The organism is Ruegeria sp. CG8 (assembly GCF_056537165.1).
Genome location: NZ_JBQFRA010000002.1, coordinates 665,344 through 720,748, shown reverse-complemented (window position 1 = coordinate 720,748; position 55,405 = coordinate 665,344). Strand labels below are relative to the sequence as shown.

The window sequence follows — 55,405 nt, the reverse complement described above, 5'->3', positions numbered from 1 at the left end:
GGGCACCATGGAAAACACCGGCCACGGCATGAGCGGTGGTGAATGGCTGTCCGGGATGCAACTCTATACGATGCTGGGGCTGGTCGCGCTGACCATGGCGGTGATCTGGGTGATGCCGCGCATCACGCGCATTGTGCCAGCGCCGCTGGCGGGCATCGTCGTGGTGGCTGCGCTGGTGATCGGCATGGGGCTGGATGTCCCGCGCGTCGGAGACCTGGCCTCGATCGAGGGCGGCCTGCCGAAATTCCACATCCCCATGGTTCCGCTGACCTGGGAGACGTTTGAGATCATTCTGCCCTACGCCGTCATCCTGGCCGCCATCGGCCTGATCGAATCTCTGCTTACGCTGAACCTGGTGGGCGAGATCACCGGCAAGCGCGGTGGTGCGTCGCAGGAATGCATCGCGCAGGGCACCGCCAACGTCGTGACCGGGTTCTTTGGCGGCATGGGCGGCTGTGCGATGATCGGTCAGTCGATGATCAACGTGAAGTCCGGCGGCCGCACCCGCATCGCGGGGATCGCTGCCGCGCTGTTCCTGCTGGTGTTCATCCTTGTCGGCTCGCCTCTGATCGAACAGATCCCGCTGGCCGCGCTGGTTGGCGTGATGTTCATGGTGGTGATCGGCACCTTTGCCTGGAACTCGTTCAACATCCTGCGCAAGGTGCCGCTGACCGACGCCTTCGTCATAGTTCTGGTCACCGTCGTCACCGTGATGGAAGACCTCGCCGTGGCCGTCGTGGTCGGCGTCATCGTTTCGGCGCTGGCCTATGCCTGGAACAACGCCAAGCGCATCCACGCGGTTACCCGCGACTCGGAAACCGAGAAAGGCGCCAAGGTCTACGAGATCAAGGGGCCGTTGTTCTTCGGCTCGTCCGAGGGATTTGTCGAACTGTTCGATGTCCAGAACGACCCGGAAACGGTGATCGTGGACTTCGCCGACAGCCGTGTGGTCGACCAATCGGCCCTGCAGGCCATCGAAAACATCGCTGCAAAATACGAGGCGGCAGGCAAGCGCGTCATGCTGCGCCATCTCAGCCGGGATTGCCACAAGCTGCTCAAGAAAGCGGGTCACTTGATGGTCGACAGCGACGATGACCCGGATTACGGCCTTGCGGTCGACTATTCCGTTCGAACCGGCATTCTGGGCGGCCACTGAGGTAATGCGAGGCTCTGCCTCGCGCTCCGGGATATTTTAAACCAGATGAAGACCGCGCGAGCCCTTCATCTGGCCCAAAAATACCCCGGGGGAGTCGCGCATAGCGCGGCGGGGGCAGAGCCCCCAAACCCGGCTCAATCGTCTGGACGATTGAGGGAAAACAACTCCGTCACCACCGAGTAGTCGCGATACCCAAGCCGCGACAATGGTTGAAAGGTGGTGACGTCGAACTTGCCGTCCTTCAGGCAGTCATCGCGCAGGTGCACGCCGACGACCTCTCCGAACACCACGCGGTTGGCTTCGCCGGGCAGCGTGACGATCTGGGTCAGTTTGCATTCCAGCGCGGCAGGGGCGCCTTCGATGCGGGCGCATGGGATGGTTTCGCATTCCACCGGAGTCAGGCCGGCGTGGGCGAACTCGTCCACCTCTTTCGGAAGGCTGGCCGAGCTTGCGTTCATCGCATCCCGATAGGCGTGGGCCACCACGTTGACGCAAAAGACACCGGTCGCCTCGATATTGGCGATACTGTCCTTCCCGCCGTCCTGGTCGTGTTTCGTGCCGGTGGAGGCAAACATCACCTGCGGCGGCGTATAGGCAACCCCGTTGAAGAATGAATAGGGCGCCAGATTGTTGATCCCATCGGCGCTGCGGGTCGAGATCCATCCGATCGGGCGCGGCGTGATGATGGCGTTGAACGGGTTGTGCGGCAGTCCGTGACCGTCTTCGGGGCGATAGAACATCTGATCTCCAAGCGTTTGCTCAAGGCCTAGCGAAGTGCTAGGGCGAATGCCAGAGTCGAAAAGAGGGCCGCGGTGCAGCAGTTCGGGATCAGGCCGGAAGAGCCGGAGGATTGGTGGGAAGTCGAAGCCCTCTACGACCTGTGTTTTGCACCGGGGCGCGAGGCGCTGTCGTCCTACCGCTTGCGCGACGATGTTCCGCCAGTGTCTGGGCTGTCGATGGTGGCCCGTGACGGGCAGGGCATTTTGGCTGGGGCCATCCGATTCTGGCCGGTTCATGTTGGCGCACACGACGCGCTTTTGTTGGGGCCCGTTGCCGTCCACCCGACCCACCAGGGGGAAGGTTTGGGTGGTTTTCTGATCCACGAAGGTATCGAAGCCGGGCGGGCCAAAGGGTGGGACCGGGTCATGCTGGTCGGTGACGCGCCCTATTATTCACGCTTTGGGTTTGCCCGGCTCGAGGGTGTTAAGATGCCCCCGCCAACCAACCCGGATCGGGTTCTCGGGCTGGATTTGACCACCGGCGCATGGCACGGAGTGAGTGGTTCGGTGACCCGCTGGACGCGCTGATCTATTGAAACGGCGTTGTGAAATGCCAATGTTTCAGGGTCAGGAGGACACCGAATGAATGACGTCGTTCTCGTCGGAGAAATCGACCCCGACGCTGAGTTGGACCGGTTGGCAAGCCACTACCGCAGCGCGGGCGGCAGCGGCATCCGGTTGCTCAATCGTCTGGGTGGATCGGCTGAGTCGCTGCTGGAACAGCTGCCTGGTTCGGTGCGCGATGGGCTTACCGGTGCAACCGAGCAGGCCTTGTGGCTTGCAGTTCGTGCCGCTGACGGATCGCGCCGCGCGGTTCCCGACCAGAAGCCGTGGGTCAACACCGCCATATCGACCACGATGGGCGCCGCAGGTGGGGCTGGCGGCCTGACGACGGCGTTGATCGAGCTTCCGGCGACCACGGCCATGTTGTTGCGCTCAATACAGGGTGCCGCATCGCGTGAAGGTTTTGACCCCTCGGCAAGGAACGTGCAGTTCGATTGCATCCGCGTTTTGTCGGCGGCAGGTCCCTTGGCGCATGACGACGGCGCAGACATGGGGTTCTTTTCGGTCCGACTGACCGTGACGGGCCCCGCTCTGCAAAAGATCATTGCTGCTGTCGCTCCGAGGTTGTCGGTCGTTTTGGGGCAGAAACTGGCGGCACAGACCGTTCCGGTATTGGGGGCCTTGGCCGGAGGCGGCGCGAACTACCTCTACGCCCGGTACTATCAGCAGATTGCCCGTGTGCATTTCGGCCTGCGGCGTTTGGCGATCGATGCCGATATTCCGCATGACGAGCTTGTGCAGCGTCTGCAACGTCGCATGTTGGCCTGACCCACAGTTTCAAAATTGGACAGAACCGCAGGATGTGGTATCCTGCACCTAATCGGCCCGCAAGATAAGTGGCCGAAAACAGGCAAGAAGAACGAAACAAGAGGCGGGGCAGCGTGAAAAGCGCAGGGCTGTCACCAGACATTCTGTCCGAAACCGGGGCATTTCCGGTTCTGCCGCAGTCTGCGGCTCTATGCTACCGGCTTCGGCGCGGGGTGCCTGAGATATTGTTGATCACGACCCGGGGGTCGGGGCGGTGGATCATCCCCAAAGGCCGCATGATCGACGGCCTAAGCGGGTCTGAGACCGCAGCGCAGGAGGCCTGGGAAGAGGCCGGTGTGACAGGCCGTTGTGAGACGCGCAGTATCGGGCAGTTCTCTTTCGACAAACACCATCGGGATCTGGGGCGGGTGACATGCGTCGTTGATGTCTACCCGTTGCTTGTTGCCAAGACGGCGGATCGGTTCCCCGAGGTCGCCGAGCGGCGGCGTAGATGGATGCTGCCGGAAAAAGCAGCACAAGCGGTTTCGATCGGCGGGCTTTCCGGGCTGTTGCTGTCAAATGCGCTCAATCCTCATTGAACCGCCTCTGTAAAGACTTGATATTGCCATGTCTGTCAGTATCTATTGGCCCACCGACATTTTGGGCGACAGATGATTCAATATTCACTGAAATGCTGCAATGGTCACGCGTTTGACAGTTGGTTCCAGTCTGCGGACGCTTACGACAAGCTGTCCAAGGCTGGAATGGTCTCTTGCGCGACTTGCGGCAGCACCCAGGTCGAAAAGGCGATCATGACGCCGCGGGTCCAGTCTGCGCGCTCATCTGCTGAAATGCCGCGCGCGGAGAACAGTGATCGACCCGAAGCCCAGCGCCAACCGACCAAGGCCGAGATAGAGCGCGTTCTCAACGCCCTGCGCGCCAAGGTCGAGGCGAATTCCGATTATGTCGGCCGCGAATTTGCGCGCGAGGCCCGCAAGATACATCTGGGCGAGGCCCCGGAGCGCGCCATCTATGGCGAGGCCAAGCCGGAAGAGGCCAAGGCCCTGATCGAAGATGGGGTTCCCGTGGCCCCTCTGCCGTTCATTCCAAGCCGAAAGACGAACTGAACCGTGCATCTTGTTATCACCGGCGCCAATCGCGGCATTGGGCGTGCTCTTGCTGAATGCTATCGTGGCCGCGGCGATACTGTCACCGGCACCGCACGGGACGATTCCGCCGATATTCGTCTGGACGTTACCGACCCGGCGCAACAGGCGCAGATGGCGCGCAAGTTGGATGGCCAGCCCGTAGATCTGTTGATCTGCAATGCAGGTGTCTATCTGGACAAAGGCCAAACAATCGACGGCTACCCGGCCGAGATGTGGGGCCAGACCTTTGCGGCCAACGTCACCGGGGTGTTTCTGACCATTCAGTCCTTGTTGCCCAATCTGCGTGCGGCGCGCGGCAAGATCGCGATCATCTCGTCGCAGATGGCCTCGCACACGCGGGCGCCCGGGGGCAGCTATATCTATCGGGCCTCCAAGGCGGCTGTGCTGAACCTTGGGCGCAACCTGGCGGTGGATATCAAGGACGATGGCATCGCCGTCGGCATTTATCACCCGGGATGGGTGCAGACGGACATGGGCGGTCAGGCCGCCGACATCACCGTGTCACAGGCCGTTGCCGGGTTGACCGAGCGTTTCGATGCGCTGAGTTTGGACTCCACCGGCTGCTTTGAAACCTGGGACGGGCAGGCACATCCTTACTGAGCGGCCAGCGCTGCCTTGGGGATCTCGTAGACTTCACCGGGATCGATGAAGATCACCAGAATTTCGCCCCGCGTTTCCGAAGTGATCTTCGACGTCGAGCTGCTGGAATCCGGCTTTCCATCGGTGAAATAGATGCGGCGTACTTCCCCAGTATCCAACTGAACCGCCAGGGTTGCAGTGCCATCATCCTTGCGCCGCAACTCGGCAGGGCAATTTTTCAATGGCTGACCCGCCAACGCGGCGCAGGGGACCGTTCCCAACGCGTTCTGGCCGTCCGTTCCGGACAGTGAAGCCACCTGGGCCAGAGCCGGGCTGGACATCAGAGCACAGGCGAAAACAAAACGCAGCATGGTATTCCTCATGGTTTAAATCCTTGACGATACGCTGACATTGCTGCCGGTCCTTGTAAAGCGTTGCGCTGCAGTGTCCTGCCGTTCTATGTGCCCTTGCTCTTGTGTGTTGCCTCGCATAAGACGCTCGGGACCGGAAATCCAAGGCGCGGAGACATTTGCCCCCATGCCCGTACTCGTGATGAAATTCGGCGGCACATCCGTCGCCAACCTCGACCGCATCCGCCGCGCTGCCAAGCGCATCGGCGTCGAAGTGGCCAAGGGCTATGACGTCATCGTCATCGTGTCGGCCATGTCGGGCAAGACCAACGAATTGGTGGGCTGGGTCGACGAGATCTCGCCGCTGTATGACGCGCGCGAATATGATGCCGTGGTATCCTCGGGCGAGAATGTCACCGCCGGTCTGATGGCGCTGACGCTGCAGGAAATGGACATCCCCGCCCGAAGCTGGCAGGGCTGGCAGGTGCCGCTGCTGACCGACGGCGCCCATTCGGCGGCGCGGATCCTTGATATTCCGACCGACAACATCAACCAGAAGTTCGGTGAGGGCATGAAGGTCGCCGTGGTGGCGGGCTTTCAGGGTATCAGCCCCGAAGGACGGATCACCACGTTGGGCCGGGGCGGTTCGGACACCACCGCCGTTGCCTTCGCCGCCGCCTTCGGCGCCGAGCGCTGCGACATCTACACGGATGTGGACGGCGTCTATACCACCGATCCGCGCATCTGCGAGAAGGCGCGCAAACTGGACAAGATCTCGTTCGAGGAAATGCTCGAACTGGCCTCGTTGGGGGCCAAGGTGCTGCAGACCCGCTCGGTCGAGCTGGCGATGCGGTACAAGGTGAAACTGCGTGTTCTCTCAAGCTTCGAGGAACAGTCCGACGAGGCCGGAACACTGGTCGTCGACGAGGAGGAAATCATGGAATCCAATGTAGTCTCGGGTGTGGCCTATTCGCGGGACGAGGCCAAGATGACCGTCGTGTCGGTCGCCGACCGCCCCGGCATCGCCGCGATCATCTTCAACGCGCTCAGCGATGAAGGGATCAACGTCGACATGATCGTGCAGAACATCTCGGACGAGGGGCGCACGGACATGACCTTTTCCTGCCCCACCAACCAGGTGGCGCGCGCCGAAAAGGCGCTGTTGGCAGTCAAGGAGCGTGGCGAGTTGAACTATGCCGAGCTGGTCGCCGACACCGATGTGGCCAAGGTTTCGGTGGTGGGCATCGGCATGCGCTCGCAGTCGGGCGTGGCGGCCAAGATGTTCAAGGTACTCTCGGATGAGGGGATCAACATCAAGGTCATTACAACCTCCGAGATCAAAATTTCCGTCCTCGTCGACCGGAAATACATGGAACTTGCCGTTCAGGCGCTGCATGATGCCTTTGAACTGGAAAAGGCGGCCTGAGCATCTCGGCCAAGGTCCCGCCTGACACCGCAGAGTAGATCGGGCGATGGCAGACGGAATGGAAACAGAATCCCGCAAGCTGCTGGGGCGGCTGCGCGAGGAGATGGCAAGCGAGGCTGCCGGTCAGGAGCGTCTTGACCGGATCACTCACCTGATCGCCGACAGCATGCGGTGCGAGGTGTGCTCGATCTATCTGTTCCGCGACGACGAAACCCTGGAGCTGTGTGCCACCGAAGGTCTTGCCCCCGAGGCCGTACACCAGACCCGCATGCGTCTGGGGGAAGGTCTCGTTGGCCGGGTGGCCAAGTTCGGCAAGGTCGTCAACGCCGCCGATGCGCCCTCCGAGAAAGGTTTCCGGTACATGCCGGAAACAGGCGAGGAGCGTTTTTCGTCGTTCCTGGGCGTGCCCATTCAGCGGCTGGGGCAGAAGCTTGGGGTTCTTGTGGTCCAGTCCCGCGCTCAACGCGAGTTTTCCGCGGATGAGGTCTATGCGCTTGAAGTCGTGGCAATGGTCCTTGCGGAAATGGCCGAATTGGGTGCGTTTGTGGGCGAAGGTGCCGCCCTTTCACCACTGCATCAGCAATCCATATTGCTGCGCGGTGGCCCGGCACAGGAGGGCTCGGCCGAGGGGCATGTCTGGCTGCATGAGCCGCGTGTCGTCGTCACCAACCCGATCGCCGACGATCCACATCGCGAGCTGGAGCGGCTGAACGAAGCAGTCGAAGAGCTGCGCGTGGGCGTCGACAAGATGCTTGAAATCTCGCGGGGCGGCGACACGGAACAGCTGCAGGTTCTGGAAGCCTACCGGATGTTCGCCAATTCCAAGGGCTGGATGCGCCGGATGGAAGAGGACATCGCCCGCGGTCTCAGCGCCGAGGCGGCGGTGGAAAAGGAGCAGTCGCAGGCCCGCGCCCGGATGAGCCAGGTCACCGACCCTTATCTGCGCGAGCGTCTGGCGGATCTGGACGATTTGTCCAACCGTCTGCTGCGCATCCTGACCGGGCAGGGCGGGTCGAACGGTAAAGAGCTGCCGCCCGATCCGATCCTGGTGGCGCGCAATATCGGACCGGGCGATCTGTTGGAATACGGCCGTTCGCTGAAAGGTGTCGTGCTCGAGGAGGGCTCGGTCGGCAGTCATGCCACCATCGTCGCCCGCGCTCTGGCCATCCCGCTGGTGGTGCATGTCGGACGGATTACGACCGAGGCGCTGAACGGCGACCATATTCTGGTCGACGGGGATGAGGGCGTCGTGCATCTGCGCCCCGAGGATACCGTCGTCAGCGCCTTCCGCGACAAGATGGCCATGCAGGCCGAGGCGCAGAAACGCTATGCCTCGATCCGCGAAACCCCGACCGTGACCAAGGATGGCGAGCGGATCAATCTGGTGATGAATGCCGGCCTGATGGCCGACTTGCCGTCGCTCAAGACGTCCGGGGCCGAGGGCGTAGGCCTGTTCCGCACCGAATTGCAGTTTCTGATCCGCAACCAGATGCCCAAACGGTCGGAACTGGTGGCGCAGTACAAGCGCGTTCTGGATTCGGCCGATGGCAAGCGCGTGGTTTTCCGTACGCTGGATATCGGGTCGGACAAGGTGCTGCCCTACATGAAGCATGTCGCCGAGCCCAACCCGGCGCTGGGTTGGCGCGCCATTCGCGTGGGCCTGGACAAGCGCGGCGTGATGCGGATGCAGCTGCAGGCCCTGTTGCGCGCGGCGGATGGCCGTCCTCTGACGGTCATGTTCCCGTTTGTCGCCCAGGCCGACGAATACCGCGAGGCCCGTTGGGAAGTGAACAAGACGCTGGAGCGCGAAAAGCGCTTGGGTCATGTGCTGCCGGAAACGCTGGAAGTTGGGGCGATGCTGGAAACACCATCATTGGCCTTCGCCCCCCAGAAGTTCTTTGACGAGGTCGATTTCATCTCGATCGGCGGCAACGACCTGAAACAGTTCTTCTTCGCCGCCGACCGTGAAAACGAGCTCGTGCGCCGCCGCTATGACACGCTGAATGTCAGCTTCCTCAGCCTGATCGAGCGCATCGTCGAACGGTGCGGAATTTCCGACACGCCGCTGAGTTTCTGCGGCGAGGATGCCGGCCGCCCGATCGAGGCACTGTGCCTGGCGGCGATGGGTATCCGCACCCTGTCGATGCGCCCGGCCTCGATCGGCCCGGTCAAAAGCCTGCTGTTGCGGTCCAACCTGCAGGATGTCCGCAAGATCATCGCCGACGCGCGCCATCGCGGCGAACAATCGGTGCGCCCGGCGATCATGGAGTATCTGCGCGACAACGGCTGAGGCCATGATGACCGCGAAAAAAGGCCCGATTCCGAAATCCGGGCTTGCTTTTTGGGCTTGGTCTTTCTATCCAAGCCACGAATGTTAGCGGTAACAGGGAGTCTGGCTGCAGACCGCGCCGGATTGTCCGAAGAAGGGAGCCAGCCATGGTTTCACGCGTAATCCCGGTAGATCCGTTCGACCTGGTCCTGTTCGGCGCGACCGGAGATCTGGCCCAGCGCAAGATCCTGCCGGGCCTCTACCATCGCTTCGAAGTGGGGCAGATGCCCGAAGATGCGCGCATCATCGGGACCGCGCGATCGGATATGGACGATGACGGGTTCCGCGCGCAGGTGCGCAAGTCGATTAAGGAATTCGCTCCGTCCTTCAAAAAGGACGTGCTGGACCGGTTTCTGGCCCGGGTCGAATACGTGCCCGTGGATGCGCTGGGCGAAAACGGCTGGGACAAGCTGGCCAAATCGCTGCGCCCCGACGTGGTGCGCGCCTTTTATCTGTCGGTCGGTCCGAAACTGTTTCCCGGCATCGCACAGCGCCTGCATGATCACGGGCTTGCCACGCCCGACAGCCGCATCGTGGTCGAGAAACCCTTTGGCCATGATCTGGCCTCGGCCAAGGCGCTGAACGAAGGTCTGCGCGCCTGTTTCGAAGAGCATCAGATCTATCGGATCGACCATTACCTGGGTAAGGAAACGGTGCAGAACCTGATGGCGCTGCGCTTTGCCAACTCGCTGTTCGAACCGCTGTGGAACGCGACCCATGTTGATCATGTCCAGATCACCGTGGCCGAAACCGTCGGGGTCGAAGGGCGTGGTGCCTATTACGACCAGTCCGGCGCGATGCGGGACATGGTGCAGAACCACCTGGTGCAACTTTTGTGCCTGACTGCGATGGAGCCGCCCTCGACCTTCTCGCCCAACGCGGTGCGCAGTGAAAAGGTCAAGGTGATCGAGGCACTGGAACCTGTTGCCCCGACCGACATCGCCCGCGGCCAGTACCGGGCGGACAAGGGCGGCGACGGCTATGTCGATCATGTGGGCAACCCCGACAGCCTGACTGAAAGCTACATCGCGCTGAAGGTGCGCGTGGGCAACTGGCGCTGGTCGGGGGTTCCGTTCTATCTGCGTACGGGCAAGCGTCTGCGCGCGCGTGAATCCGAAATCGCGGTGTTTTTCCGCGACCCGCCGCACACGATCTTTCCCAATGTCGGCCCGCTGCACGGCAACGTGCTGGTGATCCGCCTGCAGCCCGACGAAGGCATCACCCTGCGCACCACGATCAAGGATCCCGGCCCGGGCGGCTTCCGCCTGACGGACGTGGCGCTGGACATGAGCTTTGCCGAGGCACTGGGTGCTGATGTGCGCGCGCAGGACGCTTATGAACGGCTGGTGATGGACGTGATCCGTGGCGACCAGACTCTGTTCATGCGCGGCGACGAGGTCGAGGCCGCCTGGGCCTGGGTCGATCCCATCATCAAGGGCTGGGAAGAGCGCGGCGACCGTCCCTCGCGCTATGATCAGGGCAGTTCCGGCCCAGAAGACGCATTGATGCTGATGCATCGCGACGGACGCCGCTGGCGCCAGATCGGAGGTTGAGATGGTTCACAACGTCATCACCGATGTCACCCAAAGGATAATCGAGCGAAGCGCCGATCCCCGCCGCACCTATCTGCAGCGGATGGAGCAGGCCCGGTCCGAAGGGCCGGCGCGCGCACACTTGTCGTGCAGCGGCCAGGCCCATGCCTATGCCGGTGCAGGGGCCGATCAGCAAACGATGGCCACGACCAGCGTGGGCAATCTGGGCATCGTCACCGCCTATAACGACATGCTGTCGGCGCATCAGCCGTTCGAGCGCTATCCCGAACTGATCCGTCGCGCTGCCCGTGCCGCAGGCGGCACCGCGCAGGTGGCGGGCGGGGTTCCGGCCATGTGCGACGGGGTCACGCAAGGTGAGGCCGGGATGGAGCTGTCGCTGTTCTCGCGCGACGTGATCGCGCTGGCGGCGGCGGTGGCGCTCAGCCACAATACCTTTGACGCAGCGGTGTTCCTGGGGGTCTGCGACAAAATCGTGCCGGGGCTGGTGATCGCAGCGCAAAGCTTTGGCCACCTTCCGGCGGTGTTCCTGCCCGCCGGCCCGATGACCAGCGGCCTGCCCAACGACGAAAAGGCCAAGGTGCGCCAGAAATTCGCCGCCGGCGAAGCCACCCGCGAAGAACTGATGGCCGCCGAGATGGCCGCCTATCACGGGCCGGGCACTTGCACCTTCTACGGCACCGCCAACACCAACCAGATGTTGATGGAGTTCATGGGCCTGCACCTGCCGGGCTCCAGCTTCGTCAACCCCAACACGCCGCTGCGCGATGCGTTGACCGAGGAAGGCGCCCGCCGTGCCCTGTCACTCAGCGCGCTGGGCAACAACTACACGCCAGTGTGCCAGATCCTCGACGAACGGGCCTTCGTGAACGGCATCGTGGGGCTGATGGCCACGGGCGGGTCGACCAACCTGCTGATCCACCTGATCGCCATGGCCCGTGCCGGGGGCATCGTGCTGGACTGGCAGGATTTCTCGGACATCTCGGGCGTCGTGCCCCTGGTCGCGCGGGTCTATCCCAACGGGTTGGCGGACGTGAACCATTTCCACGCCGCAGGCGGGCTGGGGTACACCATCGGCACGCTGCTGGACGAAGGGCTGCTGCATCCCGACACTCTGACCGTGGCGGGGCAAGGGTTGCATCATTACACGCAGGAACCCAAGCTGATCGATGGCGCGCTGGTCTGGCAGGACGGCGCAGGCCACAGCCTGAACGAAAAGATCCTGCGCCCGGCCAATGACCCGTTCCAGCCCACCGGCGGCCTGTCGCGCCTGAGCGGAAATCTGGGCACCGGCGTGATGAAGGTCTCGGCCGTGGCCCCCGAACACCAGGTGGTCGAGGCCCCGGTTCGCGTCTTCCACGACCAGGACGAGGTCAAGGCCGCGTTCAAGGCGGGCGAGTTCACCGATGATGTCATCGTCGTGGTCCGCTTTCAGGGGCCCAAGGCCAATGGCATGCCCGAACTGCACTCGCTGACCCCGATCCTGTCGATCCTGCAGGGGCGCGGGCAGAAGGTGGCGCTGGTGACCGATGGCCGCATGTCTGGGGCCTCGGGCAAAGTGCCCGCGGCGATCCATGTCTGCCCCGAGGCGCTGGATGGTGGCCCGGTCGCCAAGCTGCGCGATGGCGACCTGCTGCGGGTCGATGCGGTGCGGGGCCAGCTTGAAATCCTGACCTCCGGCGTGCTGGAGCGCCCCGTCGCCACCGCCGATCTTTCGGCGCATCAATACGGGGTGGGCCGCGACCTGTTCACCACGTTCCGCAACGCCGTCGGCTCGGCCGATGCCGGTGCCAGCATTTTCGGAGCCTGAACCTATGTCCGCAAAAACCCAACGTACCCGCGAGATCTGCGCATTGGCGCCCATCGTCCCGGTTCTGGTCGTCGATGACGCCGCCCATGCCCGCCCGCTGGCCGAGGCACTGGTGGTCGGTGGCCTGCCTGCGCTCGAAGTAACCTTGCGCACGCCCGCGGCGCTGGACGCGATCCGCGCCATGGTGCAGGTGCCCGGCGGGGTCGTGGGGGCCGGCACGCTGGTCACGCCCGACGATGTCCGCGCCGCAAAAGAGGCGGGCGCGCAGTTCGGCGTATCGCCCGGGGCCACCGATGCCCTGATCGCCGCCTGCGAGGCCGAGGGCCTGCCGCTGCTGCCCGGCGCGGCCACCGCGACCGAGGCGATGCGCCTGCTCGAGCAGGGCTATGACATGCTGAAGTTCTTCCCGGCCGAAGCCTCGGGCGGGGCGCCTGCGCTCAAGGCGATCGGCGCGCCGCTGCCGCAGATAACCTTCTGCCCGACGGGCGGCGTGTCGCCCGCCAACGCGCGCGACTACCTGTCCCTGCCCAACGTGATCTGCGCGGGCGGCAGTTGGGTCGCGCCGAAACAGATGGTGGCGCAGGGCGACTGGGCGGGGATCGAAGCCCTCGCGCGTGAGGCCGCCGCGCTGATGGATTGACCTTGCCGGGCCGGGCGCTAGGGTGGGCGCCATTACAGGCAGGTTGATCCACATGACAGACAGTATTTCTTTCGCCCAAGGGCGAAATTATCTGGCCATTCCGGGCCCTTCCGTGATTCCGGACGCGGTGCTGCAGGCGATGCACCGCCCGTCGCCCAATATCTATGCCGGTGAACTGGTCGAGATGATGCCCGACCTGACGGCCGACCTGCGCCGCGTGGCCCGTACCCGGCACGAGGTGGCGATCTACATCGCCAACGGCCACGGCGCGTGGGAGGCGGCGCTGTCCAACGTTCTGGCGCCGGGGGAAACCGTGCTGGCTCCGGCTTCGGGGCGGTTCACCCATGGCTGGGCGGAAATGGCCGAGCGTCTGGGCGTCAAGGTCGAGTTGATCGATTTCGGCCCCTCCGACCCGTGGGATATGGACCGGATCGCGCAGGCCCTGCGGGCTGATGCCGACCACCGGATCAAGGCGGTTCTTGCGGTGCATGTGGACACGTCCAGCTCGATCCGCAACGACATTCCGGCGCTGCGGGCGCTATTGGACGACCTGAACCACCCGGCATTGCTGATGGCGGATTGCATCGCTTCTCTGGGCTGCGACCGGTTCGAGATGGATGACTGGGGCGTCGATGTCATGGTCACCGCCTGCCAGAAGGGGCTGATGACCCCTGCGGGCATGTCCTTCGTGTTCTTCAACGACCGGGCCAAGGCCAAACGGGCCGCGATGCCGCGCGTTTCGGGCTATTGGGACTGGCAGCCGCGATCAGAGCCCGACTGGTTCTATCAGTATTTCGGCGGCACCGCGCCGACGCACCACCTGTACGGCCTGCGCGCCGCCCTTGATCTGATCCATGCCGAGGGGATTGAGCAGGTCTGGGCCCGCCATGCGCAGCTGGCCCATGCCGTCTGGGCCGCCTGCGAGAAGTGGGCCGAGGCCGGGGCGCTGCACCTGAACGTCGGCGATCGCACGCATCGCAGCCATGCCGTCACCGCTCTGCGCTTGACCGGGGGTCGCGGCACGCCCCTGCGCAGCTATACCGAGCGGCACCTGGGCTTGACCCTTGGCATCGGGCTGGGCATGGCGGACGAGGAGTCATGTTTCCGGCTGGGCCACATGGGCCATCTGAACGGGCACATGGTCATGGGTCTGCTGGGCGGCATCGAAACCGCCATGGCCGCGTTGGAGATCCCACGCGGGTCCGGCGCGCTCGAGGCTGCGGCGGGGGTTCTGGCGGGCTAGGCGCTGCGCGCGGCCGCCAGCGCCTGCGGCAGGGCGGCGGCAAAGGCGTTCAGGTCGGCTTCGGTGCCGCAACTGACGCGGATGCAGCGGTTCTGCGGGGCTGCAAATGGCATCCGCACGAAGATCCCCTGCGCCACCAGCGCATCCAGCACCGCCTTGGCAAATGCTCCGTCGCGCCCGCAGTCGATCGCCACGAAATTGGTGGCCGAGGGCAGCGGGGCCAACCCGTTGTCACGCGCGATCGCGCCGATCCGGTCGCAGGCCGAGGCGATCTGTGCTTGTACCTGCGTCAGCCAGTCCTGATCGTGCAGGGCGGCCAGCGCCCCGGCCTGCGCCATGCGGTTCATGCCGAAATGGTTGCGCACCTTGTTGAAGGCCGAGATCAACCCGGGCGCTCCGATCGCATAGCCGACCCGTGCGCCGGCCATGCCGTAGACCTTGGAAAAGGTGCGCATCCGGATCACGCGCGGATCATCCGCCGCGACCGGCGCGGCGGTGCCGACGGGCGCGCATTCCACGTAAGCCTCGTCCAAAACCAGCAGACAGCCGTCCGGCAGAGCGTCCATCGCCGCGACGATGTCCGTGCCGCGATGCCAACTGCCCATCGGGTTGTCCGGGTTGGCCAGATAGACCAGCTTGGCGCCGACCTCGGCTGCCTTGGCGAACAGGGCGGCCGGGTCCTCGTGATCGTTGGCATAAGGCACCTTGTGGATCGTCCCGCCATAGCCCGCGACGTGGTAGTTGAAGGTGGGATAGGCCCCGTCCGAGGTCACGACCGCATCGCCCGGACCGACCATCAGGCGCACCAGATAGCCCAGCAGCCCGTCGATGCCTTCGCCGACCACGATGTTGTCGGGGCTGATCCCGTGATGATCGGCCAGCGCATGGCGCAGATCGTGGTTCTCTGGGTCGCCATACATCCAGATGCCGTCAGCGGCCTGCCGCATCGCCTCGATCGCGCGGGGCGAGGGGCCGAACACGCTCTCGTTTGCGCCCAGCCGGGCCACGAAGGGCGCGCCGCGCTGACGCTCCTGCGTCTCGGGGCCGACGAAGGGCACGGTTGCGGGCAGGGATTGGGCAAGCGGGGTGTATCTGGGTCCGGTCATGGGCGCAGATAATCCCAAGGGCATGGCCGGGGCAAGCCTTGCATGTGGCCGGGGCGTCCGCGCCGATCTGCCCTCACGTCGGGCTGGCGTCGGCTGCGGGTTTCGGGGCATGGTTTGCCCGGAACATCAAACCCGGAGGCCCAGATGGCGCGCGTATCAGTCGAATACAGGAACCACATCGCCCATGTCACCCTGACCCGCGGCGACAAGATGAACGCGCTGGATGATGCGATGATCAAGGCAATCTTGGCAGCGGGGCAAGAGGTCGCTGCCTCGGACGCCCGTGCCGTGGTGCTGTCGGGCGAGGGTAAAAGCTTCTGCGCTGGGCTCGACATGGCCAGTTTCGCGGCCATGGCGCACATGGACCCGACCGAGTGGCTGATGACCCGCAGCCATGACGACGCGAATGAGATGCAGGAACTGGCGCTGATCTGGCGCCGCGTGCCGGTGCCGGTGATCTGCGCCATTCAGGGCGTGGCCTATGGCGGTGGCCTGCAGATCGCGCTGGGCGCCGATATCCGGATCGCCCATCCCGATGCCAAGCTGGCCGTGATGGAGATGAAATGGGGCATCATCCCCGACATGGGCGGCATGGTCCTGTTGCCGAAACTGGTACGGTCCGACGTGCTGCGCCTGCTGACCTATACCGCGCGGCCCATCGGTGCCGCCCAGGCCGCCGACTGGGGGTTGGTCACCAGCCTGTCGGATGATCCGCTGACCGAAGCCATCGCGCTGGCCGAGGATATTGCGGGCAGGAGCCCCTCGGCCATCCGCGCCGCGAAACGCCTGATCGAGGTGGCCGAAACCAAGTCGCGCGCCGAGGTTCTGCTGGCCGAATCCGCCGAACAGGTCGAGCTGATCGGCAAACCCGACCAGATGGAAGTGGTGATGGCCCAGATGCAGGGCCGCAAGCCCGAGTTCAAGTAAACTCGCGGGCCGCGGCCAGGTGGGCCTCAGCCCCGCAGGCGCGTCGTCACCCCATAGGCGACGCCGCCTGCCAGCAGACCCCAGACCGCCGCGCCCAGGCCAAACACGGTGATGCCCGAGGCGGTGATGGCAAAGGTCAGGATCGCGGCTTCGCGCTCGGCCGGAACCTCGAGCGCGGCGAAGGTGGCATTGGCCATGACCCCGATCAGTGCGACGCCGGTCAACGTGCCCATCAGCATCGGATCGGCATGGGCGGCAAATCCGGTGATGGCCACGGCGAATACCCCGAACAGGCAATAGAACACTCCGGCCATGACTGCGGACCAATAGCGCTGATCCCGGTCGGGGTGGCTGTCCTCGTTCGAGCACATGGCGGCGGTGATGGCCGCAAGGCAGGTCGCCGGCGCGCCGAAGGGGGCCGACAGGATGCTGGCCCCGCCCACGGCCGAGAAAAGCCGCCCTGCGACCGGGGCATAGCCAAAGCTGCGCATCACCGCGATGCCGGGTATGTTCTGCGTGGCCATCGTGACCACGAACAGCGGCACCCCGATGCCGATCATCGACGCCACCGAGAATGTGGGCGTGGTCCAGACCGGCGCGGCCAGCAGCTGGTCGGGGCGCACAGACGGTCCGTCAGAGAACAGAACGACGACCAGCGCGGCGGCCAGCACGGCGGCGGGGACCGCCAGCAGTCTGTGCACACGTCCGGCGATGAACCAGGTCAGGATCACCGGCAGCGCCTGCCAGGGGATCTCGACCGCGGCCTGAAACGGGACGATGCACAGCGGCAGCAGCACCCCGCCCAGCATCGCCTGCGCCAAGGAGGTGGGAATCGCCGCCGCCAACCGTCCCAGCGGGCGCCACATTCCGGCCAGAACGGTCAGCGCACCCGCAAACAGGAACGCGCCGATGGCACCCGAGAAACCCGCAGCCGGCGCGGCCGAAACCGCCAATAGCGCCGCACCGGGCGTGGACCAGGCCACGCTGATCGGTTGGCGGTACCACAGGCTGAGCACGATCGCAGCCAGCCCCATGGCAAGGGCGGCCATCATCAGCCCCGATGCCGCCTGCGGCCCCGAAGCGCCCATGGCGTCCAGCCCCTGCAGGACAATCGGAAAGGAACTGAAAAAGCCGACTACGGCCACGACCAGCCCGGTTGAAACGGTCTGCATCGGCGGAAAGGGTCTGGACATGGGGGCCTCGGTGGATTGGTCCCGAGATTGCTAGCAACCGTTTGGCCCGGTGAACAGGGGCGGGTGCAAAAAACCCCGCCGGGCGTGCGCGGCGGGGTTTCGTCAAGCTGCGGAGGGCTGACGGATCAGGCGATCTCGGCCAGTCGGGCCAGCGCCTCGTTGATGCGAGCCTCTTCCTCTTCGCGGGCGGCGAGGTTGGCCTTGGCCTCTTCGACCACCTCTTCCGGGGCCGAGGCCACGAATTTAGGGTTGTTGAGACGCCCGCGCAGACCGCCCAGTTCCTTGGCCAGTTTGCCCTTGGCTTTTTCCAGCCGTTCCTTTTCGGCGCCGATGTCGATGATGTCGGCCAGCGGCAGGCCGAAGGACGCGCCGGGCGCGGCGATCGAGATCGTGCCCTTGGGCAGCGTCTCGGCTTTGGTCAGGCTGTCGATCCGGGCCAGCCGCTTGATCAGCGCCTCGTTTCGGTCCCAGGCGGCCTGGCCGTGGGCGTCGATCTCGGTCACCAGCATCGGCACGTACAGGCCCGCCGGGACGCGCATCTGGGCGCGGGCCGAGCGGGTGTTCTCGATCACCGAGATCACCCAGTTCATCTCGCGATCCGCGTCGGCGTCGACCAGATCGTCGGCGGCATAGCTGGGCCAGTCGGCATGCACCAGCATCTTGGCACGGGTGCCGGTCAGGCCCCACAGCTCTTCGGTGATGAAGGGCATGATCGGGTGCAGCAGGACCAGGCACTGATCCAGAACCCAGCGCATGGTGGCGCGGGTCTCGGCCTGGGCCTCGGCATCGTCGCCCTGCAGCAGCGGTTTGGACAGTTCCACGTACCAGTCACAGACCTTGCCCCAGACAAAGGCATAAAGCGCATTGGCCGCGTCATTGAAGCGATAGCTCTCCAGCGCCGCGTCGACCTCTTCCCGCACGCGGGCGGTTTCGCCGATGATCCAGCGGTTTACGGCGGCCTTGGGCTGCAACTCGGCCACGTCCAGTTGCGGGACGGCGTCGGTAAAGACCTCGTTCATCTCGGCAAAGCGGACGGCGTTCCACAGCTTGGTGCCAAAGTTGCGATAGCCGGTGATGCGCTCGCGCGACAGTTTCAGCACGCCGCCGATGGCCGCCATCGACGCGTTGGTAAAGCGAAGCGCGTCGGCGCCGAACTCGTCCACGATTTCCAGCGGGTCGATGACGTTGCCGGTGGTCTTGGACATCTTCTTGCCCTTCTCGTCGCGGACGAGCTGGTGCAGATAGACGGTGTGGAACGGAATTTCGTTCACCACGGCCAGCTGCATCATCATCATCCGGGCGACCCAGAAGAATAGGATGTCGAACCCGGTGATCAGGACATCGGTGGGGAAGTAGCGCTGCAACTCCTCGGTCTGTTCGGGCCAGCCCAGCGTGCCGATGGGCCACAGGCCGGACGAGAACCAGGTGTCCAGCACATCCGGATCGCGCCAGACCGGATAAACCAGCTTGGTCGGATCGCGGTCGATGGCGTATTGCGCCAGGCTCTCGGCGAACCGGTGGATCGCCTCGTGCTTGTCGGCCACCTCGATCACCGTGGCGTGGCTGAGCGGGCTGGGAATGTCGGCATTGTCATCCAGGAATTTCCCGGTGACGTCCTCGAAGCTGGCGGCGCACTCCATGACCGCGCCCCGGTGCAGCATGCCGCCTTCGTTCAGCAGCCGGCCCAGTTCGACCAGATCCAGCTCGCCGTCGTTTTCGTCATCCTTGAAATCCTCGGCCGACAGGTCCAGCCCGTACCAGACCGGAATCTGATGCCCCCACCACAGCTGGCGGCTGATGCACCAGGGTTCGATGTTCTCGAGCCAGTGGTAATAGGTCTTTTCGCCCGATTCCGGGATGATCTTGACCGTGCCGTCGCGCACCGCGTCCAGCGCGGGGCCCACGATCTTTGAGGTTTCGACGAACCACTGGTCGGTCAGCATCGGCTCGATCACCACCTTCGAGCGGTCGCCGAAGGGCTGCATGATCGGTTTGCTCTCGACCAGCGGCACCAGCGCGTCGGCGCCTTCGGCATCGGGTTTCAGCGCGGTTGATCCCAGGCGCGGATCGTCCGCGCGGGTCATCACGGCCAGGCCCTCGGCGGTGATCTCTTCGACCACCTTGGCGCGCGCCTCGAACCGGTCCAGGCCGCGCAGGTGGTCGGGCACCAGGTTGATCGCGTCGATCTCGTTCTCGGTGAATTCGCGCCCGCGGGCATATTCCTGGGCTTTGGCGGCTTCGTCTGCGTAGGGCGCGCCGTCGGCCCGCATGTGGCCGCGCGTGTCCATCAGGCGGTACATCGGGATCTTGCCGCGCTTGGCCACCTGATAGTCGTTGAAATCATGCGCGCCGGTGATCTTCACCGCGCCCGAGCCGAAATTCGGGTCGGGGTATTCGTCGGTGATGATCGGGATCTGGCGGCGATGCTCTTTCGGGCCCACCGGGATTTCGCACAGCTTGCCGACGATGGGCGCATAGCGTTCGTCCGACGGGTGCACCGCAACCGCGCCGTCGCCCAGCATGGTTTCGGGGCGGGTCGTGGCGATCGAGATGTAGTCGCGCTCTTCCTCGAGGATGACGTTTCCGTCCTCGTCCTTTTCGACGTAGGTATAGGTCTCGCCCCCGGCCAGCGGGTACTTGAAGTGCCACATATGGCCGGCGACCTCGATATTCTCGACCTCGAGGTCCGAGATCGCGGTCTCGAAATGCGGGTCCCAGTTGACCAGCCGCTTGCCGCGGTAGATCAGGCCCTTGTCGTACATGTCGACAAAGACCTTGATGACCGCGTCATGGAAGTTGGGGCTGTTTTCGTGGCCCGTGCGCGGGTCGCCGGCCGCACCGGCCATGGTGAAGGCGTTGCGCGACCAGTCGCACGAAGAGCCGAGGCGTTTCAGCTGCTCGATGATGGTGCCGCCGTATTCGCCCTTCCACTCCCAGACCTTCTCAAGGAACTTCTCACGGCCCAGTTCGTTCCGGCTGGGTTGTTGCGTGGCGGCGAGCATCTTCTCGACCTGCATCTGCGTGGCGATGCCGGCGTGATCCTGGCCGGGCTGCCACAGCGTGTCGAACCCGCGCATCCGGTGCCAGCGGATCAGGATGTCCTGCAGGGTGTTGTTGAACGCATGGCCCACATGCAGCGCACCGGTCACGTTCGGCGGCGGGATCATGATGCAAAAGCTTTCGTCGCGCGACTTGTTCGCGCCTGCCTTAAAGGCTCCGGCCTGTTCCCAGGCCTTGTAGATCCGGGCCTCGGCCTCGGCCGCGTTGAATGTCTTGTCCATCGCCATCGGGTGCGTCCTGCGTCATCGATCTTGGGTCAGCGCCTGCAATAGCGAATGGTGGAGGGAAGGGAAAGGGCCAAGCACCTCGCGCACTGGACATCCGCCGCATCAAGGCTAGGGTCGCGGTCTGAGGCAGTGAAAGGGGCGCGTCATGGAAAAGTTCGGCAAGAGCCAACCGGTCACCCGGACCGAGGATCAGCGGTTCCTGACCGGGCAGGGGCGCTACATGGACGATACGGTGCCACCCGGCGCGCTGCACGCGGTGTTCTTTCGCAGCCCGGTGGCGCATGGCGACATCACCGGGCTGGACCTCGACGCCGCCCGCGCCGCGCCCGGCGTGCGGCTGGTGCTGACCATCGATGACTTGATCGCCGCCGGAATCGACCCGGTGCTGAGCGCCACGATCCTTGTCAACCGCGACGGCAGCCGTGCCGCCAATCCCCCGCGCCACATGCTGGCCCGCGACCGGGTGCGCTTCGTCGGCGAGCCGGTGGCGATGGTCGTGGCTGATACGCCCGCACAGGCCCGCGACGCCGCCGAGCTGATCTGGATGGATACCGCCGACCGCCCCGCCAAGCTGGACCTTGCGCCGGGCGGTGAGCCGCTGCACCCCGAGGCCCCCGACAACCGCGCCTTGGACTGGGCGGTGGGCGACGAGGCCGCGACCCAGGCCGCCTTTGACGCCGCCGCCCATGTCGTGTCGCTGCAGGTGGCCGACAACCGGGTGATCGTGAACTCGATCGAGCCGCGCGGCGGCAATGCGGTCTGGTCCGACGGGCGGCTGCATTTCAGCTATGGCGGGCAAGGTGTCTGGGGGATGAAGGCGCAGCTGGCCGACAAGCTGCGGCTGGACCCTCAGGCGGTCCATGTCACCACGCCAGACGTCGGCGGCGGGTTCGGCATGAAGGCGATGCCGTATCCCGAGTATTTCTCGGTCGCGGTGGCGGCGATGCAACTGGGCCAGCCCGTGCACTGGATGTCGGACCGGACCGAGGCGATGTTGTCCGACCACCACGGGCGCGACCTGACCTCGCTGGCCGAGCTGGCCTTTGACGAGGATCTTCGCATCACCGCCTACCGGGTCCACAGCCGCTGCAACCTGGGCGCCTACAACAGCCATTTCGGTCAGGCGATCCAGACCAACCTGTTCAAATGCGTGCTGCCCGGCGTCTATGACGTGCAGAAAACCTATCTGCGGGTCGAGGGGTTTTATACCAACACCACTCAAGTCGATGCCTATCGCGGTGCCGGCCGACCCGAGGCGATCTATGTGCTGGAGCGCGCGATGGACCGCGCCGCGCGGGAACTGGGCGTCGACCCGTGGGAACTGCGCCGCCGTAACTTCATCCGGCCCGAGGCTTTTCCCTATGTCTCGGCCACCGGTGAAACCTATGATGTGGGCGATTTCGGATTGGTTCTGTCCCGCGCCGCCGAACAGACCGCCGGTTTCGCCGCGCGCAAGGCCGCCGACGCCGAACGTGGTCTGATCCGGGGGCAGGGGCTTTGTTACTATATCGAAAGCATTCTGGGTGACCCTTCCGAAGGCGCAAAAGTCGAATTTTGTCAGGACGGAACAGTGAACCTTTATGTCGGGACGCAATCGAACGGGCAGGGCCATGAGACGGTCTATGCCCAGTTCCTGTCGGATCAGACGGGGATTCCGGCCGACCGGATCCGGGTCGTGCAAGGTGACAGCGACCGCATGGCGCAGGGCGGCGGCACCGGCGGGTCGCGCTCGGTTACGGTGCAAAGCGCGGCGACGCTGGTCACGATTGACCAGATGATTGCCGCATTCACGCCCTATCTGGCGGATAAAATGGGGGTCGAGGAAAGTGATGTGACCTTCGACCATGAAACCTTCCGCGCGCCGGGGTCGAACCTGACGCCCACGCTGATCGAAGCGGCCGAGATGGCCCGCGCGGATGGCCGCACCGACCTGCTGCAGCACGAGGCCCGCACGCGGCTCGAGGCGCGCAGCTATCCTAACGGCGCCCATGTTGCCGAGATCGTGATCGACCCGGAAACCGGCACGACGACGGTCGACCGCTATACGGTCGTCGATGATTTCGGCAATCTCATCAACCCCATGCTGGCCGAAGGGCAGGTGCACGGAGGGGTGGCCCAGGGCATCGGCCAGGCGCTGTGCGAGCACGTGGTGCATGATGGTGAGGGGCAGTTGCTCACGGCAACGTTCATGGATTACGCCTTGCCGCGCGCCGCTGACATACCCATGATTAGGTTTACCTCGGCGCCGGTTCCGTCAACGGCCAACCCCATGGGAATGAAAGGATGCGGCGAGGCAGGCACCGTTGGCGCATTGGCCGCGGTTGCAAATGCGGTGCAGGATGCGCTCTGGGATCATGGAGTGCGGCAGGCGGACATGCCGTTCACTCCGGTCAAGGTTTGGGAATTGTTGTCGAATGGTACTGTCGCGGTTCGGTAAGAAGATACTTGGATGGCTCGGCCGCCCCCTGCGGTCCGAGCATTCCGCCGAAACGCGCCACCGCGAACCCATCAGTCATGTCATCATCCTGGACGGAACGATGTCGACCCTGGAGCCCGGCTTCGAGACCCATGCCGGCCAGACCTTTCGGTTGTGCTGCGAAATGGGCAATCAGGTCTCGGTCTTCTATGAAGCGGGCGTGCAATGGGAGAGCTGGAAATCCACGCTGGACGTGATGATGGGGCGGGGGATCAACCGCCAGATCCGCAGAGCCTACGGCTATCTTGCCTCGCGGTACAAGCCCGGCGATCGGATCTACTTCATCGGCTATTCCCGCGGCGCCTATGGTGTGCGCAGCCTTGCCGGCGTCATCGATATGATCGGGCTGCTGCAAGCCGAGCATGCGACCGAGCGCAACATCAAGCAGGCCTACCGGCATTATGAGTGCAACCCGGGTGGGCAGGCCGCACAGGACTTTCGCCGGAACTTCTGCCACGACGGCGTCGAAATTGAGATGATCGGCGTTTGGGACACGGTCAAGGCATTGGGGCTGCGCCTGCCGCTGCTTTGGCGCATGGCCGAAGAGCGGCATTCATTTCACAACCACCACCTCGGGCAGTCCACCCGGCACGGGTATCATGCGCTGGCGCTGGATGAAACGCGAGAGGTCTTCACGCCGGTCCTTTGGTCGACCGCACCGGATTTCCGCGGCCATTGCGAACAGGTCTGGTTCCGCGGCACGCATGGTGACGTCGGGGGGCAACTCAGCGGGTTCGAGCCTGCGCGACCGCTGGCCAACATTTCGCTGGTGTGGATGCTCGACAAGGCCGAGTTGCATGGTCTGCCGCTGCCAGAAGATTGGCGCACCCGCTTTCCCACTGATCCGCAGGCACCGTCGGTCGGGACGTGGCGGGGATGGGGCAAGATCTTCCTGCTGCGCAAGCATCGCACCGTAGGTCAGGACCCGTCCGAACGCCTGCATGTCTCGGTTTCGCCCGACGAACTGCCCAAATGGGTGCACCTGCCGGCAGGACCACATTCGCACCCGGCGCAGTAACGGTCAGTCAAACATCGCCGGGCTGGGTGACGTGCCGTTCGCTTGAAACGCATCGTGGATGTCTTTTTCCAAATTGCGTGTCAGGGACAGGTCCGGCAACGCATCCGGGGCAAAAAACGCGGCTTCGCTGGTTTCGGGGCCCGGGGTCGGGGTGGCGGCATCGAAAGGGCTACACAGGAAGAACAGTTTGTAAAAGTCCCGTGGATCTGCCGGGTAGGGATGCCGCGCCTTGTGGCGTACTGCATAGAGTGTCTGCGCCGCGACACGCAGACCGGCTTCCTCCAAGACTTCGCGTTCGATGTTCTCCGACGGAGAGCTGCCGATATCGGCAAAACCGCCAGGCATCGCCCACAACCCGTCGCTGCGTTCCCGTACCAGCAGGATACCGCCGTTGCGAATTACGGCGGCGCGGATGTCGATGCTCGGTGTTGCGTATCCGCCCGAGTGGGCAGGCATCGCCATTTCGATCTTTGACAAAGGCACCCGACCCAGGTCGGCCAGCATCGCGCGGGCCATTCCGGCGATTTCGTCATAACGTTCGCGGTCGAACGGATCGGCGGTGAAATGCTGGCCGGTTTCGGCCAGCGCCAAAAGCCGTTTGGCCCGGGCCAGCCAGGTATCCTCCATCGCTGTCGGATCCTGGCGCATGGGCCTCAGCGACGCCGGTCGCGGCGCGAGCTCATGGGTTGGAAGGCGACGCCCACATGCGCCTCACAATAGGGTTTGCCCGGCTCGGCCGGCAGACCGCAGAACCAGAAATCATCCGTGGCCGGATCGCCCACGGGCCATTTGCAGGTCTTTTCGGTCAGTTCCATCAGGGTCAGCTTCTTGGCCTTCTTCTCGACCTCGTTGACCTTGGCCAGTGCCTCGGGGCTGATTTCATTGGCCGAAGGCTGCGGCGGCAGCGGCTGGCCGGCCGGAATGATCTGGCGGCGCGGCGGCGTGGCCGGCTTTGCCTCGGCGGCCGGCGCGGCGGCTGCGGGGCGGGCCGGCTCGGTCTTGGGGGCGGGTTTGGGCTTGGCTTCGGCCTTGGGCGCGGGGGCCGGTTTTTCCTTGGGCTCGGCCTTGGCCGGTGCGCCGCCGGAGGTCCGGTTCGACAGGCCCAGGCGATGGACCTTGCCGATCACCGCATTGCGGGTGACCCCGCCCAGTTCCTTGGCGATCTGGCTGGCCGACTGGCCTTCGCCCCACATTTTCTTGAGCAGTTCAACGCGCTCGTCTGTCCAGGACATGGGTAGCCTTTCAAAAGCGGGAAAGCGGCCTCGGTCACGGGCCGCCTTCGGAATTCGTCTCAGCGCCCTATTCTAATCACTGCGGGCCGAGTTACAAGCGGTCATCGAATCAGATTGGGGGCAGGAATGCAGAATCTCGCGGATCAGGACATGCGCCGTTTCGGAGCGGTCAACTGGATGGGGTTGTGGACACTGGCCCAGCGCGAAACCCTGCGCTTCCTGGCGGTCTGGACGCAGACCCTGCTGGCGCCTCTGGTCACAGCGGGGCTGTTCCTGCTGATCTTCAACATTGCCGTCGGCCCGGGGCGGCCGGATGTCATGGGCGTGCCCTTCCTGACATTCCTGGCGCCCGGGATCATGATGATGACGGTGATTCAGAACGCCTTTGCCAACACTTCGTCCTCGATGGTGATCTCGAAAGTGCAGGGCAACATCGTCGATACCCTGATGCCGCCGCTGTCCCCGCTCGAGATATTGCTGGGCTATCTGGCGGGCGGCATCGCACGGGGTGTGCTGATCGCGTTGATGCTGGCCGCTGCGCTGGCGCTTGGCTTGGGGCTGATGCCGCAGCATCCCGCGCTGGCCTTGGTTTTCGTCATTCTTGGGGGTGCGTTCATGGGCGCGCTGGGCCTGCTGGCAGGGGTCTTCGCCAACAAGTTCGATCAGATGGCCGCCATCACCAACTTCATCGTCACCCCTTTGGCGTTTCTGTCTGGCACCTTCTACTCGGTCGACGCGTTGCCGCCGTTGCTGAACAGGATCAGCCACGTGAACCCCGTTTTCTACCTGATCGACGGATTGCGATACGGCATGATCGGCGTGTCGGACAGCAACCCGATGTTGGGGATGGCCGTCTGTTTGCTGTCGACCCTGCTGATCTGCGCAGTCATCTGGCAAATGCTGCGGACCGGTTACCGTTTGAAGGCCTAGGCAGCTTCGGACAACGAACCGGGCTGTAGCGGCACGCGGGGGCGTCCCAGCCGCGGATGCAGTCGCGCGGCCACGGACCAGGCGCCCAGCAGTGCAAACCCACCTGCTGCAAAAACACCAGCCACCGGTGTCGCCAGCAACACCAAGGCGGCAACGCCCGGTGTCAGAATTCCCGAAACGTCGCGATAGCTGGAATAGATTGCGGACATCTCTGTCCGCTCGGACGGCTTCACCGCCATCAGGAATGGCAGACCGGCACAAATGTCCAGCACGATCAACCAGATTGACCCCATGACCAGTGCGACGACCGATGCCACCGGCCAGCCCGAGAGAAATGCAGCCAACAGAAAACACGTGGCGCAGGCGGCAAAGCCCGTTCGCACGGCGCTGCGCAGAGACCGGTTCTGGACCCAGCGCAGAATCAGGGGGGCAGCAAACAGCATGGCGTTCGTGGCGGACAAAAGCGTGCCGCCCAATTGCTCACCCAACCCGTTTTCGATGGCGAAAATCGGAAGGTAGACCACATAGATCCACCAGCCACAGGACCGGATCATGGCAAACAGATACCCGGCCACCAGCCGTGGTTGGGCAAAGAACCGAGGCAGAAAAGACAGCGGATTTTTTGTTGCCCTCCTGGCCTTGGTAATCAGTTTGCCGTTCCCCAGGCGCATGGCCCAGAACATGATCAGCATACCAATGGCGGCGGCCGCGCTGATGACGAAAGGGGCAGGGGCCCATAATTCCATCAACATCACACCTGCCATCGGCCCCGCTGTCCAACCCAGCGCGCTGTAGAACATCCGGCTTGTTTCGCAGCGGCCGAGCTCGATCTTGCTGATGTAGTCCAAAACGTAGGCGTTGAAGCAGATGAAAGTCACCACCGCGGCCACGGTGTTCAGCGCAAGTGCCCCGATCACGGCCTCGGGGCTGCCGTCGATGGCCAGCAGAGCGCCGGTGATGAACATAACGCAGCCGGCTGTGTAGGCCCATCGCCGCGGGACATAACGGATCAGGAACGGCACCATCAGCCCGGCCAATAACGAAACGAGGCCGACCAGAAAGTAAACGAGCGAGACGGACCCGGCGTCGCCCATGGCCCGGTACATCACCAAGGGGAATACGGAAATCAGAATGCCGCGAACCACGGCCTCGAACCCGGCAAGTATGCCGAACTTGCGAACGGAGGGCGCGGGCGCATGACGGACCCATTCCGGGATTCGGCGTTCGTGCATCGGGCAATCTCTCTAACCAACCGCATTCAGGGTGCGTCATGCGGTGTCGGTTTCATGAGAGTTTGCGACATCGGGGTCGCCTGCGGACAAGGCCGTAGAAAAAAATTCTAGCGGCGTCTGGCTCGGGCCTCGCGCCAGACAAGGATCAGCGCTCCGGTCAGAATGACCCCTGAGCCCAGCAAACTGACCCAATCCGGAACGACCCGGAACACCGCAAAGTCATAAAGCGCGGCGAATATCAGCGTTGCATAGCTGATTGGCGCTACGAACGAGGCATCTGCCCGGGCCATTCCATTGACGAAGCAGGCCTGCGCGCAAGCCATCAGAAAACCAATGCCGGCCAAAGCCGCCCACTGAGCGGGCGATGGTGGCTGCCAGACGGTTGCGACCGCGATGCTGGCAATCGTCAAGCCCATGGCATTGTTGATGAGCAGGATCTGGATGGGGCTCTCGCGGCCAGACAGCTTTTTGATGAAGATCAGTTCCATCCCGATCACTGCCGCCGCCGCCAAGGCCAGCAGAGCCGCGGGTTGAAAGCTGTCGGGGGTCGGGCGCAGCAGGATGATGGCCCCCGTCAAAGCCACCGCCGCCGCCAACCAGCGCCAAGGCCCCACGGTCTCTTTCAGCAGAGGAATGGCCAGAACCATCGCGAAAACAGGGTTCAGAAACGATATCGCCGTGGCATCGGCTATGGGGATATAGGCGACCGACGCGAACATCAGAGTAATGCCAGTCCACCCGAAGCTGGTGCGTCCGACATGCAGGCCCCAGTGGGGACGCCGTAGTTGGGGACGCAGAACGCCAACCGCTGCCACGATGACCACAAATGCGAACAGGAACCGGCCATGGCTGATCTGCATCGGGTGCAGGGGCGGGCCCAGTGTCTCGGTGCCCAGAGCTTTGGCCAGCAATGTCGTGCCCGCGATGAAAGCGCTGGCGCAGAAGATAAGTACGGCTGCCAGGGCAGGGTTGTGGGCTTGTGGTGAGAACATGGGCCATCGGTGCGCCAGCGTAAGAGAAATGACAAGCCCGAATTGCAAGGGGTCCAACCCGCGCCCGCAAAAAATCCATGGGCGGATACATTTTCCCTTTCCTCACTGGGTTGGCCCCGCTATACGGGCGCCCATGATCAAACTCGTGCATATCCTGCCGCTCCGACGCCGACGCATCCTTGCGTAACCGGCCCGTTTGATCCTGCGCGCGCGACCCAAATCCGCGCATCTCTCACCAAATCTGTTGACGAACCCGGTCTCAGTGTTTCAGTCACTGGGTTCAAGTTTTCCAAAAAGGATGATCCGATGATCCCGTCCGTTCTGCCGACCTACAACCGTGCTCCGCTGACCTTCGTGAAGGGCGAAGGCGCCTGGCTGACCGAGGCGGACGGCCGACGTTTCCTTGACCTGGGCGCGGGGATCGCGGTGAACGCGCTGGGCCATGCCCACCCGGCCCTGGTCAATGCCCTGACCGACCAGGCGCATGCGCTGTGGCACGTCTCGAACCTGTACCAGATCCCGCAGCAGCAGGCGCTGGCCGACAAACTGGTGGATCTGACCTTTGCCGACACGGTGTTCTTCACCAATTCGGGCACCGAGTCCTGCGAATTGGCGGTCAAGATGGCCCGCAAATACTTCTACGATCAGGGGCAACCCGAGCGGGTCGAGATCATCACGTTTGATGGGTCTTTCCACGGGCGTTCTTCAGCGGGCATCGCCGCTGCCGGGTCCGAGAAGATGATCAAGGGGTTCGGCCCGCTGCTGCCCGGGTTCGTGCATGTCGCCTTCGGCGATCTTGACGGTGTGACCAACGCGATCAGCGACAAGACCGCCGCGATCATGATCGAGCCGATCCAGGGCGAAGGCGGCATCCGCCCCGTCCCCGATGTCGAGCTCAAGGCCCTGCGCCAGATCTGCGACGACAACGGGCTGCTGCTGATCCTTGACGAGGTGCAATGCGGCGTCGGCCGGACCGGGAAACTCTTTGCCCATGAATGGGCGGGCATCACGCCCGACATCATGATGGTGGCCAAGGGTATCGGTGGCGGCTTTCCGCTGGGCGCGGTGCTGGCCACCGAAGCGGCCGCCAGCGGCATGACCGCAGGCACCCATGGGTCGACCTATGGTGGCAACCCGCTGGGCTGCGCGGTGGGCTGCGCGGTTCTGGACCATGTGGCGACCCCGGCCTTCCTGGACGGTGTCAACCGCAAGGCAGGGCTGCTGCGCCAAAAGCTCGAGGGCCTTGTCGCCGATCACCCCGACGTGTTCGAAGAGGTCCGCGGATCCGGCCTGATGCTGGGCCTGAAATGCAAGGCGTCCAACGCCGATGTTGTCGCGGCCGGTTATGAAAACGAAGTCATCACCGTGCCCGCAGCCGACAACGTGATCCGCCTGCTGCCGCCGCTGACCCTGACCGAGGATGACATTGCCCAGGCCCAGATCCGCCTCGAGAAAACCGCCCGGCAGGTCCAGGGCCAACTCGCCTCGGCCTGACGCCCCCTATTCCCGAATGCGCCGGGGGCGGTGCCCCCGGCAACCGACAGTAAAAAAGCGAACCGACATGAACCATTTCCTTGATATCCACAAAACCGACGCCGCCGCGCTGCGGTCGATGATCGATCAGGCCGGCGCGATGAAGCAGGCCCGGTTGGGCCGCCCTAAGGCCGCACCCGACGATGAACAGCCGCTGGCCGGCCGCATGGTCGCGCTGATCTTCGAAAAACCATCAACCCGGACCCGCGTTTCGTTCGATGTAGGCGTGCGCCAGATGGGCGGTCAGACCATGGTGCTGTCGGGCAAGGACATGCAGCTGGGCCATGGCGAGACCATCGCCGACACCGCCCGCGTGCTGTCGCGCTATGTCGACATGATCATGATCCGCACCTTTGACGAAACCATCCTGACCGAGATGGCCGAATACTCGGACGTGCCGGTGATCAACGGCCTGACCGACCGCACCCATCCCTGCCAGATCATGGCCGACGTGCTGACCTATGAAGAACACCGCGGCCCCATCGACGGGAAAAAGGTGGTCTGGACGGGTGACGGCAACAATGTCTGCGCCTCGTTCCTGCACGCGGCGGGCCAGTTCGGCTTTGACCTGACCTTCACCGGCCCCGCCCAGTTCGATCCCGAGGAAGAGTTCATGGGTTTCGCCCGCCAGAAGGGCTCGAAGATCGTGGTCGAACGCGACCCGTACAAGGCCGTCGATGGCGCTGATCTGGTTGTGGCCGACACCTGGGTTTCGATGCACGATTCCCAATCCGCGAAGGAACGCCGGCACAACCTGCTGCGGCCCTATCAGGTCAACGCGGAGCTCATGTCCCATGCCAAACCCGACGCCCTGTTCATGCACTGCCTGCCCGCCCACCGCGAGGAGGAAGCGACCTCCGAGGTGATGGATGGGCCGAACTCGGTGATCTTTGACGAGGCCGAAAACCGCCTGCATGCGCAGAAGGCGGTAATGCGCTGGTGTTTGGGGGTCTGAAGCCCCCTCAGACATTCAATGGGAGCCACTGGTTCTCTTTCGTTCTTGGAGGCTCCCATGCCGCACGTCGTCTTGGAATTTTCAGCCGGACTTGAGCAATCGCATGATTTTCAAGCCATATGCGAAGAACTCTATAGGGTCCTCGCCGCGCATGAGGAGTTTGATGCACCAACGCTCAAAATCCGCGCGATGCCGATCCCATATTCCTTCATCGGGACCGAGCCGCAGACCTTCATCCATGCCTCTCTGTTGCTGATGCAGGGACGGGATGAACGGACGCGAGCCGAGCTGAACGCGATCATTCTGGATGTTCTGGCCGCCGCGGCGCCGAAGGTCGGCAACATTACCGTACGGGATGTAGAGATGAACCGCGCCACCTATGCCAAGCGCCTGGCGACCTGACGTGCGCCCGTCGCTTAACCCCGCGGTTTCACGTCCCAGACCTGCAATCTGATCAACGCTCGGACGCAGGCGAATAATACAAGCCCGCACAATGTGGCCTTGGTGACGGTTTCCATTGCGCCCTCGATCAGCAGGGCATGAACGACCGTGCCTAGGATGGTCACAAGCGCAAGACTGGCATGGGCCAACCGCCAAAGGCGGAACCGCCATCCCAGCCGGCTGCGCAACGCGGCCAACACAACGGCGGCGAACGCTGCCCACATGGCCGCCACGCCCCAAGCCGAGAACGGGGTGGGGGACCGGAACAGAAGGGCATCCACCACGTCCGGGGGGCTGGTGATCCACAGTCCGCCCACATGCAGGGCAAGCATGACGATCAGGGTGCACCCGACCCAGCGGTGCACCATTCGGCTGTTCATCGCGGTCAGCCCCGGCAGCATGCGCGCGGCCAGCAGCGGCTGTACCAACAGCAATCCCAACCCGATGACCCCGGCAAAGCCCGCAGCGATATAGATCGGGCTGCGCCAGGCCAGATACGGGCTGAACCCCGCCACCACCACAGGCACCGCAATGGCGGCGATCAGCGCCAGCCAGACCGCAAGGACGCCCGGGCGCGGCACGTTGTTCAGACCGGTTGCAGAACGAAATGCGCGGCGAGGGTCTTGTCGCGCGCACTGGACATGATCGGCCGCAGGAAGACGGTCTCGAATTCGCCGCTGTCATAGGCCAGATGTCCATGCGGCTGACCAAAGGCAGGCACGATCTGCGGCATTTCCAGCCGGAATTCTCCCTTCGCATCGGTCAGGGTGGCGCCGTGGCTCTGCGGGTCGCGCTCGTGACCTTCGGTTGTGTGCGCCCAGATCTGGATGCGCTGACCGGGCAGGGGCGCGCCGTCGCCGGCCCGCCGTACTGTGCCGGTCATCCAGAAACCGCCGCCGCCGATCCTGTCGACGATCGGCGCGCCCGGGCGGTAGTTGTTCGATCCACCCCGCATCGACGGGGTCGGCGCCAGCCCACTGGCCCGCGCAGGCAGGATCAGGCCGCTGCCGGTCGTGGCGACCAGAGCGGTACCGGCCACCAACATGGTTCTTCGGTTCAGTGAATCTCCGGGCATCGAATCCTCTCCTGTGCTGACCCGGCAGCTATTCCAACCGCCACAGTGGAAGAATAGCACGATCACGGCTCATTCCGAGCGTTCCGGGCAAAATCCGACCAACCAGCGCACGAAAGCGCGTGGAATTGACCGAGGCGGCAAAAGTCTTTGACGCCTGCGCCTTTCGGGTGCGATCCTTCTGGTTGCGTCACCAAGGGGGAAGCCGATGACAGATGCCAACCTGCTGACCAAGGATGAAATCACCGCCTTCCGCCGCGATGGCGCGGTGGTGCTGCGCCAGAAATTCAGCGCGGACTGGCTTGAGTTGCTGCGCGCGGGCATCGACGCCGATCTGCAGACCCCGACCGAGAACTTCACCTGCCACACCAAGGACCCGGACGCGCCCGCCTATCTCGAGGATTACTGGGCCTGGAGCAAGATCCCCCAGTTCGAGGAATTCGTCCGCAACTCGCCCTGCGCGCCGATCGCGTCCGAATTGCTGGGCGCCGCGCCGATCAATCTGGTGATGGACAACTGGTTCCTGCGCGAGGCCGGATCGACCTCGCGCCCGCCATTCCATCAGGACCTGTCCTATTTCGATTTCGAAGGCTCGATGTGCGTGCTGTGGCTGCCGCTTGAACCGGTCAGCAAGGACAACGGGATCGCCTTAGTGCGCGGCTCGCACCTGTGGGACAAGCTGTTCATGCGGGTGCGGTTCGCCGACGGGCACCCCAGTTATGAACCCACGCAGGTTGCAGGCCGCACCTATCACCCGCCACCGGACGTGAATGCCGACCCCGGCGCTTATGACCTGCTGCAATGGGATATGGACCTGGGCGACTGCATCTATTTCGACATGCGCACGCTGCACGGGGGGCTGTCCTCGGTCACGCCCACGGAAACCGTGCGCCGCTTCACCCTGCGCATGACCGGGCCGGACGGGTTGATCCGGTATCGCGGCGATTGGGCCAAGGAGGAGCGGGCGCAGTTTGAAGCCGCCGGCTATGCCGAGGGCGACCGGATCGCCGGCCCGTTTTTCCCGCAGCTCTGGCCCCGCGCACAGGACTGATCCGGGGCGCAGCCTGTCTGTGCGCAGATGCACTTTGTCCGCTGGTATTTTGCGCTAGATTGGCAAGGGTGAACATCCCGCCGCACCGAATTGGAGGCCGACATGAGCTGGAACCCCACCCACAGCCCCGAATGCGTCAGCGAAGGTTCGGCGCTGGAAACCCTGATCATCCCGCGCGCCCGCGATCTGGGCGGGTTCGAGGTGCGCCGCGCGCTGCCCTCGGTCAAGCGTCAGTTGGTGGGACCCTTCATCTTCTTCGACCAGATGGGACCGGCCGAGTTCATCACCGATGGCGGCATCGACGTACGCCCGCATCCGCATATCGGGCTGGGCACGGTCACCTACCTGTACCAGGGCGAGTTTGAACATCGCGACAGCCTTGGCACCCATCAGATGATCTATCCCGGCGAGGTCAACTGGATGGTCGCGGGCCGCGGCGTCACCCATTCCGAACGCACCAGCGCCGAAACCCGCGCCAAGCGGCACAGCCTGTTCGGCATCCAGACCTGGATCGCGCTGCCCGAAGCGCACGAAGACATGGCCCCCGATTTTGAACATCACAAGCAGAGCGCGTTGCCGCATATCCAGGATGCCGGTGTCAGCGCCCGGCTGATCCTCGGCTCGGCCTATGGGGAAACCAGCCCGGTCACGATGCTGTCTGAAATCTTCTATCTGGACGTGCAACTGGATCCCGGCGCCGCGTTTCCGCTGCCCGACGATCATGAGGATCGGGGCGTCTACGTCACCCAGGGCTCGGTCGAGATCGCGGGTGACCGGTTCGAGGAAGGCCGCATGATGGTCTTCCGCCCGGGTGACCGCCTGTCGGTGACGGCCGGGCCGGCGGGGGCGCGGCTGATGCTGCTGGGCGGGGCCACGATGAATGAGGATCGGTATATCTGGTGGAACTTCGTCTCGTCTTCGAAGGACAAGATCGAAACGGCGATCCGCGAATGGAAATCCGCCGATTGGGCCAACGGCGCCTTCCACTTGCCGCCGGGGGACGAAGACGATTTCATTCCGATCACTCCCGAACTGGAACGCACCAAACCCCGGCGCGCGCGCTGAACGCGACGTCAGCGCCCGCCCGGCTTGCCCGCCCGTGCGATACCGGCGATCCTTGACGGCAAACGGGAAGGGGACGGCATGAAACTGGTGATCGCGGGCGCGGGCAGCATCGGATGCTATTGCGGGGGGCTGTTGGCCGATGCCGGGCATGACGTTACGCTGCTGGGCCGGGCGCGGGTGCTGGACTCGATCCGGCAGAACGAGCTGACCGTGACTGACTATTCCGGCATGCGCAAAACGATCCCCGCCGACCGTCTGACCCTGTCCGATGACCCGGCCTGCCTGTCCGACGCCGATCTGGTTCTGGTCACGGTAAAAACCGGCGCCACCGCCGAGATGGCCCGCCTGATCGCCGCGCACACCCCGGCTGCGGCCCCGGTCATTTCGTTGCAGAACGGGATGGAAAACGCCCGCACCCTGCACACCGCGCTGCCCGGGCGGGACGTGCGCGCCGGGATGGTGCCGTTCAACGTTGTGCCTGCCGGTCCGGCCACCTGGCATCGCGCGACATCCGGCGACATCGTGATCCAGTCCGGCCTTGGCACTCTGGCCCGCCGCCTGTCCTCGCCCGATCTGCCCGTCACCGAAACCGATGGGATCGAGGCGGTGCAATGGGGCAAGCTGGTCATCAACCTCAACAATGCTCTGAACGCGCTGTCGGGCCTGACCCTGCGCGAACAGCTGTTGAACCGCGACTGGCGCCGCCTGATGGCCGATCAGATGGCCGAGGCGCTGGCGGTTCTGGCCGCCTCCGGGCATCCCGTGGCCTCGACCACGCCGCTGCCGGCCTGGATGACGCCGCATATCCTGCGCCTGCCCACGCCGCTGTTTTCGCGCATCGCGGCGCGGATGCTGACGATCGACCCCGCCGCGCGCACCTCGATGGCCTATGATCTGGATGCCGGTCGTCCGACCGAAATTGACAGCCTGCAGGGTGAGATCATTCGCCTGGGCCGCGAAACCGGCACGCCGACCCCGATCTGCGATCGGGTGGCCGGGCTGATCACGCGGGGCGAGACGGGTCCGCTGACCCCCGATCAGATCCGTGCCGGGCTGAGCGGTACCGGCGGTTAGATCCGCAACAGCAGCTTTTTCAGCTCTGGTTCATGGACGCGTTCAGACGCCTCTTGCGGCGAGACCCACTCGCGGGTGCGTTCGTGCATTTCGGGAAATTCATCGGCCAGGTCGGTGACCCGCAGCCGATAAACAGTGGTGCAGACCGGATCGATCGCGCCGCTTTTGCGGACCTTGCCGTAGCAGTAGCTGCCGACCGGCTCTGGATCGACCTCGGCGTTGCGCACGCCGGCCTCTTCCCAGGCCTCCTGCGCTGCGGCTTCGGCCCCGTTCAGCCCGTCAATCGGCCAGCCCTTGGGGATGATCCACCGCCCGGTGTCCCGGCTGGTGACCAGCAGCACCTGCGTATCGGGGCCATCGCCACGGGTGCACAGCGCCGCGAACTGCACGTGGCGCGGACGCTGAAACAGGGGTTTCAGGACCCCCTCCCAGAATTTGTGCAGCCATGTCATTGCGGGTGCCTGCCGTTTTTTTTGTTGTTCTGCCTTCCAGACGGCGAGAGATATCAATCTGACAGACGGTATTCAAGCACCCCTGCGTTTGGCCCGCAGGGTCGGGTCGGCCTGGGTCGGGTCCTCGGGCCAGGGGTGCTTGGGATATTGCGCGCGCATGTCCTTGCGCACATCGGCATAGGACCCGGCCCAGAACCCCGGCAAGTCGCGGGTGATCTGGATCGGGCGTTGCGCGGGGGACAGAAGGGTGATCTTCAGCGGCTCGCCGCCCACCATCGGGTGCCGCGTGACCCCGAACATCTCCTGAAGGCGAACGGCGATTTCGGGCACCGCCTTGCCATAGTCGATCGGGACCTTGCGCCCCAGCGGCGTGACGAAGGCCGGGGGCGCGCGGCGGTCCAGTTCCTGCATCTGGTCCCAACTCAGCCGCGCCTGAAGGGCGGGCAGCAGGTCGAACCGCTTCCAATCCTCGGCGTTGCGCACGCCGGTCAGCATCGGCAGCAGCCAGTCCTCAAGCGTGTCCATCAGACCGTTTTCCGAAAAGTCCGGCAGGTCGACGCCCGCCGCCCGCACCAGCTCGACCCGCGCAGCCAGTCGCGTGGCCTTGCCCTCCAGCCGCAGGCCCAGATCGCGCACGCCGTCCAGCATCGCGCGGGCCACGGACTCGTCGGGCACGTCCTTCCAGATGCGGTCATCCAACACCAGCGCCCTGAACCGTTCCTGCCGCCGGGCCACCACCCGGCGGTCCCGTTTCGACCAGGCGCAGGCCTCGACCCATTCGATCTGGTCGGCGAACAACGCGCGGATCTCGGCCTCGGTGATCTGCGCGGCCATGCGCAGCCGGGCCTCGCGCGGGTTGCCGTCCGTGTCGATGGCCACCAGATACGGGGCCGCGGCCAGCGGATCGCCGGGGTCCATCACCACACCCTTGCCGCCCGACAGCATATAGCGTGGCGCGTCGCCCTTGCGCCGCTGGCCGACCCGGTCGGGATAGGCCAGTGCGGCCATCGCCGCCGGGCTCAGCGGGTCGCCTTCGGTCTTGATCTGGCCGCGTAGCCGTTTCGCCTCGGACCGGATTCGGTCCAGAACGCCGGGATTGGCGGGCCAGACCCGGTTGCGCTGATAGGCGCGCGGATCGCGCAGCGCCTCGAGTCGCAGCGACAGGTCCACCGGCGCGCCCTTCAACGGGTCGCGCTCGGCCATCAGGGCGGCAAGCGGAGCGGCCTGCGCGCCGGCCGTGACCAGCATGTGCCCCAGCCGCGGATGCAGCGGCAGACCAGCCAGTGCGCGGCCATGTTCGGTGATCCGGCCCTTGCCGTCCAGCGCGCCCAGCATCCGCAGCAGCGCGCGCGCCTCGGCCAGCGCCCCCTCGGGCGGGGGTGTCAGAAAGGCCAGATCCTGCGGCTCGGCCCCCCACAGGGCCAGTTCCAGCGCAAGGCCTGTCAGGTCGGCGGCTTCGATCTCGGCGGGTGGAAAGGCGGGCAGGGCGCCTTCCTCACCCTTCGACCACAGGCGATAGCACAGCCCTTCGGCCACGCGGCCCGCGCGGCCCGCGCGTTGGGTCGCCTCGGCGCGGGTGACGCGCTCGGTCACTAGGCGCGACATGCCCGAGCCCGGATCGAACCGCGCGCGGCGAGCCTGACCCATGTCCACCACCACCCGGATGTCCGGAATGGTCAGCGAGGTCTCGGCGATCGAGGTGGCTAGCACCACCTTGCGTCCGGTCTCGACCGGCGCAAGGGCGGCGCGCTGGGCGGCAAAGGGCAGGGCGCCGAACAACGGCCGGATCGTACAATCGCCGGGCAGCCGCCCGGCCAGCGCGGTCTCGGCCCGGCGGATTTCGCCCTCGCCCGGCAGAAACACCAGAATACCGCCGCCGGTGGCGCGGGTCTCGCGCTCGGCCTGCACCACCAGATCGACCAACGCATCCAGCCGCCGCGTCTGGAGGCCAAGCGGGCGGTCCAGCCAGCGGGTCTGAACCGGAAAACTGCGCCCCTCGGATGTCACCAGCGGCGCGTCCATCAACCGCGCCACCGGATCGGCATCCAGCGTGGCCGACATCGCCAGCAGGATCAGGTCGTCGCGCAGCGCACCGGCGACCTCTAGGCACAGGGCCAGCCCCAGATCGGCGTTCAAAGATCGTTCGTGGAATTCGTCGAAGATCACCGCCCCAACACCGGGCAGATCGGGCTCGGACTGCAGCATCCGGGTCAGGATGCCTTCGGTCACCACCTCGATCCGGGTGGCATTCGACACTTTCGTCTCGCCCCGCACGCGATAGCCGACGGTCTGGCCCGCGCGTTCGCCCAGTGTCTCGGCCATGCGTTCGGCAGCGGCGCGGGCGGCCAGCCGCCGCGGTTCCAGCATCACGATCCGCCCGTCGCACAGGCCGGCGTCGCGCATCGCCAGAGGCACGCGCGTGGTCTTGCCGGCGCCGGGCGGGGCCTGCAGCACCGCGCGGCCGCGTGTGCGCAGCGCGGCGATCAGGTCGGGCAGGGCATCGTCGATCGGTAGACGGGTCATGCCGCCTTATCGCCAAAGCCTCGGCCAAGGTCCAGAACGCCTGCGTCAAATCCCGTGCCCGGCGGTACTGGACAAACCCGGCCCATCCCCGTCATCTAGGGCAGATTTCGACGAAGGACCGCGCCCATGACTACAGCCGAGCTTGCCGACAGGATCCTCAAGGGCGACCGCCGGGCGCTGGCCCGCGCGATCACCCTTGTCGAAAGCACCCGCGCCGATCACCGCGCCCAGACGGCGCAGCTGCTCGAGGCGCTGTCGGGTGCCGGGCGGCAGGCGCTGCGCATCGGGTTGTCGGGAACGCCGGGGGTGGGCAAATCCACCTTCATTGAAAGCTTCGGCATGATGCTGATCGGGCAGGGGCTGCGGGTGGCGGTTCTGGCGGTCGATCCCAGCTCGGCCCGGTCGGGCGGCTCGATCCTGGGCGACAAGACCCGGATGGAACGCCTCAGCCGCGAGCCGAACGCCTTCATCCGCCCCTCACCCAGCCAGAGCCATCTGGGCGGCGTCGCCCGCCGCACGCGCGAGGCCATCGCCCTGTGCGAGGCGGCCGGGTTCGACGTGGTGCTGATCGAAACGGTGGGCGTGGGCCAGTCGGAGACCGTGGTGTCGGAAATGTCCGACCTTTTCCTGCTGCTGCTGGCCCCGGCCGGCGGGGATGAATTGCAGGGCGTCAAGCGCGGCATCATGGAGATGGCCGACATGATCCTTGTGAACAAGGCCGACGGCGACCTGAAAGCGACGGCCACCCGCACCTGCGCCGACTATGCCGGGGCGCTGCGCCTGCTGCGCAAACGCCCGCAGGACCCCGAGGGCTTTCCCAAGGCGATGACCGTTTCAGCGGTCGAGGAACACGGCCTGGACCAGGCCTGGGCCGAAATGCAGGCCTTGGCCGATTGGCGCAAACAGAATGGCCATTGGGACGCCAATCGCGCCGAGCAGGCCCGCTACTGGTTCGACCAGGAGGTGCGTCACGCGCTGCTCGCCAAGCTGGAGACCCCGCAGGCCCGATCCGAGATGGACCGGCTGGGCGCCGAGGTCGGTTCTGGGCGGCTCAGCCCCTCGGTGGCGGCCGAGCGGATGTTGCGGACTCTTGCATCCGGGTAACACCATTGCCCGCGCGGACAGGAAAACTTGGCGCAACGCCCAAGAGTTCTGTAGCCTGAGTGCAGGTGAAATCCTTGGTTGTGGTGCCCAGCACATAGAAAAACCGGAGCGCAGCTGGCTGGACGTGACCAAGCGGAGAAACAGGACCCGCCTCTTATGCCCGATATCTTTGGGACAAACGGCGATGACGATATCGATGTCACCAATGACAACGGTACGCTGAACGGCACCCCTCAGGGTACGCCAATTGATGATATCCGCGCGCGCGGCGGCAACGACATCATCACTGTCACCAACAGTACCATCTCTGGCAGTGTCCGTGGAAATGCCGGGATCGATACGATCACGGTGATCGGCAGCACGATCGGCGGTCAGGTAAGAGCCGGATCAGACGACGACACGGTCACGCTGCAAGGCTCGGTCATTGGTAATATCCGTCTGGGCGGTGGAAATGATGTTCTGAACTTCCGCAGCACCAGCGTGTCCGGCGACGTGCGCGGTGGCAGTGGTACCGACACGCTGAACCTGCCCGCAGGAACCGTGGTCAACGACAGCTCATTCGGGACATTTACCGTGTCTGCCGGCACCAGCTATTCGTTGACCAGCGGCAGTTTCACCCTGCCGTCGGGTATTACAGTCACCTATTCCGCATTTGAAAATGGATCCGGCGTTCCCTGCTTTACCGCTGGCACGAGCATTCTGACTGACCGCGGCCCGGTACAGGTGCAAGACCTGCGCACCGGTGACCTGATCTGTACGGTCGAGAGCGGCAACCAATCCATCCGCTGGATCGGTCGGCGCAGGTTTGATGCGGTTGATCTGAGGGCCAATCCGAAACTGCGCCCCGTCCGTATTTGCGCCGGGGCTTTGGGGGCAGGGCTGCCCACGCGGGACCTGATGGTTTCCCGCCAGCACCGCATGATGGTCGGTTCTCGCATCGCGCAACGCATGTTCGGTCGGTATCAAGTTCTGATTCCCGCAATCAAGCTGACGGCGCTGCCGGGGATCTTCGTTGATTGCACGGTCGACAGCATCGAGTATTTCCATCTGCTGTTCGACCGGCACGAGATCCTGTTTGCGGAATCCGCGCCGACCGAAAGCCTGTATACCGGCCCCGAGGCGCTGAAATCTCTGGGACCCGCGGCAAGGACTGAAATCCTTGCGATTTTTCCGGAACTGGCTGATGAGAACCACGAATCCGAACCCGCAAGGTTGATCCCGATAAACCATCAGCAGACCCGTCTGATTGCTCGTCACCTCAAAAATCACAGGCCTTTGCTTGTTGATGTCTGAGCCGTTTCAGGACCATTTATTGGCAAGGAAAGATTTCGCAGCTGCTGTCTTGACCCTTCCGGCGATTCCCACTAAACGCATCCAACCAGTTTTCGGGCGCGACTTCGGGTTGTGCCCCTTGTGATTTGGCTGCGGATTTATGCCCGGCCTCCAGAAACAAAGGAAGAAACCATGTCGCGCCGTTGCGAACTGACCGGAAAAGGCCCGATGACTGGCAACAATGTCAGCCACGCCAAAAACAGAACTCGTCGTCGTTTTCTGCCCAACCTGAACGACGTGACCCTGCAGTCGGAAACCCTGGGTCGTGGCGTCAAGCTGCGCATCTCGGCCGCCGCGCTGCGCTCGGTCGATCACCGTGGTGGTCTGGACGCGTTCCTGGCAAAAGCCAAGGACGAAGAGCTGTCCGCCAACGCGCTGAAAGTGAAAAAGGAAATCGCCAAGGCGCAAGCCTCGGCCTGATTTTCCCAAAGACTGTTTCGTGGCCCCTGTACCCGTTGGTGCAGGGGCTTTTCGTTTGTCTGTGGGTCCTCAACCTGTCTCAAGCCTGTATTTCAGGAACTGCGCGCCGGAATGAGTCACCGGACCGACGTAACGCGCGCCGATGCGCCGTAGCGCAGAGAGATTGCGGCGGGACGGTAGAAGCAGAAAAGTGACATAGGGAATACGTTCATCGGCTCGGGCGAATGCGATGGCCTTGCGGGTGATGCGCGTGCCCAGACCGAAGGCATCCGCCGTCAGGACCAGGCCGAAATCCCATTCACTGCCTTCACGCTGGAAGCCGCCCCAGCCGACATAGCAACCGCCGGACGTGATCGCCCAGTGCCCAAGCCCGTCGCGTTGCCAACAGGCCTCTTTTGCGTCTATGAAAGCCCGCGCCATCGCGATGTCCCAGGGCCCCGTCAGCAAAGGCAGATGCCGAGCGACGCGGGGATCAGACATGTGCCGTGCGATTTCAGCCGGCTCAATCTGCGGCAGCCTGAGGAACTGAATTTCTGTGTGCGCTTTGAGTGGCATGACCACGATCTACGCCTGAATTTCCGCCCAAACCAGACCGTCCCGATCACTTTGCCGTTGGACTGGTGTCGCACGCGGTGTCGGTGCGGAACGCAGAAGGACGCGACTGCGTGACTTTGTTCACATACAGGGTTTTGAATCTGTTTTATGTATGCGGTTATTCTACGGCGGAGTGTGGTAATGTCTGCGAATACTTCAATTATTATTTCCTTCCTTTCGACTCTTCTGGTCGGGTCATTTTCCAGCTGTGCGCGGATGCAGCGGCGGGTGAACCGGCTGCATACCGGTCTCAACACCGGTCCGGATGATCGCGGAATTCTTTGAAAGTCACGATCAAAGCAAATTCAGGGGTCGGCCGGTCAGGCCGGCCCTTTTCCTTGGTTCGCGCCAAACTGTCTCAGCGTTCACGAAGGCACTTGAAGTCCGTTTCCGATCGGGCCTAAACCTTTGCCAAGATGACCCGATCCTATCGCCTCGTGTTGCCGTTGCTACTGTCGCTGATGCTGGTTCTGACAGGCCAGGGTTTTGCGGCGTCACGGGGATTGAATGCGGCGGTCGGTCAAATGGTGCTTTGCACCGGGAACGGTCCTGTGGTTGTCTATATGGACGAGCACGGCCAGCCCACCAAACCACCTCATTTCTGTCCCGACTATGCGCTCAACTTGCTGGGTGCGGTTCTGGATACCCCTTTGCCGGCACCGAAAGGGCCCGAGCGGGCAAAGTCTGACATACCGTTGCGTTCCGACAGCCTTGTTGCGGCTCCGATCCCGCAGCGACCGGCGCGCGCGCCGCCGGCCCCTGTCTGAGACCCTTCGCAATACAATCAGACAGTCAAAAAGGAGAGGCGAGATGCCCTTCAAATCAATCCTGCCCGCTATTTTCGTCGCTGCAATCATGTCCACCGCCGCCCATGCGGAAAGTGTGATCTCGGTTGAGGATGCCTACGCCCGATCCTCGGGGGCCAATGCCAAGGCTGGTGCGGCCTTCATGATGATCCGCAATTCAGGCGACACCGATGATCAACTCGTCGCTGTCAAATCCGATATCGCTGCACGAGTCGAGCTGCATACGCACAAGATCGACGACAACGGCGTGGCCAAGATGATGGAAGTCGAGGAAGGTTTTTCGATCGCCGCTGGCGAGGCGCATATGCTGCAGCGGGGCGGGGACCATGTGATGTTCATGGGGCTCAAGCAGCCGTTTGAGCAGGGCGCAACCATACCCGTCACTTTGGTTTTTGAGCAGGCCGGTGAGGTCGTTGTCGAGATTCCCGTGGACCTGGAACGGAAAGACGGCCACGGGCAAATGAAGCACTCGAACTAACAGAACGCCTGTCTTCGGGCCGCGATGCGGCCGTCATCCATGCGTCAGGCCGGGTCAAGCCCCGGCCTGTTCGCGTTTCAACTGCCGATCAGCGTTGTTCTTCACTTGTTGACCACGCGCATCGAAACCCGTTCTCCGGCCCGTTTGAAACGTGCGGCCATGAACAGCATGACGCCGGCAAAGGCCAAGGCGGAGAATGCGATTGCCCAGCCCAGTGCGACAACGCCGCTTCCGGGCCAGAAGATCAGCACCAGCCCGATGATAAGAGCCACGATGCCCGAGTTCCGGACGGTCGCACGTTCTGGGTCCAGCTGATGCATCTGGCCCAACGAAATCAGCGAGCCGATCCCGATGATCAACGCCCAGGCGCCCAGCAGAAAGAACGTCAGACGTGCTGTGCCTTCCGGCCAGATCAAAAAGACCAGCCCAATCAAGACCGCCCCGATACCCGCGCCTCCGATCAGTCCCCGCCGCCCAAAGCCAAGCAGGGTCAGGCCGCCATCGAGGATCAGCAGCACCCCTACCAGCCGCAGCAAAAGAGCGATGCTGCCCGTTGGCCAGAACAGCGCGGCGACGCCAACGGCCCCCGCAAGCAATCCGCGCAGCAGGAACGTCCACCACAGATCCGCAAGGGTGTCGCCCAGCGCTTCGCGGCTGTCGATGCCTTCGTCGTCAACGATTTCGCCACGGGGGGCTTCAGGCTCGGTCATCTGTTTCTCCTGGTTCAGGTTCTTTCAGCTTAGCCCAGCAGAATGATCCGTGTCACCTGCGGCCCAGCAAGTCATCGACCCAGCGTGGCACGATCTGGGTGGCGGGGCCAAGCAGCGTCTGATCGAAGCTGGATGCACCAACCGAAGGCTCGAGGTTCAATTCGACCGTCTGTGCGCCCGCAGCTATGGCTTCGTGCACGAAGGCCGCAGCCGGGTAGACTTGGCCAGAGGTTCCGATGGCGGCGAATATCCCGGCCTGTGCCAGATGGTCGTAAATCTGATCCATGTGGTAAGGCATTTCGCCGAACCACACGATGTCGGGTCGGGCGGTTGCCGCGCGGCAGGCGGGGCACGGTTCGCCCACGGACATTTCCGCTGGCGCAGTCCAGCGATGCCCGCAAGAGGCGCAAAGCGCGCCGGACAGGATGCCGTGCATGTGGATAACCCTGGTCGCACCTCCGGCTTCGTGCAGGCTGTCCACGTTCTGCGTTACGATCACCACTTCTCCCGGCCAGTCGCGCTGAAGCCGGGCCAGTGCTGTGTGGGCTGCATTTGGGTCGGCGCCACCCGCCTGCACCCGGCGCGCATTGTAGAAGCCATGAACAAGGGCAGGGTTTCGGGCAAAACCTTCGGGTGTCGCCACGTCTTCGATCCGGTGCTGGGCCCACAATCCGCCTTCATCGCGAAAGGTGCCCAAACCGCTTTCCGCCGAAATCCCGGCTCCGGTCAAAATCACGATCTTTTCCATTCGCCCTCCACACGCTAAACCCGAGCCATGTCACAGCGTATCCTGTTTGTCTGCCTCGGCAACATCTGCCGGTCCCCTGCTGCCGAAGGTGTTTTCCGTGTCAGGGCGCCTCATCATGTCTGCGACAGTGCCGGAACGTCCGACTGGCATGTCGGGGATCCACCCTATGCGCCGATGCAACACGCGGCTCGCAACCGAGGGCTGGAGCTGAGCGGTCTGCGCGCGCGCCAGTTTGCGGTGTCCGATTTCGACAGGTTTGACCTAATCATCGGTATGGGCAGCGAAAACATCGCCAAGATCGAGGCTTTGCGCCCGGCCGACAATCCTACACCCGTACGCTTGTTGACCGATTTTGCGCCCCACACCGGCGCCGATCATGTGCCCGACCCCTACTATACCCGTGATTTCGACGGGGCGCTGGAGCTCATCGAAGCCGCCGTGGATGGGTTGGTGGCATATCTGGACGGCTAGCCGCCGATCACCTTCAACTGACCGGACAACCAGGGCAGGCGGGAAAGGGCTGGTTCGATCATCTGGCTTTGCATCAAACGGCGCGTCATGCCCGCGACTTCGCGCGGAACCTGATCTGACCAGTCAGACCGCGTGAACAGGGAAATAGTGCGCGAGAACTCTCCGAACGGAGCCGGGTAGACATCCATGCCTTCGTGGAAGCGGGCTGCCCGCATGTATCCCAACGGCGTGGTGATCGCCCAGCCAAGGCCGCGCGCCACCATCGCCATCAGTGCCAAGTGCGACCCGATCTCGAACCGCTCTTCGAACTGCAGCTGTTGCCGCGCCAAGTGGCTTTCGATTTGCCGGCTGATCAACTGTTCCCGCGCATAGCGCAGAAAGGGCAGGGTCTGCAAAGCGGCCTCTACGCCCCCATTGGCCACACCGCCCTTCGGCGCGACCAGAATGAAAGGATCCTGTACCAAAGGGTACTCCACCACGCCTTCCAGCACCTCGCCGCTATGGGCCGAAACCGCCAGATGCAGACGTTGCGAAGCCAGCGCCTCGAAAATCTCAAGGCTGGGGAGGGTTATGAGTTTGAACTTGGAGCGTGTCAGGCTGTCGGCCAGCAACGTGGCAAGGCGCGGGGTCAGGTCATTGTCGAAATCGTCGATCAGGCCGATCGAAAGCGTGCTCAGATGACCCAGGTCCATGACAGACAGCTCGCTTTGGGCCATCTGCAACTCGGCCAGTACGGATTCGGCCCGCGCCAGAAAGCTGCGCCCGGCTTGGGTCAGGCGCATGGGTCTGCGCCCGTGATCCACCAGGTCCGTGCCCAGAGCATTCTCGAGATTGCGCAACTGCTGGCTGACCGATGGCTGGCTGAGTCCGGTAATCTCGGCAGCCTGCGCCACCGAACCGGTCCGCGCCAAGGCCTCGAACACCTCGAGACCGCGCAGGGTCAACCCTTTCGTCACCATAAGATTTCCCTTTCACTGCGCCATTACTGAGGCGCAGGGCGGGTCAGGTCAAGGATCGCGGTCAGCGTCAGCTGCAGATCGCCTGCGCCATGCGGCCAAAGTTCTGATACCGCTCCCACAGCGCGTCATCGCGGGCGGATTTCGACATCTTCAGCTCTTGGGCCTGATGCGGGTCGGTGAACCACTTGGCCACGGTTTTCTGGTCTTTGTTGGTCAAAGCCTGATCGGCCACCCGCTGGATGCACTTGCATCTATCGCGTGTCGCAGCCGAACGGTCGGACGCCAAACATGCACGTTTGATCTGCGCCGCTTCGGTCGTGGCCGGGGCCAAAGTGGTCAGCGACGTGGCGCATAGCGCGATAATGAGGAACTGTTTCATGCTCATGCCTCGTTTTGCCTGCCCGGAGGAGTCTTTTGTCCCTCTCGGCTTGCGGCGCAGTATCGCCCAAGTTTTCCTGCCGTTCAACAATTTGCTTTCAGAAACTCCGTACCTGAGTCGAAAGTGCCGCGGTTGGCACTATGGTCGGCCGTGGCATGCCCTTCGAACCCCGTTTTGGACGGTGCAACACGGCCGAGTTCTGTCTACGTACGGTCGCCTGAATGCAGCTGAGGGCTTGGAACGAAGCCAACCGCAGCGTCGTGGCCTCATAGCGCTGAAATATGGGGCGTCCGACGTGCTGTCTCACCTTGACCAGCGCCCGATTTCGAACCATATCCCGACGCTATGACAGACCTCGCTCATATCCGCAATTTCTCCATCGTCGCGCATATCGACCATGGCAAATCCACCCTTGCCGACCGGCTCATCCAAGAGACCGGAACGGTGCAGGATCGCGACATGAAGGAACAGCTGCTCGACAGCATGGATATCGAGCGCGAACGCGGCATCACCATCAAGGCCAACACGGTCCGCATCGACTATACCGCCGACAATGGCGAAAAGTACGTGCTGAACCTGATCGACACCCCCGGCCACGTGGACTTCGCCTATGAAGTCTCGCGCTCCATGCGCGCGGTCGAAGGCTCGCTGCTGGTGGTGGACTCGACGCAAGGGGTCGAGGCGCAGACCCTGGCCAACGTCTATCAGGCCATCGACGCCGACCACGAGATCGTGCCGGTGCTGAACAAGATCGACCTGCCGGCCTCCGACTGCGACCGCGTGGCCGAACAGATCGAGGACGTGATCGGTATCGACGCCACCGACGCCATCCGCGTCTCGGCCAAGACGGGAGAGGGGATACACGAAACGCTCGAGGCGATCGTGCACAAGCTGCCCGCGCCCAAGGGCGAGCGCGACGCGCCGCTCAAGGCGATGCTGGTGGACAGCTGGTACGACGCCTATCTGGGCGTGATCGTTCTGGTCCGCATCATGGACGGCGTTCTGAAAAAGGGCATGCGGGTCAAGTTCATGTCGAACGGCACCCTGCACCATGTCGACCGCGTCGGCGTCTTCCGCCCCGAGATGCAGATGGTCGACCAGCTGGGTCCGGGTGAGATCGGCTTCCTCACGGCGTCCATCAAGCAGGTGCGCGACACCCGCGTGGGCGACACGATCACCAATGATCGCAACGGTGCCGAAACCGCTCTGCCGGGCTTCAAACCCGCGCAGCCGGTGGTGTTCTGCGGCCTCTTCCCCGTGGACAGCGCCGAATTCGAAGACCTGCGCGACGCGATCGAGAAACTGGCTCTGAACGACGCCAGCTTCTCGTTCGAGATGGAAACCTCGGCCGCGCTGGGCTTTGGCTTCCGCTGCGGCTTCCTCGGCCTGCTGCACCTCGAGGTCATCCGCGACCGCATCGAACGCGAGTACGATATCGAGCTCATCACCACCGCGCCGTCGGTGATCTATCACGTCTACATGAAAGACGGCGAGATGATCGAGCTGCACAACCCCGCCGACATGCCCGACATGTCCAAGGTCGACCACCTCGAGGAACCGCGCATCAAGGCCACCATCCTGGTGCCGGATGAATACCTGGGCGACGTGCTGAAACTCTGCCAAGACCGCCGCGGCATCCAGATGGACCTGACCTATGCGGGCAGCCGCGCGATGGTCGTCTATGACCTGCCGCTGAACGAGGTCGTCTTCGACTTCTACGACCGCCTGAAATCGGTGACCAAGGGCTATGCCAGCTTCGACTACCAGATGACCGGCTACCGCGAGGACAGCCTGGTCAAGATGTCGATCCTTGTGAATGACGAGCCGGTGGACGCGCTGTCGGTCATGGTCCACCGCGACCGCGCCGAGACCCGCGGCCGCGCCATGTGCGAAAAGCTGAAAGAGCTGATCCCGCGCCACATGTTCAAGATCCCGATCCAGGCGGCCATCGGCGGCAAGGTCATCGCGCGCGAAACCCTGAGCGCGCTGCGCAAGGACGTGACCGCGAAGTGTTATGGCGGGGATGCCACGCGGAAGCGGAAGCTGCTGGAAAAGCAGAAGGCCGGTAAAAAGAAGATGCGCCAGTTCGGGAAGGTCGACATCCCGCAGGAGGCGTTTATTTCAGCGTTGAAGATGGATGGTTGATGTGCTTGCTAACTAGATGTTAGTGTTTTCAAAACAAAAAATAATCTGATCAGGTGGAGGACGGTCCGATGGAAGCAGAATTTCGGAAGCTCATTGCAGCCGGTTTAGTGCAACCCTTAGAAGAACCAGTGTTTTTTCAGTATCCGACAGGTTATGATCTTGCGCCGAGTGTTACAACGTATAGTCTAGCCCACATCAATGTAACGCACAGTAAGGTTGAGTCTGGAAATGCCCAATTGGAGCCAAGTACTTGATGAACTTCGCGACGAAGAAGCGAAGCGGGCAAATTCTGAAAAATCCACTCTAGACATAGTAAGGCGTCGGCACCTCAAGGCGTTGTCGGACTATTCTAATCGCAATGTAATAGCCTACTACTCAGGTTGGCTTTCCAAGCCCTATTCGTTCGGAATGGAAATTCAGGACGAAGACCGGAATGCGTTCATGATGGCGGTTCATCAACTGGACCGGACAAAAGGTCTGGACCTTGTACTTCACACTCCAGGTGGCGACATCGCTGCTGCTGAGTCTTTGGTGCACTACCTGCGGCAGATGTTTGGAAACGATATTCGAGCAATCGTACCTCAAATTGCGATGTCGGCAGGAACAATGATTGCATGTTCGTGCAAGTCTATTGTCATGGCTAAGCATTCGAATCTCGGACCAATTGATCCGCAGGTAGCCGGAATCCCGGCTGCTGCAGTCAAAGAAGAATTTGAGGAAGCAATTAGGCAAATAAACCAAGACCAATCACGTTTGGCTGGGTGGCAGTTCATTTTGAACAAGTATACGCCTACCTATTTGGCGAAATGCGAAAATGCCGTGAAATGGTCCAAAGAATTTGTCGAACGCGAACTGCTGGCGAACATGTTGCAAGGTCAGGAAAATGCTTCCGAAATAGCTTCAAAAATTGTGGAGAGATTAACAGATTTCACGGGCAACAAGAGTCATAGCCGACACATCCATTTCGATGAATGCCAGGAAATTGGCCTTACGGTCGAGTACTTAGAGAATGACACCGATTTGCAGGATCTTGTTTTGACTGTGCATCATTGCTTTATGCACAGTTTGGCAAACGCACCTGTTATCAAAATAGTAGAAAATCAAAAAGGAATCGCATTCATCAAATCTGCAGCCTGAGTGCTTTAAGCTTTTGTGGCTGATCCAATTTCGCTTTAATAGCCAGCTTGTCTTAGGGCAGTTCGTCTAGCGGGTCGGAACCGCCGGGCCGCGCCGACCCGCCCCCGTCAAACCGAAGGTTTGCCTCCGGCAAAACGGGCGACGCGTTTGCGCCCCGGGGCTTCGCCCGTTCGGCCCTGAAACGGTCCGCCGGACCGCTTCCGAGAGGGGCCTCTCCGCAATGTAACCCACTTCACAGCCCCGCCGACCCGCACCTGCTAAGGTTGACCCAACGGAAACCAGCGGCGGAGGCCCCATGTCCATGATCCCCATCATCGCGCTTGGATCGGCGGGTCTCTATTCCGTGGCCATGATCTCGATGAAGTTTTGGTGGAAACTCCCCGGCCTCGGGCTGGGGCTGCTGATCGTCGCCACTTTGCTGGCCGCCGCCACGCTGGAACTCGCCGCGCTGCGCGACGAACGGCTGGGCATCATCTATACCGGCATTCTGGGGGCCGAGGTGGTGCTGATCGCCATCGCCTCATTCTTCCTGTTCGGCGAGTCCTTTTCCTACCGCGAGGGGCTGGGCATTGCCCTCGTCATCGCGGGCACCGCGCTGGCCTGGGCCTGAGCCCGTCGGTGAGCGCCGCATGAACCCTTCATGAAGTTTCCCTTAGGTAAGTTGTAACGGCCGCGCGCCCTCCCAATCTGTTCAGCAGGCCAGCAAGGCCCGCCGATCACAGGGAGAGAGCTCATGACCAGATACATGACCGCCAGCGCCGCCGCCGTGGCCGCGACATTGACGATGGGCTCTGCCGCCCTGGCCGATGCCATGCCCGATCTGCGCGGCACGTGGACGGCCAGCCAGACAACGGTGTCGCCCTCGAACGCCAACACCGCCACCGCGCCGCGGTTCAACACCTCGGAATGGGTGCTCGAGATCCAGGCGCAGCACGAAAACGTGTTCTGGGGGGCCAGCATGTGGCGGCGCAATGCCATGGATGACTGGACGATGTACGAGGCCACCGGCTCGATCAGCCAGGATGGTTCGGGCAAGATCGGCATTGTCGAAACCGCCGCTGATCCGACCTCGGGCGTCAACGCGCTGATCGATGCGCGGTATGAGGACGGCAAGATCTATGCGGATTTCCGTAGCCTGCGGACTGGAACCACCTACAGCACGGTTCTGGAACGACAGGTGAACTGAAGCGTTTCCGGCCCAGGCGGTTGTAGGGGGTAGTTGCCGTTGCCCGATTTTGCGGGAGACGGAGAGTAGTAGGTTGCCTCGTCCGGGTCGGAACGCTTCTCAATTTGTGGGCTGCACGTTCGTTCACCGTTGCGTGTGGCAATTCATCGACGTCGATTCGAGCGATATGCCCGTATCTGTCACGTCAGGTCCGCCATGAGGGCCGGGATTTTCTCTTCGCACCCGCAGAAATCGCCTATTTGAGCGGAGAGAAATCCGCCTTCGGCTTTTCCCAGTGCAACCCAGCCCGATTTCATCATTTCCCGACTTATCCACATCGTCTTCCAGTCGGATATCAACATTTTATCCCCGGCTAATTTTCATGCTGCAGTGCTATTTTCTTGCCGGACGGGAGGGCGAGTGCCAAGGTTCAGACATCGCCAAGGTTCATCACGATCCAAGGCGGGACGCAAAGGTCAGGGGTCCTGGCACCGCAGGCAGATCTTAGGATTTTCGTCGGGTTGCAAGGGCTTACCGGTAGGTGACCAGTCAGGAGGGGCGCAAGCCCGGCTTGAGCGGTCAGCTTCTCAGAAGGCCAGAGCGGGCGGCAGAGCGCCATCAGGTGCTTTGCGGCAGCGAGGTCCCCTCGGGGGCTGAAGCAACTGGATCGGGGCGTCCCTCGGGCGTGTCGACCCGGCAAGGCGTCAGGGGTGTCCGCAAGGGCACATGCAAAGACCGCGTCTGCGCACCTGGCGCCTTTTCCTTTTGCCGATTTCGGTTTCGTACAGGCTTCCACTCACCGCCCGTCAGAACGGGAACGGGGTTCTTGCGCAATTGCACAAGAACCCCGCAGTCGTGTCAGTAATGCATTACCGCGTCTATGCACCTGTGGCAGGGACAATAATCCGGTCGCCCGGAACTTTCAACCATATGTTGGTAGTGCTGCGCCGCTGTCCGCTAGATGCTGACGGGTGTCAGAGGCTTTCCTGAACGTCCGTCGCCGCGCCCTGGATGGCGTCGCCGGCTTTTTCGATGTCTTTGCCCGCGCCTTTTGCGGTTTCACAGGCCGTCAGGGCCAAAAGGCTCAGCCCGATCAGAATAGTGCGGATCATCGATATCTCCTTGGTTGGTCGACTACCAATCGGTAGCACCATTCAGGCAATGCAGACAAACCTTTTTGGGTGATCAGCCTTTGCGGAAGATGGGACCAAGGATGGCCGTCGCGACAAAGATCAACGCGGCCGCGCAAACGATGCTTGGTCCAGCGGGTGTATCCGCCCAATATGCACCGCCCAGTCCGCCCAACGCCGCCGTCGAGCCTATGATCGCAGCGGTGAAAGCCATGCTTTCTGGGGTGCGGGCCAAAGGGCGGGCTCCGGCCGCTGGAATGACCAGCAGGGCCGCGATCAGAAGAATTCCGACAACTTTGATGGCGACCGCAACGGCCAGTGCCATCGCCAGAGTCAGCCATAGTTCTTCTCGTTTAGGATCGATCCCGGATGCCTGAGCCAAGTCCGGGTTGAGTGTCGAAACCAGAAGGGCTGACCAGCGCCAGACCATCAGCGCCAAAATCGTGGCGCCACCGATCCAGATCGTGGCCAGATCGGACTTTGTGACGGCAAGGATATCGCCGAACAAAAAGGCATTCAGGTCCAGTCGGACATCGGACAGCAACGCCACGGTTACCAAGCCGGCGGCCAGTGCGGTGTGTGCAATCACACCCAGAAGCGTGTCCATGGCGTAACCGCGACCGCGCAGCAGGCTGACCGACAAGCCCATGGCAAGCGCAGCGGCAATGATTGCGGGCAGCAGCGGCAGAGAAAAGCTGAGCGCCAGCGCTACACCCAATACGGCCGCATGTGCGGTGGCCTCTCCGAGATAGGCCATGCGCCGCCAGACGACAAAACATCCCAGCGGTGCCGCGGCGATCGAAACACCGAGTCCTGCCAGGGCGGCGCGAACCATGAAATCGTCCAGCATCAGTGTGACGTATCCTGCGCGTGATTGTGATCGTGGGTATGACTGTGCTTGTGTTGGTACAAGGCCATCGTGCCCCGTGTTCCACTGCCGAATAACGCCCGATATTCCGGCGCGTCTGCGACCATGTGGGGTGCCCCTTCACAGCAGACATGCCCGTTCAGGCACAGAACCCGATCCGACGCGGCCATGACGACGTGCAAGTCATGGCTGACCATGACTATGGCGCAGCCGAGGTCCGTGCGAACCTGTTCAATGCGTTCATAGAAGGCAGCTGCGCCGGGCTGATCAAGCCCCTGGGTTGCTTCGTCCAGCAGCAGCACCTGAGGCTCTTCCAGCAGCGCGCGGGCCAGAAGGACGCGTTGAAACTGACCGCCGGACAGTCGGGTCATCTGTCTGTCACGCAAGTCCGGCACGCCGGCCAGTTCAAGCGCGGTTTTGGCCTTGCTGGCCGAAACCCGTTTCGGCAGACCAAGGAATCGTTGCACAGTCATCGGCAGGGCGGCGTCCAGCGCAAGTTTCTGGGGGACATAGCCGATCCGCAAACCCGGGGCGCGCCGAACAGTGCCCTGAGCCGCGGGAACAGCTCCGATCATGGCGCGCAGCAGAGTCGATTTTCCCGAACCGTTCGGGCCGACAATGGTGACGATTTCACCAGCGGCGATCTGTGCTGATACGTTGTCCAGAATGAGCCGGCCATCCAGGCGCACCGACAGGTTCTGTAGAGAAATGAGGGGGGTCGTCATGGCTGCGTTCCAATGCAATCCGGGCAAAGACCTTCGGCCTCGACCACGATCCTTTCTATGGTGAAACCTGATGTGTCGGCGGCAGCACCAAGCCGGCCCTGAGTCAGCTCGGTTTCGGTTTCGGCCACGGCCTTGCACGCCCGGCAAATCAGAAACGCAGGCACGTGGTCGTGCGTGGGGTGGGCGCAGGCCGCATAGGCGTTCATCTGCTCGATACGGTGCACGAACCCATGCTGCACCAGGAAGTCCAGTGCACGATAAGCCACCGGAGGTTGCGACCCCATGCCTTCGGCCGACAGAATAGCCAGAATGTCATAAGCTCCCATTGCCTTGTGCTGCTCCAACAATATCTCCAACACGCGGCGGCGCACCGCCGTGAACTGAAGCTTTTGGTTGGCGCATTTTTCCTCGGCCTTGCTCAGCGCGGTTTTCATGCAGTGGTTATGATTGTGGTGCCTGAAGCCTACTGTGCTCATGTGCGCTCCGAAATTTTTGACTTGATATGTTATAACGTGGGCAATATCAAGCCGACCAGCAATGTAATAACATATCATTTCAGGAGGTGACATGTCCCGAAAATTCTTGTTGCTGGCCGGCGTCGTGCTGGCCGGAAAGGCGGCGGCCGATGCGCCCAACGTTGCCGTCGATATCGCACCGGTTCACGCGTTGGTTGCCCAAGTCATGGACGGTGTTGCCGAGCCTTCCCTGATCATCCCGCCCGGAGCCTCTCCTCATGACCACGCCATGCGCCCGTCCGAGGCGCGAGCGTTGCAATCTGCGGACGTGGTTTTTTGGGTGGGCCCGGAACTGACCCCGTGGATGACGGGACCACTTGGTGCCCTGTCCGAGGGAGCGACGCAGGTTGAGTTGCTGGAGGTGGCAGGGACTGTGCAGCACGATTTCCGCGACGTGGCCGATCATCATGAGGGAGAAGAGGAGCATGCAGACCACGACGAGCACGACGATCATTCGGACCATGATGACCATGCGACACACGATGAACACGAGGATCATGCAGGTCACGACGACCATGCGGACCACGATGAACATGAAAAACATGAAGAGCACGCCGATCACGATGCACATGACCATGACCACGGGCATGACCACGACGGTGTAGACCCGCATGCTTGGCTGGACCCGGAAAACGCGCGCGTTTGGGTGCAGGCAATTGCCGAAACTCTGTCAGAGAAGGACCCGGATAACGCTGCGCTGTACCAAGCCAATGCGGACAAGGCGGTTGAAGGCCTGAGTGCTTTGGAAGCCGAGATATGGGCGGATCTGGCGCAGTCAGAGCTGCGGTTTGTCACCTTTCACGACGCCTACCAGTATT

55 protein-coding genes (2 of these 55 running past the window's edge) are annotated in these 55,405 nt (G+C 63.2%); 33 read left to right on the top strand and 22 right to left on the bottom strand.

What is annotated here, in order from left to right:
* On the top strand, positions 1-1,156 hold the 3' portion of the coding sequence (locus tag ACR0EF_RS09595) for a SulP family inorganic anion transporter (protein WP_170337945.1). Its footprint begins 479 nt before the window's first position; 1,156 of the gene's 1,635 nt are visible here — the last part of the coding sequence; its start codon lies off the left edge, out of view; the stop codon is at positions 1,154-1,156.
* A 134-nt stretch (positions 1,157-1,290) separates the two neighbouring features.
* On the opposite strand, the gene ACR0EF_RS09590 is transcribed toward ACR0EF_RS09595, so the two are convergent.
* On the bottom strand, positions 1,291-1,896 hold the full coding sequence (locus tag ACR0EF_RS09590) for a flavin reductase family protein (protein WP_170372060.1): 606 nt from the start codon (positions 1,894-1,896) through the stop codon (positions 1,291-1,293).
* 72 nt (positions 1,897-1,968) lie between these two features.
* Between ACR0EF_RS09590 and ACR0EF_RS09585 the strand changes: the two genes are divergently transcribed.
* The 5 genes from ACR0EF_RS09585 to ACR0EF_RS09565 all read left to right on the top strand — a co-directional run bounded on the left by ACR0EF_RS09585 (position 1,969) and on the right by ACR0EF_RS09565 (position 5,015).
* Positions 1,969-2,463 carry a GNAT family N-acetyltransferase gene (locus ACR0EF_RS09585; RefSeq protein WP_170370873.1) on the top strand — a complete coding sequence of 165 codons (495 nt, stop codon included), beginning with the start codon at positions 1,969-1,971 and terminating at the stop codon, positions 2,461-2,463.
* A gap of 54 nt (positions 2,464-2,517) precedes the next feature.
* On the top strand, positions 2,518-3,267 hold the full coding sequence (locus ACR0EF_RS09580) for an EcsC family protein (RefSeq protein WP_170337952.1): 750 nt from the start codon (positions 2,518-2,520) through the stop codon (positions 3,265-3,267).
* A 113-nt stretch (positions 3,268-3,380) separates the two neighbouring features.
* Positions 3,381-3,845 (top strand): NUDIX hydrolase, encoded by a 465-nt coding sequence (locus ACR0EF_RS09575; protein ID WP_170358225.1) that lies wholly within the window; start codon positions 3,381-3,383, stop codon positions 3,843-3,845.
* 72 nt (positions 3,846-3,917) lie between these two features.
* Positions 3,918-4,373 carry a DUF1178 family protein gene (locus tag ACR0EF_RS09570; protein ID WP_170358227.1) on the top strand — a complete coding sequence of 152 codons (456 nt, stop codon included), beginning with the start codon at positions 3,918-3,920 and terminating at the stop codon, positions 4,371-4,373.
* Between the two features lie 3 nt (positions 4,374-4,376).
* On the top strand, positions 4,377-5,015 hold the full coding sequence (locus ACR0EF_RS09565) for an SDR family oxidoreductase (RefSeq protein WP_170337552.1): 639 nt from the start codon (positions 4,377-4,379) through the stop codon (positions 5,013-5,015).
* Here the strand turns inward: ACR0EF_RS09565 and ACR0EF_RS09560 are convergent.
* Entirely contained in the window at positions 5,009-5,365 is a 357-nt protein-coding gene (locus ACR0EF_RS09560) for a hypothetical protein (protein WP_170337960.1), read from the bottom strand. The two genes, ACR0EF_RS09565 and ACR0EF_RS09560, sit on opposite strands and share 7 nt — an antisense overlap.
* Positions 5,366-5,531: 166 nt before the next feature.
* Between ACR0EF_RS09560 and ACR0EF_RS09555 the strand changes: the two genes are divergently transcribed.
* From ACR0EF_RS09555 to ACR0EF_RS09530, 6 genes are all read left to right on the top strand, one after another.
* The gene (locus ACR0EF_RS09555; protein WP_170372062.1) at positions 5,532-6,770 is read left to right on the top strand and encodes an aspartate kinase; all 1,239 of its coding nucleotides are present in this window, start codon (positions 5,532-5,534) and stop codon (positions 6,768-6,770) included.
* Positions 6,771-6,816: 46 nt separating this feature from the next.
* Positions 6,817-9,060, top strand: a complete 2,244-nt coding sequence (gene ptsP, locus ACR0EF_RS09550; RefSeq protein ID WP_093962727.1) for a phosphoenolpyruvate--protein phosphotransferase — start codon at positions 6,817-6,819, stop codon at positions 9,058-9,060.
* A 146-nt stretch (positions 9,061-9,206) separates the two neighbouring features.
* The gene (gene zwf, locus ACR0EF_RS09545; protein ID WP_170372064.1) at positions 9,207-10,652 is read left to right on the top strand and encodes a glucose-6-phosphate dehydrogenase; all 1,446 of its coding nucleotides are present in this window, start codon (positions 9,207-9,209) and stop codon (positions 10,650-10,652) included.
* A 1-nt stretch (position 10,653) separates the two neighbouring features.
* Positions 10,654-12,459, top strand: a complete 1,806-nt coding sequence (gene edd, locus ACR0EF_RS09540) for a phosphogluconate dehydratase (protein ID WP_170372066.1) — start codon at positions 10,654-10,656, stop codon at positions 12,457-12,459.
* 4 nt (positions 12,460-12,463) lie between these two features.
* Positions 12,464-13,099: a bifunctional 4-hydroxy-2-oxoglutarate aldolase/2-dehydro-3-deoxy-phosphogluconate aldolase gene (gene eda, locus ACR0EF_RS09535; protein ID WP_170372068.1), complete on the top strand. Its 636-nt coding sequence runs from the start codon at positions 12,464-12,466 to the stop codon at positions 13,097-13,099.
* A gap of 52 nt (positions 13,100-13,151) precedes the next feature.
* The gene (locus tag ACR0EF_RS09530) at positions 13,152-14,342 is read left to right on the top strand and encodes a pyridoxal-phosphate-dependent aminotransferase family protein (protein WP_170372070.1); all 1,191 of its coding nucleotides are present in this window, start codon (positions 13,152-13,154) and stop codon (positions 14,340-14,342) included.
* Here the strand turns inward: ACR0EF_RS09530 and ACR0EF_RS09525 are convergent.
* Positions 14,339-15,448: a pyridoxal phosphate-dependent aminotransferase gene (locus ACR0EF_RS09525; RefSeq protein WP_170372072.1), complete on the bottom strand. Its 1,110-nt coding sequence runs from the start codon at positions 15,446-15,448 to the stop codon at positions 14,339-14,341. The genes ACR0EF_RS09530 and ACR0EF_RS09525 overlap by 4 nt on opposite strands.
* 144 nt (positions 15,449-15,592) lie before the next feature.
* Between ACR0EF_RS09525 and ACR0EF_RS09520 the strand changes: the two genes are divergently transcribed.
* Positions 15,593-16,375 (top strand): crotonase/enoyl-CoA hydratase family protein, encoded by a 783-nt coding sequence (locus ACR0EF_RS09520; protein ID WP_170372074.1) that lies wholly within the window; start codon positions 15,593-15,595, stop codon positions 16,373-16,375.
* A 26-nt stretch (positions 16,376-16,401) separates the two neighbouring features.
* Here ACR0EF_RS09520 and ACR0EF_RS09515 read toward each other — a convergent pair whose 3' ends face one another.
* Positions 16,402-17,568, bottom strand: coding sequence for a benzoate/H(+) symporter BenE family transporter (locus ACR0EF_RS09515; protein WP_254438855.1), 1,167 nt, complete (start codon positions 17,566-17,568; stop codon positions 16,402-16,404).
* 125 nt (positions 17,569-17,693) lie between these two features.
* A complete protein-coding gene (locus ACR0EF_RS09510; protein WP_170372075.1) occupies positions 17,694-20,855 on the bottom strand; it encodes a valine--tRNA ligase in 3,162 nt (1,053 codons plus the stop codon).
* Positions 20,856-21,000: 145 nt separating this feature from the next.
* Between ACR0EF_RS09510 and ACR0EF_RS09505 the strand changes: the two genes are divergently transcribed.
* A complete protein-coding gene (locus tag ACR0EF_RS09505; RefSeq protein ID WP_170372077.1) occupies positions 21,001-23,292 on the top strand; it encodes a xanthine dehydrogenase family protein molybdopterin-binding subunit in 2,292 nt (763 codons plus the stop codon).
* Positions 23,270-24,349, top strand: coding sequence for a DUF2235 domain-containing protein (locus ACR0EF_RS09500; RefSeq protein ID WP_170370863.1), 1,080 nt, complete (start codon positions 23,270-23,272; stop codon positions 24,347-24,349). The genes ACR0EF_RS09505 and ACR0EF_RS09500 overlap by 23 nt, the downstream gene beginning before the upstream one ends.
* Before the next feature lie 3 nt (positions 24,350-24,352).
* Here ACR0EF_RS09500 and ACR0EF_RS09495 read toward each other — a convergent pair whose 3' ends face one another.
* Positions 24,353-24,997 carry an NUDIX hydrolase gene (locus ACR0EF_RS09495; protein ID WP_217353656.1) on the bottom strand — a complete coding sequence of 215 codons (645 nt, stop codon included), beginning with the start codon at positions 24,995-24,997 and terminating at the stop codon, positions 24,353-24,355.
* A 5-nt stretch (positions 24,998-25,002) separates the two neighbouring features.
* Positions 25,003-25,581: a GcrA family cell cycle regulator gene (locus ACR0EF_RS09490; RefSeq protein ID WP_170370862.1), complete on the bottom strand. Its 579-nt coding sequence runs from the start codon at positions 25,579-25,581 to the stop codon at positions 25,003-25,005.
* 126 nt (positions 25,582-25,707) lie between these two features.
* On the opposite strand from ACR0EF_RS09490, the gene ACR0EF_RS09485 reads away from it, so the two are divergent.
* A complete protein-coding gene (locus tag ACR0EF_RS09485; RefSeq protein ID WP_093962716.1) occupies positions 25,708-26,511 on the top strand; it encodes an ABC transporter permease in 804 nt (267 codons plus the stop codon).
* Here ACR0EF_RS09485 and ACR0EF_RS09480 read toward each other — a convergent pair.
* Together ACR0EF_RS09480 and ACR0EF_RS09475 are read right to left on the bottom strand one after the other, a co-directional pair.
* Entirely contained in the window at positions 26,508-27,743 is a 1,236-nt protein-coding gene (locus ACR0EF_RS09480) for an MFS transporter (RefSeq protein ID WP_170372079.1), read from the bottom strand. The genes ACR0EF_RS09485 and ACR0EF_RS09480 overlap by 4 nt on opposite strands.
* A gap of 107 nt (positions 27,744-27,850) precedes the next feature.
* Positions 27,851-28,735: a DMT family transporter gene (locus ACR0EF_RS09475; protein WP_170337989.1), complete on the bottom strand. Its 885-nt coding sequence runs from the start codon at positions 28,733-28,735 to the stop codon at positions 27,851-27,853.
* 306 nt (positions 28,736-29,041) lie between these two features.
* Between ACR0EF_RS09475 and ACR0EF_RS09470 the strand changes: the two genes are divergently transcribed.
* The 3 genes from ACR0EF_RS09470 (at position 29,042) to ACR0EF_RS09460 (ending at position 31,625) form a co-directional block, all read left to right on the top strand.
* Entirely contained in the window at positions 29,042-30,229 is a 1,188-nt protein-coding gene (locus ACR0EF_RS09470; protein WP_170370859.1) for an aspartate aminotransferase family protein, read from the top strand.
* Positions 30,230-30,296: 67 nt separating this feature from the next.
* On the top strand, positions 30,297-31,223 hold the full coding sequence (gene argF, locus ACR0EF_RS09465) for an ornithine carbamoyltransferase (protein ID WP_170337993.1): 927 nt from the start codon (positions 30,297-30,299) through the stop codon (positions 31,221-31,223).
* 57 nt (positions 31,224-31,280) lie between these two features.
* Positions 31,281-31,625 (top strand): 5-carboxymethyl-2-hydroxymuconate Delta-isomerase, encoded by a 345-nt coding sequence (locus ACR0EF_RS09460; RefSeq protein ID WP_170337995.1) that lies wholly within the window; start codon positions 31,281-31,283, stop codon positions 31,623-31,625.
* A 14-nt stretch (positions 31,626-31,639) separates the two neighbouring features.
* Here ACR0EF_RS09460 and ACR0EF_RS09455 read toward each other — a convergent pair whose 3' ends face one another.
* Together ACR0EF_RS09455 and ACR0EF_RS09450 are read right to left on the bottom strand one after the other, a co-directional pair.
* Complete coding sequence (locus ACR0EF_RS09455) at positions 31,640-32,245, bottom strand: ferric reductase-like transmembrane domain-containing protein (RefSeq protein ID WP_170372080.1); 606 nt, start codon at positions 32,243-32,245, stop codon at positions 31,640-31,642.
* Between the two features lie 5 nt (positions 32,246-32,250).
* Positions 32,251-32,739, bottom strand: a complete 489-nt coding sequence (locus ACR0EF_RS09450; RefSeq protein WP_170372082.1) for a peptidase associated/transthyretin-like domain-containing protein — start codon at positions 32,737-32,739, stop codon at positions 32,251-32,253.
* Positions 32,740-32,944: 205 nt separating this feature from the next.
* On the opposite strand from ACR0EF_RS09450, the gene ACR0EF_RS09445 reads away from it, so the two are divergent.
* The 3 genes from ACR0EF_RS09445 to ACR0EF_RS09435 all read left to right on the top strand — a co-directional run bounded on the left by ACR0EF_RS09445 (position 32,945) and on the right by ACR0EF_RS09435 (position 35,926).
* The gene (locus tag ACR0EF_RS09445; protein ID WP_170372084.1) at positions 32,945-33,787 is read left to right on the top strand and encodes a phytanoyl-CoA dioxygenase family protein; all 843 of its coding nucleotides are present in this window, start codon (positions 32,945-32,947) and stop codon (positions 33,785-33,787) included.
* 102 nt (positions 33,788-33,889) lie between these two features.
* Complete coding sequence (locus ACR0EF_RS09440; protein ID WP_170372086.1) at positions 33,890-34,852, top strand: pirin family protein; 963 nt, start codon at positions 33,890-33,892, stop codon at positions 34,850-34,852.
* 78 nt (positions 34,853-34,930) lie between these two features.
* Entirely contained in the window at positions 34,931-35,926 is a 996-nt protein-coding gene (locus ACR0EF_RS09435) for a 2-dehydropantoate 2-reductase (RefSeq protein WP_170372088.1), read from the top strand.
* Here the strand turns inward: ACR0EF_RS09435 and ACR0EF_RS09430 are convergent.
* Positions 35,923-36,378, bottom strand: a complete 456-nt coding sequence (locus tag ACR0EF_RS09430) for an NUDIX hydrolase (protein WP_170370855.1) — start codon at positions 36,376-36,378, stop codon at positions 35,923-35,925. The genes ACR0EF_RS09435 and ACR0EF_RS09430 overlap by 4 nt on opposite strands.
* Positions 36,379-36,450: 72 nt before the next feature.
* Positions 36,451-38,901: an ATP-dependent helicase HrpB gene (gene hrpB, locus ACR0EF_RS09425; protein ID WP_170372090.1), complete on the bottom strand. Its 2,451-nt coding sequence runs from the start codon at positions 38,899-38,901 to the stop codon at positions 36,451-36,453.
* 126 nt (positions 38,902-39,027) lie between these two features.
* Between hrpB and meaB the strand changes: the two genes are divergently transcribed.
* From meaB to rpmB, 3 genes are all read left to right on the top strand, one after another.
* Positions 39,028-40,005, top strand: a complete 978-nt coding sequence (gene meaB, locus ACR0EF_RS09420; RefSeq protein ID WP_170370853.1) for a methylmalonyl Co-A mutase-associated GTPase MeaB — start codon at positions 39,028-39,030, stop codon at positions 40,003-40,005.
* 156 nt (positions 40,006-40,161) lie between these two features.
* Positions 40,162-41,298: a Hint domain-containing protein gene (locus ACR0EF_RS09415; protein ID WP_170370852.1), complete on the top strand. Its 1,137-nt coding sequence runs from the start codon at positions 40,162-40,164 to the stop codon at positions 41,296-41,298.
* Positions 41,299-41,469: 171 nt separating this feature from the next.
* Positions 41,470-41,757, top strand: a complete 288-nt coding sequence (gene rpmB / locus ACR0EF_RS09410; protein WP_039532366.1) for a 50S ribosomal protein L28 — start codon at positions 41,470-41,472, stop codon at positions 41,755-41,757.
* A 69-nt stretch (positions 41,758-41,826) separates the two neighbouring features.
* Here rpmB and ACR0EF_RS09405 read toward each other — a convergent pair whose 3' ends face one another.
* Positions 41,827-42,312, bottom strand: a complete 486-nt coding sequence (locus tag ACR0EF_RS09405; RefSeq protein WP_170370851.1) for a GNAT family N-acetyltransferase — start codon at positions 42,310-42,312, stop codon at positions 41,827-41,829.
* 455 nt (positions 42,313-42,767) lie between these two features.
* On the opposite strand from ACR0EF_RS09405, the gene ACR0EF_RS09400 reads away from it, so the two are divergent.
* Both ACR0EF_RS09400 and ACR0EF_RS09395 read left to right on the top strand, forming a co-directional pair.
* A complete protein-coding gene (locus tag ACR0EF_RS09400; RefSeq protein ID WP_170366621.1) occupies positions 42,768-43,118 on the top strand; it encodes a hypothetical protein in 351 nt (116 codons plus the stop codon).
* Positions 43,119-43,161: 43 nt separating this feature from the next.
* Complete coding sequence (locus ACR0EF_RS09395; protein ID WP_170370850.1) at positions 43,162-43,635, top strand: copper chaperone PCu(A)C; 474 nt, start codon at positions 43,162-43,164, stop codon at positions 43,633-43,635.
* Between the two features lie 101 nt (positions 43,636-43,736).
* On the opposite strand, the gene ACR0EF_RS09390 is transcribed toward ACR0EF_RS09395, so the two are convergent.
* Together ACR0EF_RS09390 and ACR0EF_RS09385 are read right to left on the bottom strand one after the other, a co-directional pair.
* Complete coding sequence (locus tag ACR0EF_RS09390) at positions 43,737-44,345, bottom strand: HdeD family acid-resistance protein (RefSeq protein ID WP_170358289.1); 609 nt, start codon at positions 44,343-44,345, stop codon at positions 43,737-43,739.
* A 52-nt stretch (positions 44,346-44,397) separates the two neighbouring features.
* Entirely contained in the window at positions 44,398-45,093 is a 696-nt protein-coding gene (locus tag ACR0EF_RS09385) for an NAD-dependent deacylase (protein WP_170358291.1), read from the bottom strand.
* Between the two features lie 27 nt (positions 45,094-45,120).
* Between ACR0EF_RS09385 and ACR0EF_RS09380 the strand changes: the two genes are divergently transcribed.
* Entirely contained in the window at positions 45,121-45,564 is a 444-nt protein-coding gene (locus ACR0EF_RS09380) for a low molecular weight protein-tyrosine-phosphatase (RefSeq protein WP_170372092.1), read from the top strand.
* Here ACR0EF_RS09380 and ACR0EF_RS09375 read toward each other — a convergent pair.
* Positions 45,561-46,523: a LysR family transcriptional regulator gene (locus tag ACR0EF_RS09375; protein ID WP_170338025.1), complete on the bottom strand. Its 963-nt coding sequence runs from the start codon at positions 46,521-46,523 to the stop codon at positions 45,561-45,563. The two genes, ACR0EF_RS09380 and ACR0EF_RS09375, sit on opposite strands and share 4 nt — an antisense overlap.
* A 67-nt stretch (positions 46,524-46,590) precedes the next feature.
* A complete protein-coding gene (locus tag ACR0EF_RS09370; protein ID WP_170362998.1) occupies positions 46,591-46,902 on the bottom strand; it encodes a hypothetical protein in 312 nt (103 codons plus the stop codon).
* 345 nt (positions 46,903-47,247) lie between these two features.
* Here ACR0EF_RS09370 and lepA point away from each other — a divergent pair, with 345 nt between their 5' ends.
* The 4 genes from lepA (at position 47,248) to ACR0EF_RS09350 (ending at position 51,370) form a co-directional block, all read left to right on the top strand.
* Positions 47,248-49,047: a translation elongation factor 4 gene (gene lepA, locus ACR0EF_RS09365; protein WP_170372094.1), complete on the top strand. Its 1,800-nt coding sequence runs from the start codon at positions 47,248-47,250 to the stop codon at positions 49,045-49,047.
* A gap of 228 nt (positions 49,048-49,275) precedes the next feature.
* The gene (locus tag ACR0EF_RS09360) at positions 49,276-50,184 is read left to right on the top strand and encodes an SDH family Clp fold serine proteinase (protein ID WP_170372096.1); all 909 of its coding nucleotides are present in this window, start codon (positions 49,276-49,278) and stop codon (positions 50,182-50,184) included.
* A 295-nt stretch (positions 50,185-50,479) separates the two neighbouring features.
* Entirely contained in the window at positions 50,480-50,794 is a 315-nt protein-coding gene (locus tag ACR0EF_RS09355; RefSeq protein WP_110644555.1) for a hypothetical protein, read from the top strand.
* Between the two features lie 123 nt (positions 50,795-50,917).
* The gene (locus tag ACR0EF_RS09350; RefSeq protein ID WP_170372098.1) at positions 50,918-51,370 is read left to right on the top strand and encodes a hypothetical protein; all 453 of its coding nucleotides are present in this window, start codon (positions 50,918-50,920) and stop codon (positions 51,368-51,370) included.
* Positions 51,371-52,323: 953 nt separating this feature from the next.
* Here the strand turns inward: ACR0EF_RS09350 and ACR0EF_RS09345 are convergent.
* The 4 genes from ACR0EF_RS09345 to ACR0EF_RS09330 form a co-directional block, all read right to left on the bottom strand.
* Positions 52,324-52,461 (bottom strand): entericidin A/B family lipoprotein, encoded by a 138-nt coding sequence (locus ACR0EF_RS09345; protein ID WP_093962692.1) that lies wholly within the window; start codon positions 52,459-52,461, stop codon positions 52,324-52,326.
* Between the two features lie 73 nt (positions 52,462-52,534).
* A complete protein-coding gene (locus ACR0EF_RS09340) occupies positions 52,535-53,329 on the bottom strand; it encodes an iron chelate uptake ABC transporter family permease subunit (RefSeq protein WP_170337587.1) in 795 nt (264 codons plus the stop codon).
* The gene (locus ACR0EF_RS09335) at positions 53,329-54,072 is read right to left on the bottom strand and encodes a metal ABC transporter ATP-binding protein (RefSeq protein ID WP_170337588.1); all 744 of its coding nucleotides are present in this window, start codon (positions 54,070-54,072) and stop codon (positions 53,329-53,331) included. The genes ACR0EF_RS09340 and ACR0EF_RS09335 overlap by 1 nt, the downstream gene beginning before the upstream one ends.
* Positions 54,069-54,548, bottom strand: coding sequence for a Fur family transcriptional regulator (locus ACR0EF_RS09330; RefSeq protein ID WP_170368787.1), 480 nt, complete (start codon positions 54,546-54,548; stop codon positions 54,069-54,071). The genes ACR0EF_RS09335 and ACR0EF_RS09330 overlap by 4 nt, the downstream gene beginning before the upstream one ends.
* A gap of 91 nt (positions 54,549-54,639) precedes the next feature.
* Here ACR0EF_RS09330 and ACR0EF_RS09325 point away from each other — a divergent pair, with 91 nt between their 5' ends.
* A protein-coding gene (locus tag ACR0EF_RS09325; protein ID WP_170372099.1) for a zinc ABC transporter substrate-binding protein crosses the window boundary here: on the top strand, positions 54,640-55,405 show its 5' portion. It continues 293 nt past the right edge of the window; the window shows 766 of its 1,059 coding nt (coding positions 1-766); it begins with the start codon at positions 54,640-54,642; its stop codon lies beyond the right edge, outside the window.

Coding starts and splice junctions, on each gene's coding strand:
- ACR0EF_RS09590 (WP_170372060.1), bottom strand. CDS start 1,896: ATGTTCTATCGCCCCGAAGACGGTCACGGACTGCCGCACAACCCGTTC.
- ACR0EF_RS09580 (WP_170337952.1), top strand. CDS start 2,518: ATGAATGACGTCGTTCTCGTCGGAGAAATCGACCCCGACGCTGAGTTG.
- ACR0EF_RS09570 (WP_170358227.1), top strand. CDS start 3,918: ATGATTCAATATTCACTGAAATGCTGCAATGGTCACGCGTTTGACAGT.
- ACR0EF_RS09560 (WP_170337960.1), bottom strand. CDS start 5,365: ATGCTGCGTTTTGTTTTCGCCTGTGCTCTGATGTCCAGCCCGGCTCTG.
- ACR0EF_RS09555 (WP_170372062.1), top strand. CDS start 5,532: ATGCCCGTACTCGTGATGAAATTCGGCGGCACATCCGTCGCCAACCTC.
- ptsP (WP_093962727.1), top strand. CDS start 6,817: ATGGCAGACGGAATGGAAACAGAATCCCGCAAGCTGCTGGGGCGGCTG.
- zwf (WP_170372064.1), top strand. CDS start 9,207: ATGGTTTCACGCGTAATCCCGGTAGATCCGTTCGACCTGGTCCTGTTC.
- edd (WP_170372066.1), top strand. CDS start 10,654: ATGGTTCACAACGTCATCACCGATGTCACCCAAAGGATAATCGAGCGA.
- eda (WP_170372068.1), top strand. CDS start 12,464: ATGTCCGCAAAAACCCAACGTACCCGCGAGATCTGCGCATTGGCGCCC.
- ACR0EF_RS09530 (WP_170372070.1), top strand. CDS start 13,152: ATGACAGACAGTATTTCTTTCGCCCAAGGGCGAAATTATCTGGCCATT.
- ACR0EF_RS09525 (WP_170372072.1), bottom strand. CDS start 15,448: ATGACCGGACCCAGATACACCCCGCTTGCCCAATCCCTGCCCGCAACC.
- ACR0EF_RS09520 (WP_170372074.1), top strand. CDS start 15,593: ATGGCGCGCGTATCAGTCGAATACAGGAACCACATCGCCCATGTCACC.
- ACR0EF_RS09515 (WP_254438855.1), bottom strand. CDS start 17,568: ATGTCCAGACCCTTTCCGCCGATGCAGACCGTTTCAACCGGGCTGGTC.
- ACR0EF_RS09510 (WP_170372075.1), bottom strand. CDS start 20,855: ATGGCGATGGACAAGACATTCAACGCGGCCGAGGCCGAGGCCCGGATC.
- ACR0EF_RS09505 (WP_170372077.1), top strand. CDS start 21,001: ATGGAAAAGTTCGGCAAGAGCCAACCGGTCACCCGGACCGAGGATCAG.
- ACR0EF_RS09500 (WP_170370863.1), top strand. CDS start 23,270: ATGGTACTGTCGCGGTTCGGTAAGAAGATACTTGGATGGCTCGGCCGC.
- ACR0EF_RS09495 (WP_217353656.1), bottom strand. CDS start 24,997: ATGCGCCAGGATCCGACAGCGATGGAGGATACCTGGCTGGCCCGGGCC.
- ACR0EF_RS09490 (WP_170370862.1), bottom strand. CDS start 25,581: ATGTCCTGGACAGACGAGCGCGTTGAACTGCTCAAGAAAATGTGGGGC.
- ACR0EF_RS09485 (WP_093962716.1), top strand. CDS start 25,708: ATGCAGAATCTCGCGGATCAGGACATGCGCCGTTTCGGAGCGGTCAAC.
- ACR0EF_RS09480 (WP_170372079.1), bottom strand. CDS start 27,743: ATGCACGAACGCCGAATCCCGGAATGGGTCCGTCATGCGCCCGCGCCC.
- ACR0EF_RS09475 (WP_170337989.1), bottom strand. CDS start 28,735: ATGTTCTCACCACAAGCCCACAACCCTGCCCTGGCAGCCGTACTTATC.
- ACR0EF_RS09470 (WP_170370859.1), top strand. CDS start 29,042: ATGATCCCGTCCGTTCTGCCGACCTACAACCGTGCTCCGCTGACCTTC.
- argF (WP_170337993.1), top strand. CDS start 30,297: ATGAACCATTTCCTTGATATCCACAAAACCGACGCCGCCGCGCTGCGG.
- ACR0EF_RS09460 (WP_170337995.1), top strand. CDS start 31,281: ATGCCGCACGTCGTCTTGGAATTTTCAGCCGGACTTGAGCAATCGCAT.
- ACR0EF_RS09450 (WP_170372082.1), bottom strand. CDS start 32,739: ATGCCCGGAGATTCACTGAACCGAAGAACCATGTTGGTGGCCGGTACC.
- ACR0EF_RS09445 (WP_170372084.1), top strand. CDS start 32,945: ATGACAGATGCCAACCTGCTGACCAAGGATGAAATCACCGCCTTCCGC.
- ACR0EF_RS09440 (WP_170372086.1), top strand. CDS start 33,890: ATGAGCTGGAACCCCACCCACAGCCCCGAATGCGTCAGCGAAGGTTCG.
- ACR0EF_RS09435 (WP_170372088.1), top strand. CDS start 34,931: ATGAAACTGGTGATCGCGGGCGCGGGCAGCATCGGATGCTATTGCGGG.
- ACR0EF_RS09430 (WP_170370855.1), bottom strand. CDS start 36,378: ATGACATGGCTGCACAAATTCTGGGAGGGGGTCCTGAAACCCCTGTTT.
- hrpB (WP_170372090.1), bottom strand. CDS start 38,901: ATGACCCGTCTACCGATCGACGATGCCCTGCCCGACCTGATCGCCGCG.
- meaB (WP_170370853.1), top strand. CDS start 39,028: ATGACTACAGCCGAGCTTGCCGACAGGATCCTCAAGGGCGACCGCCGG.
- ACR0EF_RS09415 (WP_170370852.1), top strand. CDS start 40,162: ATGCCCGATATCTTTGGGACAAACGGCGATGACGATATCGATGTCACC.
- rpmB (WP_039532366.1), top strand. CDS start 41,470: ATGTCGCGCCGTTGCGAACTGACCGGAAAAGGCCCGATGACTGGCAAC.
- ACR0EF_RS09405 (WP_170370851.1), bottom strand. CDS start 42,312: ATGCCACTCAAAGCGCACACAGAAATTCAGTTCCTCAGGCTGCCGCAG.
- ACR0EF_RS09400 (WP_170366621.1), top strand. CDS start 42,768: ATGACCCGATCCTATCGCCTCGTGTTGCCGTTGCTACTGTCGCTGATG.
- ACR0EF_RS09395 (WP_170370850.1), top strand. CDS start 43,162: ATGCCCTTCAAATCAATCCTGCCCGCTATTTTCGTCGCTGCAATCATG.
- ACR0EF_RS09390 (WP_170358289.1), bottom strand. CDS start 44,345: ATGACCGAGCCTGAAGCCCCCCGTGGCGAAATCGTTGACGACGAAGGC.
- ACR0EF_RS09385 (WP_170358291.1), bottom strand. CDS start 45,093: ATGGAAAAGATCGTGATTTTGACCGGAGCCGGGATTTCGGCGGAAAGC.
- ACR0EF_RS09380 (WP_170372092.1), top strand. CDS start 45,121: ATGTCACAGCGTATCCTGTTTGTCTGCCTCGGCAACATCTGCCGGTCC.
- ACR0EF_RS09375 (WP_170338025.1), bottom strand. CDS start 46,523: ATGGTGACGAAAGGGTTGACCCTGCGCGGTCTCGAGGTGTTCGAGGCC.
- ACR0EF_RS09370 (WP_170362998.1), bottom strand. CDS start 46,902: ATGAAACAGTTCCTCATTATCGCGCTATGCGCCACGTCGCTGACCACT.
- lepA (WP_170372094.1), top strand. CDS start 47,248: ATGACAGACCTCGCTCATATCCGCAATTTCTCCATCGTCGCGCATATC.
- ACR0EF_RS09360 (WP_170372096.1), top strand. CDS start 49,276: ATGCCCAATTGGAGCCAAGTACTTGATGAACTTCGCGACGAAGAAGCG.
- ACR0EF_RS09355 (WP_110644555.1), top strand. CDS start 50,480: ATGTCCATGATCCCCATCATCGCGCTTGGATCGGCGGGTCTCTATTCC.
- ACR0EF_RS09350 (WP_170372098.1), top strand. CDS start 50,918: ATGACCAGATACATGACCGCCAGCGCCGCCGCCGTGGCCGCGACATTG.
- ACR0EF_RS09345 (WP_093962692.1), bottom strand. CDS start 52,461: ATGATCCGCACTATTCTGATCGGGCTGAGCCTTTTGGCCCTGACGGCC.
- ACR0EF_RS09340 (WP_170337587.1), bottom strand. CDS start 53,329: ATGCTGGACGATTTCATGGTTCGCGCCGCCCTGGCAGGACTCGGTGTT.
- ACR0EF_RS09335 (WP_170337588.1), bottom strand. CDS start 54,072: ATGACGACCCCCCTCATTTCTCTACAGAACCTGTCGGTGCGCCTGGAT.
- ACR0EF_RS09330 (WP_170368787.1), bottom strand. CDS start 54,548: ATGAGCACAGTAGGCTTCAGGCACCACAATCATAACCACTGCATGAAA.